The following is a 57,116-nucleotide window of genomic DNA, read 5'->3' on the forward strand; positions in this document are numbered from 1 at the left end:
TTGATCTTCACCACCTGATCCTCGACCACCAACGACCCCGCATCAATCGAGATGATCGACGACGTCTCGGTAGCCGACGCCGAAAAATTGATCACCCCCACATCGGCGGGGGCCGCGCTCACGGTGGCCGTCACGGTCGACAACGCGGCGATCGCCAGGGCGGCGGGCGCGACCGATTTCCTCATCAGCATGCTGCTCAATTCTCATCCAGACCTCGGCCGCGCGGGTGCACGGCCGGGGCACCATGTTAATGAAAATGGTTATCGTTTGCCAGAATGAGGTGTCCGGGTCAGATGACGCCGGGGATCAACGCCTTGCGCTCGGCGGGGTAGTCGGCGAACTTCTCCCGGTACCAGCGGTGCGTCGCGAACGCACGCGGCACCAGGTTGCCCGCCGTGATGAGGAAGATGACCACGCCTGCCAGCGACCAGGTGAGCAGCGCGAAACCGGCCCACGCGATCAGTTCGCCCAGGTAGGCCGGGCTGCTCACGAACCGGAAGCCGCCGCCGAACGGGATGCGGTACTCGGTCGCGCCCGGATCGTCCTTGTCGCGCAGGTTGCGCACGATCGACTCCGAGCTGACCAGCAGCGCGAACCCGGCGAGGTAGATCGCGAGCCCGATCAGGAACCGCGGATCGGTGAGCCACGCGGTGCCGTACTGATTCTTGTAGTCGTGGCTGAAGAACGCGCCGTTGAGGTAGCCGTGCAACGTGGTGACGAACATCCCCGCCGCCAGCACCGACACGTTGAAACTGCCGCGCTTGCCCGGCACCTGCCGGATCGACAGCGGGAAGAACCAGCCCCGGTTGCCGTAGTGCAACAGCCAGATCGCGGCCAGGATGAGCGGCACCGGCTCGAACCGGTCCGGCCCGGTCAGATAGAACAGCGCGAACACCACGGTCGCCGGAATCTCCATCAGCCACCAGCCGAGCTTCGGATTGAGGTTGAAGCCGACCTTGGTGATGGCGAACCGCCCGTACGGGCTCTGCGCAAACATCCCGCCGATCAGCACGAACGCGGCGAAGCCGAAGCCGATCGCGAGCACGGTGTCGTAGGTGGTGTTCCCGGTGTACCAGTCCATCGAGATCCTTTGTCGAACGGGGCTCCGGAAGGCCGACGGCCGATCCCGGACGCCGGAATTAGAACTTGTTCTACCATGGATCGCAGCCGCGCCACCCGACCTCGAAGGAACCCGTCATGCCGTTGAACCCGACCGCCGAGGACCTGATCGCGGCCGTCCAGGCCTCGCCGCGCGCCGTGGCCGCGCACGACAAATCGGCGTGGTTGGCCTTGTTCACCGACGACGCGGCGGTGCACGACCCGGTCGGTTCGCGCGCGCACGTGGGCCGGGAGGCGATCTCCCGTTTCTATGACACGTTCATCGGCCCGAACACCATCGCGTTCGATGTCGAGCGCGACCTCGTGAACGGTCGGACGGTGGTGCGGGACCTGCACATCCGGACGACCATGTCCACGGGCGCGACCGTCACGGTGCCGATGCATCTGCGCTACGACCTGGTGGAGGCGGGCGCGGGGTGGCGCATCACGCGGCTCGCGGCGCACTGGGAACTGCCCACGATGATCGCGCGTCTGCTGCGCACCGGCGGGCGGGGCGTGCTGGCCGGGACCATTCTCGGTCCGCAGTTGGTGCGCAACCTCGGGATCGGCGGCGCGGCCGGCATGATGTCGGCGCTGCGCGGTGTCGGGGGTGCGGGAAAACGGTTGACCCGCAAGCTTTTCGAGGCGGCGGCGGAGACCGATATCGGGCGCGTCCGCGGTCTGCTCGGCGAGCGCATCGTGATCGAGGCGCTCGCGGGGCAGCGGCTCACGGTCGAGGAGTTCACCAATCGCGCGCGAAACATGCGGTGGGACAAGCTGATCGCCGCCGGGCGCACGGTCAGCGCGAGCGTGACGTTCGACGGGGCGGCGGGCGTGGTGTTCGTGGATTTCGCGCCGCGCGGGGTGCGGGTGGAGCGGGTGACGTTGTTCCTCGACGCCTGAAGCCGTCATGAAGGTCCCCGCTGGCGGCTCCGTGCGCAGGGGGGACAGGAAAGTCGCGGCGTATCGATGTTCTCGATGCCCGAAGCCGTCGCGAGTGCGCCGGTCCCGACCTGCGGCGCGTGTGCGGCGGCGGCCGGAAGCTCGCGGCTACCGTTACGAGCCGATCGAAGGGGATGCCTGCACGCCCCACACCGCCCGCGCGCCCGAATCACCCACGCGCACGCAATGCACCGTCGCCGCCGTCGCCACGACCACGGCAAGCACCGCGAGCGCTACCGTCAGCCCCCGGCCGGGTGGGCGGCCGCGCACCTCGCGCACGTGGGCGAACGCCAGCAGCAGCGACACCACCAGCAGCGGCACGACAAAATAGATCATCACCTGTCCCAGCTCCATGTGGGTGTTCAGCGCTTCGGCCGGTTCTGGATAGCGCTGGGCCAGCGCCTCGCCCGCGCGGGTGGTGACCGGGGTCAGCGCCACCGTGACCGCCGCCAGCGCCACCACCAGCCAGACCAGCCGCCTGCGCACGGCGGGGACCACGGCGGACAGGGCCAGCAACAGCGCCGTCAGCGGCACCAGCACCAGCACGCCGTGCACGAGCAGCACGTGCGCGGGCAAACCGTTGATCGTCGACATCGGCGCCTCCTCGGCTGACGGCCTCTGCCGTAGACCACGGTGCGCGCGGGCGGATGGTTCACCGGTGCGGCGGTCAGAAGTTCCGGCGCACACCTTGTCGCGCGCGACTATTAATTCGCCGCCGCCGCGTTGTTACGTTGAGTGCGAGTGCAGGACCGGAGATTCCGGCCGGACGGCGACGCCCCCGAACGGGTCCGCAGGAAGGACCGACACGATATGAGCGTGGACATCGCGGCCGAACCGCTACCGCTGACCGATCCGGATCGCCCGCTGGTTCTCGAAGACGATCCGTTCTATCGCGTGTCCGGCGACCTCGCCCACCACCTGCCCGGCACGGTGCTGCGCACGCGGCGCGTGGAGATCGCGCTGTTCGGCATACTGCCGCAACGGGTTTCGGCCTGGCAACTGCTCTACCGGACCTGCGATCTGCACGGTGTTCCCGAGGCGGCGGTGACCACGGTGCTGCTGCCGTGGGACGCGGATCCCACCGTGGCACGCCCGCTGCTGTCGTTCCAGTGCGCGATCGACGGCGTCTCCTCCCGCTGTTTTCCGTCGTACGCGCTGCGGCGCGGGGCCCGGGCGCTGGGCGCGATCCCGCAGGTCGAGCTGCCGGTGATCGCCAGCGCGCTCACGCGCGGGTGGGCGGTGTCGGTGCCCGACCACGGGGGCATGGCGGGGCAGTTCGGGGTGGCGCGCGAACCCGGCTACCGCGCGCTCGACGGCGTGCGAGCGGCATTGAACTGCACCGCGCTGGGACTGCCGTCCGATACAGCGGTGGGCCTGTGGGGATACTCCGGGGGCGGGCTGGCGACGGCGTGGGCGGCGGAACTGGCGGCCGAGTACGCGCCCGAACTGAACATCGTGGGTGCGGTGGCCGGGTCGCCGGTCGGTGATCCCGGGTCGGCGTTCGTGCGGCTCAACGGGACGCTGCTCGCGGGGTTCGCGACGGTGTGCGTGGCGGCGCTGCGGCGCGCCTACCCCGCGCTGAACCACGTGCTGCGCGAACACGTGCACCCCGAGTTCCTCGATATGCTCGCGGCCACCGAGTCGCTCACCACCTTCGAACTGCTTCCGCGCCTGGCGCGCAAGAACATCGACGATTTCAGCACCACGACGTTCGCCGACCTGCTCGCCCGGCCCGAGATGCGCGACATCCTCGACGACATCCGTCCCGGCGTGCGCGCCCCGGCGATGCCGGTGCTGGTGGTGCAAGGCGTGAACGACGAGTTGATCGCCGTCGCCGACGTGGACGCGCACGTCGATCGCTATCGCCGCGCGGGCGCCCACGTCCGCTATGTCCGCGACCGGCTCAGCCTGCACCTGCCCCTGCTGTTCCTCAGCGCGCCGCTGACCATGAACTGGATGGCCGACCGCTTCGCGCATCGCGACCCCGGACCCGCCGGGACCAGCACGGTGTGGTCCGTCGCCCTCGGTCGTCGCGAAGTCCGCGCTCACCTGGGTTTCGCCCAGCTGCTGGGGCGAATGGTCCTGTCCCGGCCGCTGTTCGGGCCTCGCACACCGGAGGCGACTCGCGTCCGACAGCGCACGGTCGCCTGAGCGTCACCCTCGCGGGCCGCTCCCCGCACTCCCGCCACCACGGTCGGTGACCGGCGAAACCTGTCCCAGCCAATCGAAGCCGAGGCTCGCGGAAGGACCTCGTCCGCGACGCGTCGGGCGCGATCCGCATCTCGGCGGCCGAGGGGACGTGCCGAGACTTCGGGGCAGCCCCGTCACACAGCGCGGGGGATCGTTCCAGCCGGCGAGCGCCTGCGCTCGGAGCGTGCCCACGCCCAGCCGAACGTGGCGAGCAGGGCCATCAGAACCACGGTGTTGGACAACAGTTTCGCGGACCAGTCGCCGGTGCCGACGGGTGGGACGGCGAAGGCGAGCAGAGCGGTGCAGGTCAACGGGGCGAGGGCGACCGCGAGAATCTGGGCCCGGCCCCAGCCGACGAGGCGGGACCAGCGGTACAGCAAGTAGCCCAAGGGAATCAGGACCGCGAGCGAGGCGGCGACCCAGGCCCAGGCGAGCGGGCCGAGGACGGGTTCGGGGCCGCGCAAGATCGTGTGGGCCCCGATCGCCAGCAGGGAGACCAGCGCGACCCACACGGGATGCGGTGCGCGAGCGGAGCTTTCGCCGGCGAAGTGCCATCGGTCCGCGCGGCGGGGCAGCGCGAACGCCGTGACGACGAGTGCCGCGACGACCGCCGATACGCCGATCAGCTCGGCCGGGGAGCCGACCAGTCCCGGCGCGACGGCGAGTTCGTAGCAGAACAACGCGGCGGCGGCCAGGTACAGCAGTCCCATCAGCGCGAGACCCGGCCTGCCGAGCCAGGGTTGCCCGGACAGGCTCGGAAAGAGTCCTTCCACCAACGCGATCGGGGCGGCGAAGGTGACCATCAGGTGTCCGCCGACGAACACGAGAACCTGACTCACATCGATGCCGAGACCCGGCACCTCGGTCGCCAGGCCGGTCCAGTACGGGGAATCGGCGAAATGCGCTTGTTCCAACAGGCTTTGGTCGATCAGCCCCGCCTGCACCAGCCCGAACGCGCCGCACAGCAGCAGAATCGACGCCCAGCCGAGTCCGGCTCGCACCCCCACCTCGCGAATCAGCACCGCGACCGTCCCGTACAGCGGCCCGGCGATCAGCACGCCGGTCAGCACGCCGAGGGGTGTGGCGTGGCCCGAGTAACCGCTGAGCACTTCGGCGGTGAGCGGAGGCAGCGAAAACAGCAGGGCCACCGCGAGATAACGCGCGCTCATCGCACGCCCCGGTAGGTGAGGCGCCGCAGCAGGGTCTCCGCCGGGCCCCGGCGTTCGTAGCGCGCCAGCAGCACCGCGAAACCGACGGTGAGCAGCCAGATCGCGACGCCGACGGCCGCCGCGGCCGCGACGCCCAACCGGCCGAAGAGGTCGCCGAGCAGCGGTTCGGTGAGCACGAACCAGCCCACGGACTGGAGCAGGTAGCACGTCATGGACCGCCGGCCGACGGCGACGAGCGCGTTCGTCACCGGTCCGCGCCGCGCACCCAACCGCACGACCACCAACCCGATCAGCGCCGCGTAGCCGAGCCCGCCCCCGATCCCGGTGAGCGTATGCAGCGCGCCGGAACCCCACTGCGCCCACCCGGAATCGGGCGACCACCACCCCAGGAACCGCGCGACCATGGGCATCGCGCCCGCGACGGCGAGGGGCAACCCGAGCAATGCCACCCGGCGCAACACCCGCACGTGCCGCCACGGTTCGTCGAGTAAACCGTTGCGCGCGGCCCAGATTCCCGCCATCATCGGCGCGATCGCCATGACCGCGCTCATGGGCGCGATCAGCACCACCGACCCGAGCCGCTGGAGCGCACCCACCAGCAGGTCGGCGGGCGGGCGCGGTTCACCGGACTCGCCGAGCAGCACCTGCAAGGCCCCGAACCACATCGCCCCGGCCAGCGCACCGGCGATCCCGACGACCGCCAACCGGCGATCCGCCCACCGCACCGCACCGGCCATCAGCAACGCCAGCAGCCCGTAGGCGGCCAGGATGTCGCCCGCGTACAGCAAGGTGGCGTGCGCGATCCCGAAGACGACGAGCCATCGGCCCCGCCTGCGCAGCAAGCGCCGCGCCTCATCGGGCGACTGTCCGCGCGCCGTGCCGCGCCGGAAGATCTGCACCAGTCCGTACCCGTAGAGCGCCGCGAACATCGGATACGCGCGGCCGTCGACGAGCGTGGTCAGCACCACCTGCACGAGGTCGTCCACCGGCCCGGGGCCGCCGGGCATCTCGAGCGCGGCGCCTCCCGGATGCAGAATCCTGGTGTGCGCCAAGGCAATCAACAAGAGCATCGCACCGCGCGCGAGATCGGGGGCCAGCGATCGTTCGGCGGTGGACATCGGGCCCGGCGCGGCGATGGCGCGGGGGGTCGGAGAGTCCGGCATACCTACCAACATTAACAGAGTAGCCACTCTAGTAATAGAGTTGATCTGTGCCGAGAACCGTCGACCCCGCCCGTCACCGCGCCCGCCGCCTCCAGATCATCGACGCGGGCCTGAGCGTCCTGGCCGAGCACGGCTACGACGGCGCCACCACGGCGATGATCTGCAAGACTGCGGGCATCGGCTCGGGCACCTTCTTCCACTACTTCCCCACCAAGGACTCCCTGGTGGTGGCCGCCGTCGAACTGGGCACCGAGGAGATCGGAGAGTTCTTCGCCCAGCGCGCCGACCGAACCGATCATCGCCAGGTGCTGGCCGAGTACGCCGAGCACGCGGTGGCCGAACTGGCCGATCCCCGCGCCCCGGATTTCATCCGGGTGGTGGGCGGCCTGATGCACCGCCCGGGGATCGCGGCGGCGCTGGCCGCCGACGACGCCGTGGTGCGCACGAACCTGACCGCCCGTGCCCGCGCGGCGGCCGAGGCGGGCCAGATCGGCACGGACCTGGAACCCGAACGCCTGGCCGCCTGGATCATGGTCCTGCTGGAAGGTCTGGCGGGCCGCGTCGCGGCGGACGCCTCGTTCGACGCGGCGCGCGAAATCCCGGTGTTCCACCGCCTGCTCGCCGAACTGCTCGACAACGCGCCCTGACCTGGGGCGCCGCATACCTTTGCACATGACCGGACCGCATCGCTCGAGTACGGCGCGGGCGCGTGGTCGTCGGACGGCTATTGTCGAAGGTGTGACACACGGCAAGGGGGAGCCACAGATCCGGCCGGACCCGAAGCACGAATCTTTTGCCTCGCGATTGCGCAACGCGATATTCGACGCGCATGCCGAAGCAGTGCGCACCGCGGGCGGCGTCCGGGCACAAGACATTCCGCTGAATCGCGACCTGATCGAACTTCTCGCGTTGCAGCGCAACATCATCCGGATCGCGGACCAGCTCGGGAACTCGCAACTCTGCGACGGTCGCTGTGTTCCCCGGGCGGGGCCGGCCGATTCGTCGCCACCGATCCCCCGGCGCGCGCCGATCGGACCTGGGGGCGGCAGGGTCATCGAACAGCCGGACACCCCAGCGGCGGACCCGGGCCCGCGGTTCAGGCGGATGACCGACCGCGGCGTCCTCCCACTATCGTTGGCCAAGTCGATGACCGACCCCGGAACATGGCCGTGATCGGCAGATGAACTTCGATCGGAGGAGACGATCATGGGTGTGACGTTGGCGAAGGGCGGGAATGTCTCGCTGTCCAAGCAGGCGCCGAATCTGACCGCGGTGGCCGTCGGACTGGGATGGGATGTCCGGGCGACGACCGGCGCGGATTTCGACTTGGACGCCAGCGCCCTGGCAACCGGTTCGAACCAGAAGGTGCTCTCCGACCAGCATTTCGTCTTCTACAACAACCTGCGCTCGCCGGAGGGCACCATCGAGCACACCGGCGACAACCTCACCGGTGAGGGCGACGGCGACGACGAGGTGATCAACGTCGACCTCGCCGCCACGCCGCCGACGATCACCAACATCTTCTTCCCGGTCTCCATTCACGACGCCCACAGCCGCCAGCAGTCCTTCGGCCAGGTCCGCAACGCCTACATCCGAGTCGTCGACCGCGCTACCGGCGCCGAACTCGCGCGGTACGACCTCACCGAAGACGCGTCCACCGAAACCGCGATGGTGTTCGGTGAGCTGTACCGCAACGGAGCCGAATGGAAGTTCCGCGCCATCGGCCAGGGCTACGCCTCCGGCCTGGCGGGCATCGCACGCGACTACGGCGTCAACATCTGATCCGTCGAGTTCCCCGACCCGCGCGGCATCGCCCCACCCCCAAGGTGGCCGCCGGGCGATGCCGCGACACGTGATGGACTCCCGCCGCGCGGATCACGCTGGCGGTTCGCCATGTTCAGGTCAGATCCGCGAAGCGCTCCACCTCGTAGGTACGATGATCCACGGGTCGGTGGCGAACCCCATCACACTGTCGGAGTACAGCGCGACCGGCGTTGTTGTACTCCGAGACCGCGTGGAAGACGCCCAGGTAGATGGCCCGGCCGATCGACTGGTCATATCCGAGCCAGAATCGGACGGCGAGTACCGTCGCGACGATCGCCTCGATCAGCAGACTCATCCGGAGGACGCCGACCACCATGCGTTCGCTCTCGCCGAGCTGGAGCGTTCTCGCCTCCGTCTGCGCGATCAACTGCATCCGCAGACCCATACGCCGCGCTACCAGGAGCCCTGGCAACGAGGCGAGGGTGATGGTCCCTAGGCCGCCGATCCGGATGAGCCCCAGAATGACCACCTCACCGAACAAAGACCAATGGCTCGCCGTGTCCACCACGACGAGCCCGGTCACGCACACCGCCGAGACCGCGGTGAACAGCGCGACCACCGGGCCCGTGACTTCGCCGGACTCGGTGGCGAAGGGCATCATCAGCAGGACGGTGCCGACCGCGGTCGCGGCCCCGAATCCGAAACGACCAGCCGCGCGGGACGGCGGGCTTCGGTCACCCACCGGCGCGCCACGGCGAGCGGTCCCGATGGATGCTCAGAACGTAAGCCCACCGCGGCGCCCAGCCGACCGCACGGGTCTGTGAGAAACGCGGAATCGCCCGAGCGGCGGGAGCCCCGGCCCGCGGCCCCGCCATCGCTGTTCGTGAAGCCACGATCGGCGAGCTCGAGCTGCTTTCGCCCGAACACTTGGTCCGTGGACCGTGAGGATTACATCAAGACTGACACAGCGGGCCGCGCCCAGGCCGGACGCCGGTCGACGGTGTGATGACCACACCGGTGCGCCAGAGGCACCGGTGGCGAAGTCGCTTCACGCTTCCAATCGGGCCCGGACCGAGTCCATTCGTTGCTGAAGTTCCGCCTCGTCGATGACACCGCGTGCCACCATCGTGTGTGCCAGGGCGACGAGCTGGCTCTCGGGGTAGGGCAGGCCGGCGTACACCGTCGCCGACAGCGAATCCTCCGCGTCGCGTCGCTCCGCGAAATCGGGAACACCCTGAGCGCAGCGCGCTCTGTCGAGAGCGTCGCACATACCGTCCAAGCTCGTCTTCCAGGGCGGGACCGGGTTGTCGACCCCATACTCGGCCGCCATCCGAGGCCATACCTGATTACGTGCCACAATACTGCGCAGTGACGCGTACGCGGGGGCAGACGAAGAGTCCGGAGTGCTCACGATCAGGTGTTCCTTCCGTCGACCGGGTGCACAGCGGGGCGAGTGTCAGTGATGACGTTGCTCGTGACACCGGGCTTCGGCAGCGCGACGCCGATCAGGCAATCCCGCGTGACGATTGCGGCGAGCTGATCCTCATCCCATCCGTCGGTGCCTTCCGGACGCACCGGCATCACCATGAACCGGTGCTTCTGATTGGAGTCCTGCACCCGGATGGCGATATCGTCGCTCAGGTTCAGCCCGAACTCCGCCAGAACCTGACGCGGCCAGCGCACCAGCCGACGACGATAGTTCGGGGTGCGATACCACTCCGGTGAATTGCCGAGAATCGGGCGCGGGTAGCAGGAACACAGCGCGCACACGATCACATGATGCAGTTCCGGCGTGTCCTCGAGGATCTCGAAGGCGGTGAAATCGCTCGGCGTCCCGAATCCCGTGGGTTCGAGCCAGTCCACCCCGACTTCTTTGCTCGCGGTCATCGGCTCGGCCAGGGCGAGTGCTTTGAAGTCGGGGTCGAGCCAGGCCCGTGCGACCAGGTGCGCCGCGGGTGCCGGACCGATCTGCTCGGCGAACTCGGTGAATCGGCGATGTTCCTCGGCGGTGAAAATGCCCTTCTCGATACACAGTTCACGCAGTGCGATCTCCAGAACTTCGAAATCGGTCACCTCATCGACCATCGGCGCGATCGTCCGCTCATGATCGTGGTCGTGTTCGGTCATGGGATCCCTTTCTGTCGCTGCGCCGATCGGTTCGATGCGCTGACCGCGAGCTTCAGGCGGCAGGCTCGAGCCAGCGTTCGGGGAGTTCGGTCTGCAAAGTGTCCGTGGCAGGCCCTGCGTAGCCGCACCACAGGTCGGAGAGTCTGAATCGCACCACGTAGAACCACTCCGGCTGCGCATCGGGACGGTCCCATGTCTCGTCTTCGGCCGCTGGACTCTCGTAAGCGACCGACGCGATCTCGCCTGTGGCACCACGGACGTACTCCGGTGTGCGCGTATACAGCAGTGCGGGCATGTCACGAACGACAACGGGGTCACCGGTGCGGAATCCGGGCTCTCCCGCCCGGCCCGCGAAGACCTGCGGGTCGCCTTTTCCGACGGCACGGATGTGATGGTCGTTGCGTTCGATCCGTGAGCCGTCACCGTGGAACTTGGGTCGCGCCGCCAAGGTCTTACCGGCGAGGCCGCCCGCATACCGTTGCTGAACCTCCACCATTCTTTCGCTCAGCTCGCCCAGACCGATGTGGTGCTTCTCGACGAGAACTCGGGCGACGGCCAGCAGCCAGCGCCCGTAGTACGGCAGGCCGAGATAGATGGCGCGACCGACATCCACGTTGCCCATGCGGCGCCGCTCCTCCGAGAGCCAGATCCCGCGCCAGGCGAGCACTTCGCAGAGCACATAGGTGTTGTGCTCCCATACCTCGTACTGCTTGTTCTGGTACGTCATGGGCGAGTCCGGCTCACCGCCGACATCGTGAACGGTCTTCAGATAGGCGCGAAACCGCGCGTGATCGATGAGATCTGGGGTCGGCGCATCCGGGAGCTCGGGATACGAGGACTTCAGCCGGGCCACCAGTTCCAGCTGCGCAGCTCGCTCTGCCGCCGTACTCATAGTGACTCCTTCCTGGCGAAGGTCGGGCAGCTATCGGAGATCTATCGAGCGTCAACCCGTCGACGGCCCGGGCGGCATTCGTCGCGGATACCCGGTCGCGCGATCCATAGTGCGATGCGCGTCACACTCTCGAATTTATGCCCGCCACACGGCCCGAGGTGGCATTTCCCGCAAAACCGCGCCACGAGCGGCGGGTATGCCGCAAGTCGCCGGGCTCGGCATCGGCCCGCGCGCCATGCCGCGAGCGGACGCCCGATCAGACCTGTGTGAGACCGACTTCGGTGCGGCCCTGCCGCAGGGTCTCGAAGCCGAACCCCGCTACCGGACCGACGACGCCGGAGGCGGTCGGCGGCGTCGTGGCCAGGCGCCGTGCCGCCCAGGCCATCAGCTCGCCGGTCAAGCTGTAGGCGCTGGGGCCTTCGACGCGGACCTCCGCCGGCGGAGCGGATGCCGGGGACGCGACGGCGACGACGTAGGAGCGGGTGCGGGCGCGTTCGGCGGTGTCGGGGCCACCGGCGGGTCCGATCATCGGAGGGGTCGCGATGTCGACCAGCCCCGCGCCCCAGACGATTCCGGGACGCCACCGACGCGAACGCCGACAGGGCCGAGGTCGGCCGGGCGAGGGGCGGGGCACCATCCGTTGTAGACGGTGACGTTGCCGAGATTCGGGAAGGTCGCGGGCAATGTCGGCACTTCGGTGCCCGAGACCAGAAAAGCGTTGCGACGGGCGCCCAGTACGGAGAAGCCACGCACCTCGGAGGCCGTGCGCTCCTCGACCAGACGGCCGTCGCGCCACCGCGGCGTGGGCAGCGTGAGACCGTCGCGCACGGTGGTGCGGGTGCCCGGACCGAGCCCGCGCCAGAGTGGGCCGGTCACGAAACAGCCGACGTCGATCGACCGGACCCCCGCACCGCCCTGCAATCCGGCAAGAGTCGCAGCGAGAATCCCGTCACGTAGTCGTACCCGAAGGCGGGCAGCATCAGCGATCCGGCGGCGTGGGCCCGCTCGTGTAACTGCCTGCGCAGCGCGAGCACGAAGCCCGCCTCACCCGTGGAATCGATGTAGTGCGCACCGGATTCGGCGGCGGCCCGCGCGACGATGTAGCTGAAACGCTCGAACGGGGCGAGCGCCCGATGCCTCGCGATTGCGCCCCGCCACCACAGGTTTCCCGTCCCGGCGCAGCAAGGCGTCGAGTACCAGCCCTCCCGGGTAGTCGGTGGTGCCCAGTAGAACGATTCGTCCGGTCGTCCGGTCGTTCTCCTTCGGAGGGATGCGCAGGTGCGTCATCGGTTCGGGGCGGGTGCCGCCAGGGCCAGGGCCTCGCGAATAGTGTTGCCGCCGGAATCCGATTCGATCGACGATCGGACGGATGAGGCCGGGGACGCGGGCGGACAGCGCGTCGGCCCTGGGGACGAGGAGGAGGTCGGCGCGCTGTTCGATCCCGAGATGATATCGGCGACGACAGTTTCCAGCGCGACTATCTTCCACAGTCCGCCACTGTCGCCGCCCCACAGGACGTTTCCGGCGGGATCGGCGTGGACGAAGTCCATCATCGGGGTTCGGAAGAACGTCGGGTGCGCACTGCCCACACCGACGCCGAGGTGTCGCAACTCGAGCCGCACCGAGTCGCACAGCGCCCACACCCGGCCTTCCTCGCGGTGTACGCCCCTTGGAAGGCCGAGTGCACGTGGACAATGCGGTCGAGCTGGTTCCCACCCGAGACAGTGGCACCGATCTTCCCAGACCCACACGCCGAAACCAGAACGCTCCGCCGACCGCACACAACGAAAAGGCCCGGAACCTGATGGTTCCGGGCCTTTCCGTCTAGTAGCGGGGACAGGATTTGAACCTGCGACCTCTGGGTTATGAGCCCAGCGAGCTACCGAGCTGCTCCACCCCGCGTCGGGTGAACACCACATTACACACGGGTGCGCGGGGATGGCAAATCGCCTGTCGGGCCGGGCGGTTGGGGCGCCGAGCCCGGCCCGATCGCCCCGAATCGGGTGTTCAAACGTGACCGCCGCCACTATTTCGTGGTGATCTCACACACATAACGGGTTGATAACATGACGACCATAACCACCACTAGAGGCGTTTCCCACCTGCATATACACCGGAATTCGAGTCATGTGTTTCAGACAATTCCGGTAGTTATCAAGATGTGATCTGCGGGGAATTCTTGGCTACCGTTCGGATCGCGGCCCGGATCAACCGTGATGGGCTCGAACTCGAATCGCCGAACACCGCTGTGACCCCTGCCCCGCGGTTCGAGGATCCCCGACCTCCCGGGGGCAGGGACGCGGCGACGACCTCGCCGGCGCGGTGGGCGCGGGGAGGGAAACACCATGTCCGACAACCGGAAGATCAGCAGCACTCGTGCCTTCGGCCTGGCCGCCCTCACCGGCGCGCTGGTGGCCGCTCCGCTCGCCCTGTCCGCCACGGCGTCGGCCGCTCCGGCCTACAACTGGGACGGCGTCGCCCAGTGCGAGAGCGGTGGCAACTGGGGCATCAACACCGGTAACGGCTACTACGGTGGCCTCCAGTTCTCGCACAGCACCTGGACCTCGCACGGTGGCACCGGCTACGCGCACAATGCGAGCAAGGAAGAGCAGATCCGCGTCGCGGAGAACGTGCTGAAGACCCAGGGTGTCGGCGCGTGGCCGACCTGCGGCCGCTACCTGCAGGCCGCCGAGCCGCAGCCCGAGCCGGAGCCGGAGCCCGTGGCTCCCGCGCTGCCCGCCCCTGCCCCGCAGGGCACCCAGGCCCTCATCGACCAGGCCAAGGCCGTCGGGTCGGATCTGGCCAAGCAGTACGGCGTCGAAGGCCAGTACCAGCAGCTGCTGGAGCAGAACGCCGGCCTGCTGGACTCGATCGGCGGCTGATCGCACTCACCGCCGAACGCGAACGGCGCCGTCATCCTGTGATGACGGCGCCGTTCGGCGTTTCCGGCGGATCACCCGGTCAGCGACCGGCCTCCTGGTAGGCGTTGACCGCGGTCTCCAATTCCTCCAGCGCGCGGCCGAAGTCCTCGAAGTTGCCCGAGCGCATGGCGGCGCGCACGGCCTCGATCTTGCGATCCAGTTCCGCGGCCGCTGCCTCCTTGTCCGGGGCGGTCGCGGGCGGCGCCGTCCCGTTCGCGGGCGGTGTCTCGCCGGCGGGAGGCGGGGTGGCGCCCTCTACCGGCGGCGCCGCACCCGGCTTCGGGCGCGTCGCCGGATCACCGCCGAACGGCGTGGCCAGCGCGCCCGCACCCGGTATCACCTGGTTGAGCGCTTCGGCCAGCGTCGAGGCGTAACCGACCTTCACACTGCCCGCCGCGTCGCGGTAGCTCACCAGCACGCGCAGCAACTGCGGGAAGGTGGCCGTGTTCGGACCGGTGTTGCGTTCGTTGTAGAACGGCTCGACGTAGAGGATGCCGCCGTCGGCGATCGGCAGGGTCAGCAGATTGCCGTATCTGATCTTGTTCGAGTTGGACAGCAGGGTCTTCTCCTGCGAGACCCGTGGCGCCGTCGTCATCGTGTTCTGCGTCTGCTGCGGACCCTGGGTCTGGGTGTCGGTCGGCAAGCGCAGGATCGTGAACTTGCCGTAGTCCTCCGGGTCGGAGCGCACCGAGATGTAGGCCGAGAGGAACTGCCTGTTGTAACCCACCATCGCGCTGGTCAGGTTGAAGACCGGCTTGTTGGTCTCCTTGTCGCCCAGCAGCACGTAGTACGGCGGCTGGTTGAAGTTGCCGCCCTCGGTGGTGGGATCGCTCGGCACCGACCAGAACGCGTTATTGGTGAAGAACTCACGCGGATCGTTCACGTGGTACTTCGTCAGCATCTCGCGCTGGACCTTGAACAGATCCTCGGGGTAGCGGAAGTGCTCGCGCAGCTCGGGCGAGATCTCGCTCTCGTCCTTCACCGCTTCGGGGAACACCCCGCGCCATGCCCGCAGCACCGGATCGGAGGAGTCCACCTCGTACAGGGTCACCGTGCCGTCATAGGCGTCGACGGTGGCCTTCACCGAGTTGCGGATGTAACTGACTTCCTTGCGCGGCAGCAACCGGCCCGTGCGTTGATCGATGCTGTCCTCGACGGCGCCGTCCAGAGAGGTCCGCTGCGCGTACGGGTAGCTGTCCAGGGTCGTGTAAGCGTCCACGATCCAGACGATCCGTCCGTCCACCACCGCCGGGTAGGCGTTGCCGTCGGCGGTCAGCCACGGCGCCACCTTCTGCACCCGGTCACGCGGGCTGCGGTGGAAGATGATCTTGGAGTCCTCCCCGATGGCCGAGGAGAACAGGATGTTGCGCTCGGCGTACTTCGACGCGAAAGCCAGCCGGTTGAACCAGTTGCCGATCGACACGCCGCCCTGACCGGTGTAGGTGTACTGCGCGACGTCCGAGTCGTACTCACGGGGCGCCTGGCCCTCGACGCCGCCGACGATCGCGTAGTCCGGATCGGACCGGGCGATCAGCTCGCCGTAGTAGATGCGCGGCTGCTCGACCTTGATCAGCTGCCGTTCCTCCGGGGTGAACAGGTCGCTCACGATGAAGATCGGGTAGCCGCTGTCGCTGGAGTCGCCGGTGGCGTTCGGGTCCTCGGTCTGCGGTTTGTTCACCCGGTTGGCGGGCGCCGCGACGAAGCCGTTGCCGTGCGTGTACACGGTGTGCTTGTTGATCCAGTCGGTCTGGTTGCCGGTCAGCGCCGTCGGATTCAGCTCACGCGCCGCGACGATGTAGTCCTGCACCTCACCGTTCAGCTTGTACCTGTCGATGTCGAGAGCCTCAGGGAACCCGTAGAAGTTCTTCAGCTGGCGCAGCTGGGTGAACGTGGGCGAGAGAATGTTCGGGTCGAGCAGGCGGGCGTTGCCGATGGTGGCCGCGTCGACCGGAACGTCGAGCGGACTCTTCGCGCTCTCACCGCGATAGTCCTGGTACTCGATCTTGTCGTCGGTGATGCCGTACGCCTGCCTGGTCGCGGCGATATTGCGCTGGATGTACTCGCTCTCCTTGGTGGCCGCGTTCGGGCGCACCGAGAACTGCTCCACCACCAGCGGCCACACCGCGCCGACCAGGATCGAGGACAGCACCAGCAGCGCCGCCGCCATGGCGGGCACCCGCAGATCCCGCAGCACGATTCCGGCGAAGAACGCCACCGCGCAGATCACCGCGATGGACAACAGGATCAGCTTGGCGGGCAGCACCGCATTGATATCGGTGAAGGAGCCGCCGGTGAAGGTGGGTTCCTTACGCGAGCTGGACAGCAGCTCGTAGCGGTCGAACCAGTAGGCCACCGCCTTGAGCAAAACGAACAGTCCGGCGATCACGGCCAGCTGGATGCGAGCCGGCCGGGTGAGGGTGCCGTCGCGCCCGCTCAGCCGCAGGCCGCCGAAGACATACTGAGTCACCAGGTTGGCGAAGAACGCGATGACGACGGCGACGAACAGCCAGTTCACCACCATCCGATAGAACGGCAGGTCGAAGGCGTAGAAGCCGACGTCGAGGCCGAACTGCGGGTCGCGCTCGTCGAACGAGCCGCCGTTGAGGAACAGCTGCACGGTGACCCAGTTCGACTGGGCGACCAAGCCGGACAGCACACCGAACAGCACCGGGATTCCGATGCCGAAGAGCTTCAGTTTGCTCATCACGGTGGTGCGGTAGCGCGCGATCGGATCGTTGGGACCGACCACCGGCACGAACACCGGCCGAGTCCGGTAGGCGAGCAGCAGCGCCAGCCATACCACCAAGCCGATGATCACCGCCACCACTACGAACAGTAGGACACGTGTCCACAGCACGGTCAGGTACACATCGCGGAAGCCGACCTCACCGAACCACAGCCAGTTGGTGTAGGTCTCGATCATCCGGGGCCCCAGCAGCAGCAACACCGCCACGATGGTGGCCGCCACCAGCAGCACGCGACTGCGCCGGGACAACGAAGGTAAGCCTGTTGGGGGCCGCATGCCCACGGTGCCACACTCCAGGGTCCGGCGGCGCCCGCACCGATTCCGGCCGGTGCGCCGCATTCGACGTTGCGGTTCGGCCCTTGCGGACCGTCACGCTGCCACTCTACGGAAAACGGACATCCGAGTGTGGCCGGGGCCTCGCAGCGGGCCGGATCGGTGATGCGAGGATGTCCCGGTGACCGCAGATCTGCACGCCGAACTCGTCCTGTCCCGCGCCATCCGCGAGGTCGCGGAGTACGCCCACGCCGAGGGCTGGGGACGGCCGCCGCAGATGTTCGCGCTGGTGCCGACCGCCGACCTGGTCGCCGCCGAGCCGAGCCTGCTCGATCAGCTCGACCAGGGCGACGAGCTCACCCCGATCGCGCAGGAACCGCTGCCCGAGGACATCACCGGCGGCTCGATGGCGCTCGACGAATTCCTCGCGACCACCAGCTGGCCGCCCGCGGTGCGTGGCTGCGTGCTGGTGCAGGAGATCGTGGTGCTGCCGCCCGACGCGGAAAGCACCCTCGACGACGCGCTCGCCCCGCTGCTCGCCGATGCCGACGCGGCCGACGCCGCGGGTCGCGCGGCCGCCGAGGCCCATCCGGAGCGCAGGCAGGCGCGGCTGTTCGCGGCGGTGCTGCGGGAGGGCGCGGGCCTGGCGCTGCTGCAACTGAAGCCCGACCAGGATGCCGACGACTTCGGCGATCTCGACCTGCGCACCTACCCGAACCTGGCGCCCAACGTGCTCGACGCGCTGCGCCACACGCTGGACTGAGACGGGTTCAGCCGCAGCTGGGCGCCTCGGCGCCGGTGTTGATCGCGTTCAGCGCCTGCACCGCGCCGTCCAGATTCTCCACCTTGACCAGGCGCAACCCGTCGGGCGTGCGCTGCCGGGCCTCGTTGCAGTTGGCCGCGGGGACCAGGAACGTCTCCGCGCCCGCCTCGCGCGCGGCGGCCATCTTGTATTGGATGCCGCCGATCGGGCCCACCTTGCCCTCGCCGTCGATGGTGCCGGTGCCCGCCACGAACTTGCCGCCGTCGAGCTCGCCGGGGCTCAGCTTGTCGATCAGGGCGAGACTGAACATCAGGCCCGCCGACGGACCGCCGATATCGGCGAGGTTGAAGGTGACCTCCATCGGCGGGCGCGCGCCCTCGCCGGGCGTGACGCCGAGGTAGCCCTTGGCCGGATCGTCGGGGCGCGCGCCGAGCGTGACGGTCTCGGTGCGCTCCTGGCCCTCGCGGCGCACCACGAGCGTCAGCTGCGTGTCGGGCGCGCGCGTGGACACGGCCTGCACCAGGTCGGCGGGGGTGGCGATCGGCGCGCCGTCGACGCTGATCAGCTCGTCGCCGGGCATCAGGATGTCCTTGGCGGGCGCTTCGTCGCCCACCTCGCGCACCAGCACCACGGTCGGCAGGTCCAGGAACTTCAGCGCCGCGACCTCGGCCTGGCCCTCGGAATCCTTGAACTCCTGCTGATTCGAGCGGTCGATCTCCTCGCGCGGCACCCCGGGCGGGTACACCTCGGCGCGCGGGACCAGGCCGTGCTGACCGCTGAGCCACAGCCCGAACGCCTCGAACAGGTTCAACCCGTCGCGCACGGCCACCGTGGTCATGTTGAGGTTGCCGGTGGTGGGGTCGACCTCGACGCCGACCACCTCGACCACCGCCTTGCCGTCCACCTCACCGAGGGTGTTGAAGGTGGGTCCGGGGCCGAGCGCGACGAACGGCACCTTGACCACGGTGCCGATGACACCCAGCACGAGCACGGGGACGAGCGCGGCCAGGAGAGTGAGGATCCGACGATTCACCCCGCCAACGATAATGATCGTCCCCCGATCCCGGCGCCGCAGGCGGCGAGTTCGGCGCGTGGCGCGCCGTCGCGGTTTCGCTGTGCGCGTAATCCCGGCGTACGCGGCGTGTGCTGGCCCACCGCGGATCGCGCGCGTGTGGTATCCGCGTAACGTTGGAAGCATGACTGACTTCCCGTTCGGATTCTCGAACCGTGATGACGATGACGCGCGCAAGCGCCGTGAGGAACCCATCGGTCCCGGTGCGAACGATCCGTTCGGTTTCGGCGCGGCGGGCGGGTTCGACCCCTCGCAGCTGGGCCAGATGCTGACCTCGCTGGGCCAAATGCTCAGCGGCATGGGCCAATCCGGTTCCGGCCAGTCCGGCCCGGTGAACTACGACGTGGCCAAGCGGCTGGCCCGCCAGCAGCTCGGCGCCGCCATCGCCCCCGTCTCGGCGAGCACCGGCCAGGCCATCGCCGACGCGGCGCACCTGGCCGAACTCTGGCTCGACGGCGCCACCACGCTGCCCGCGGGCGCGACCAAGACCGTCGCCTGGACGCCGAACGACTGGATCGAGGAGACGCTCACCACCTGGAAGCGCCTGTGCGATCCGGTGGCCGAGCAGATCGCGGGCATGTGGACCTCGCAACTGCCCCCGGAGGCACGCGAACTCGCCGGGCCGATGATGGGCATGCTCGGCCAGATGGGCGGCCTGGCGTTCGGTTCGCAGCTGGGCCAGGCCCTCGGCCAGCTCGCCAAGGAGGTGCTGACCTCCACCGATATCGGCCTGCCACTGGGCCCGAGCGGCACCGCCGCGCTGCTGCCCGCCGCGATCTCGGAATTCAGCGCCGGGCTCGAGCAGCCCGAGAGCGAGATCATGGTCTTCCTGGCCGCCCGCGAGGCCGCCCACCAGCGGTTGTTCGGGCATGTGCCGTGGCTGCGCCAGCAGGTGCTCGGCGCCGTCGAGGACTACGCGCGCGGTATCCGGATGGATTTCTCGGCGCTGGAGCAGGCCGCCCAGGGCATCGACCCTATGTCGCTGACCGATCCGTCCAAGCTGGAGGAGATCCTCTCCCAGGGCGCGTTCGAACCGCAGACCACCCCGGAGCAGAAGCAGGCGCTGGAGCGGCTGGAGACCCTGCTGGCTCTGATCGAGGGCTGGGTGCAGGTGGTCGTGGCCGAGGCCGTCGGCGACCGGCTGCCCGGCGCGGGCGCGCTGGCCGAGACGCTGCGCCGCCGCCGCGCCACCGGCGGGCCCGCCGAACAGACCTTCGCCACCCTGGTCGGCCTGGAACTGCGCCCGCGCAAGCTGCGCGAGGCGGCCGACCTGTGGCGCAGGCTCACCACCGACGCGGGCATGGAGGCGCGCGACGGCGTGTGGGCGCACCCGGATCTGCTGCCCGATTCCGAGGATCTCGACTCTCCCGCCGGCTTCATCGACTCGGTGATCGGCGGCGGCACCACGGCGTTCGACGATCCGCTCGCACAGCTGGCCGAGACCGAGGCCCGCGAGCGCGCCGAGAGCGAGAAGGGCGACCGGGACCAGGGCCCCGACCTCGGCAAGGACTCGGACGCGTCCTGATCCACACCCGGTTGTGAACACCGCGAATCCTGGGGATAACAAGGGTTTTCGCGGACGGTAGGGCCGGCGCGGCTCCGCATACTCCTGGCATGACGACAACGCGCACGCAGGGCCCGATGCTGCATCCCCGGGTGACCGTCCTGGTCCGCCCCTCCGGCACCGTCCAGCTCGGCTGGGATCCCGAGCGCGCCGTCGCGCTGGATCCCCCGGATCTGGACACCCAGGCCGTGCTGGGCTTCCTGCGCTTGCTCGACGGCCTGCACACCCGTCCGCAGATCCTGTGGCTGGCCGGTGAGGTGGGCGTCCCCGCCGAACGCGCCGAGACCCTGCTCGACGCGATCGATGCCGCCGGTTTGCTGCTCCACCCGAGGAGCGACGCCGACCGGATCACCACCGTGCGCGTCCACGGGCGCGGGCCGCTCTCGGACGCGATCACCGCCGGTTTGCGCCGCGTCGCCGTGCGCGCCACCCGCACCAACGAGGACACGCCGAGGCTGTCCGCCACCGCGCCGCGCGCCGATCTGGTCGTGCTCACCGACGCCGTGGTGGCCGATCCCCGGTTCGTCGGCGCACTCGTGGTGCACCGCCTACCCCACCTCCAGGTCCGGGTGCGCGACGGGAAGGGCCTCGTCGGGCCGCTGGTGCTGCCCGGCGCCACCAGCTGCCTGCGCTGCCACGATCTCACCCGCGCCGACCTCGATCCGGCCTGGCCGCATCTGGCCGCTCAGCTGCTGGGACGGGTCGGTCACGCCTCCCCCGCAGCGACGGCCGCCACCGCCGCGCTGGCCCTCGGCGAACTCGAGGCGATCGTCGCCTGCTCGGCCGAACGCACCCCCGCGACCCTCGACGCCACCCTGGAATTGGACCTGGATTCGCAGGTGCTCCAGCGCCGCCACTGGGCCCCGCACCCCGACTGCGGGTGTCGCGCACTCGGCGCCGCGGCGGCGATGTGAGAGTGAGAACTCGGATTTGCCATGGCATATCCACCCACTCGTCCGCCATGATGGGGTGGTGTCCGAGATCGTGCGCCGTAGCTCATCCCGCAACGCCAAGTTAGCCAAGATTCCCTTGGGGATCGCCGGACGGGCCGCCGTCGGATTCGGCAAGAAGCTGGCGGGCGGGGACAAGTCCGAGATCAACGCCAAGCTCAACCAGAAGGCCGCCGAACAGCTGTTCACCGTGTTGGGCGAGCTCAAGGGCGGTGCGATGAAGTTCGGGCAGGCCCTGAGCGTGATGGAGGCCGCGGTCCCGGAGGAGTTCGGCGAGCACTATCGCGACGCCCTCACCAAGTTGCAGGCCGCCGCACCCCCGATGCCCGCCGAGACCGTGCACCGCGTGCTGGACCAGCAGCTCGGCACCGGGTGGCGGCAGCGTTTCCGCTCCTTCTCCGACACCCCGTCGGCCTCGGCCAGCATCGGCCAGGTGCACAAGGCGGTGTGGTCGGACGGCCGCGCGGTCGCGGTGAAGGTGCAGTACCCGGGCGCCGACGAGGCGCTGCGCGCCGATCTCAAGACGCTGTCGCGGATGACGGGCCTGATCTCGTCGGTGATCCCGGGCGCCGATGTGAAGCCGATCCTCGCCGAGATCACCGAACGCACCGAAGAAGAATTGGATTACCGCAACGAGGCGGCGAACCAGCGCGCGTTCGCGAAGGCGTTCGACGGCCATCCCGACATCGTGGTGCCCAAGGTGGTGGCCTCGGCGCCGAAGGTGATCGTCACCGAATGGCTGGACGGCACCCCCGTCTCCCAGATCATCAAGGCGGGCCAGGAGGACCCGGAGGGCACGCACGTCCTGCGCAACAAGGTGGGCCTGTTGATGGGCCACTTCCACTTCTCGTCACCCGAGACGGTAGGGCTGCTGCACGCCGACCCGCACCCCGGCAACTTCATGATGCTGCGCGACGGCAAGCTCGCCGTCATCGACTTCGGCGCCTGCGCGCCGCTGCCGAACGGTTTCCCCGAAGTGCTCGGGCGGATGCTGGCGCTGGCGGCGGACGAGGACTACGACGCGCTCACCCGGCTGCTGTACGACCACGGCTGGGTGATCCCCGGCCGCACGGTCACGCACGCCGAAATCGCCGACTATTTGCGGCCTTTCGCCGATCCGATCCGGACCGAGTCGTTCCACTTCACCCGCAGGTGGATGCAGCGGGTCGCGGGCAAGGCCACGGACTTCACTTCCCAGGAGATGAAAACGGCACGGGCGCTGCAACTTCCGGCCGAACACGTGATGATCTTCCGGGTCCTCGGCGGATCGGTGGGCATCCTGGCCCAGCTCGACGCCGAACTCCCCTTCATGCAGCTGGCCGCGACCTGGCTGCCCGGCCTGCGCGACGAACGCTCGGCCAGCTGAATCCCGCTCCCCCGCAACGCAAACGAGCCGCCCACCTGATCTCGAGGTGAGCGGCTCGTCTGCTTTCTCGTTCCTGAGCCCGCGTGCCGTCCGGTGCGGACGGTGGGGCGTCAACGCCCGGAGGGAGGGAAGTGAACGAGCCGGCGCCCATGCACGGCATGAGCGCCGACCCTGACTGAATTCGCGCGCTGTCGCGGGCGGATCCGGCACTCATGCCGGGACCGCGACCTTGCGCGGGCGACCACGCGGACGCTTGCGGGCGATCACGACACCCTGGTCGAAGATCTCACCGCCCCAGACGCCCCACGGCTCGCGCCGGTCCATGGCCGCCGTCAGGCAGCCCTTGCGGATCGGGCAGGACGCGCACAGCGCCTTGGCCTGCTCCAACTGGATCGGGCTCTCCGCGAACCAGAGATCGGGGTCTCCGGCGCGACAGGGCAGGACCGCGGTGACCTCTCGGGTGGCAGCGGTGGCCTCTGGCCAGTTCTCTGCGGGGAACACGTGTTCTCCTTCAGCTCGTATGCAGCGGTTTGTTCGTTTCTCCACGAAACCGGTGGCAATCGGCTGAAGGGCCGCTTAAAAATACTGGCCACGGGTTTCGCTTCGTGCGATCCGTGGCCAGAGGGTGGGGAGAGAGTCCCTACCTAGTTCGACATGGGTGTCGATCTCTGAGCACGGTCGCGGGGTGTGCGGTGCGGAGACGTGCCGCCTGGACCCCGGCGTCTGCCGAAATGGGCAGCAGCGCGGGCTCATAGCCGGCTTCGCGGGCGAAATCGCCTGCGGGCGCACCGAAGACGGGGCGCCAGCCTCCCTTGGGCTCGTCCTGAATCAGTGGGAGCGGCAGATGCGCCGGCGCACTCTGCACCGGCGTACCGAATCCGAAATCTCCGACCGAGGACATACCGATCCCCTGCATAGCGAGGATCCCCCGGGAGGCAGCAGCATTCATCGCAGCGCATTTCACGCCGAGATTCGCGATGTTGTCGTTCACTGTCCGCCTCCCTCCTGTACTCGTAGTGTCGTATCCGAGCGCACCGGAATGCCCTCCCAGTGCGTGATTCCCACCATAGGCAATGTCGGAAGAACCGACAACCTATTTTCTACCTGCGGTTTTGTGATGTGGACCGTACTCGCGACGCCACGATCGCCAGCACGTCGGCGCCGTAGTCCACGATCTTCTTCGCGCCGATCCCGGGGATCGCGGCGAGCGCGGCGTCGTCGGCGGGCAGTTGCTCGGCGATCGCTGTGAGCGTGGTGTCGGTGAACACCACGAACTCGCGGACGCGCAGGGCCTCGGCCTTCTCCGCCCGCCACTCCTTCAGCGCCGCCAGCAGCGCGGCGTCCAGTTCGGCGGGGCAGCGGCGGCAACGGCCGAGCATGGTGGCGTAAGTGCCGATGAGAGGTTTCGCGCAGACCCGGCAGGTCGGGCGCACCCCTTTCGGCTCGGTGCGCCCCGCCGCCGACGCGACCCGCGAGGCCGGGGAATCGTCGGGGACCAGGCCGTTGAGGAAGCGGGAGCGGCGGCGGGTGCGCCTGCCGCCCTCCCCGCGCGCGAGCGCCCACGAGAGGCGCAGGTGCACGCGGGCCCGCGTCACGCCGACGTAGAGCAGCCTGCGCTCCTCCTCGAGTGCGGCGAAATCGGCGACCGATCCGTCGTCGGCGAGCACGTGCGCGATCGGCACGGTGCCGTCGGACAGCCCGACGAGGAACACCGCGTCCCACTCCAGGCCCTTCGCGGCGTGCAGGGAGGCCAGCGTGACGCCCTGCACGGTCGGTGGGTGCCGGGCCTCGGCGCGGGCGGCCAGCTCGCGCAGCAGGCCGGGCAGTTCCAGCTCGGCGTCGTGTTCGACCAGTTCCTCGGTGAGCTGGACCAGCGCGACGAGGGAGGCCCAGCGTTCCCTGGCCTGCGCGCCCGCCGGCTCCTCGGCGGTGAGCCCGGCCGGGGCGAGCGCGGCGCGCACCAGGGTGACCAGGTCGGTTCCGCGGGTGGCGCGTTCGGGCAGGTCGTCGCGCGCCGCCGCCTGCCGCAGCAAGCTGACCGCCTGTTTGACCTCCGCGCGCTGGAAGAACCCCTCGCCGCCGCGCACCTGGTAGGGGATGCCGCGTTCGGTGAGCGCCTGCTCGTAGGCCTCGGACTGGGCGTTGATCCGGTACAGCACCGCGATCTCCGCCGCGGGGGTGCCGGCCTCGATCAGCTTCGTGATGCGGCGGGCGACACCGGCGGCCTCGGCGGGACCGTCGTCGTATTCGGCGAACTCGGGTTCGGGCCCGTCGGGGCGTTGGCCGATCAGTTGCAGGCGGGTGCCTGCGATGCGACCGCGCGCCGCGCCGATCACCCGGTTGGCCAGCGACACCACCTGCGGTGTGGACCGGTAGTCGCGTTCGAGCCGCACCACCGTGGCGTCGGGGAAACGGCGCGAGAAGTCGAGCAGGTAGGCGGGTGTGGCGCCCGTGAACGAGTAGATCGTCTGGTTGGCGTCGCCCACCACGGTGAGGTCGTCGCGCTCGCCCAGCCAGGCGTCGAGCACGCGCTGCTGCAACGGCGTGACGTCCTGGTACTCGTCGACCACGAAACTCCGGTACCTGCCCCGGAATTCGTCGGCGACCGACGGGAAGTCCTCGAGCGCGGCGGCGGTGTGCAGGAGCAGGTCGTCGAAGTCGAGCAGCAGCCCTTCCGGCGTGGTCTTCAGCTTCTCGTAGGCCGCGTAGACCTCGGCGACGCGCTGCGCGTCGTAGGGGGGCTCGCGGTGGTGTCTCGCGGCGGCGGCCGGGTAGTCCTCGGGCGCGACGAGCGAGGATTTGGCCCATTCGATCTCGCTCGACAGGTCGCGCACGCTGTCGGTGGCGGCCGAGAGCCCGGCGGCGTGCGCGACGCGCGCGACCGCCTGGAACTTCGTGTCCAGCAGCCGCCACGGCACCTCGCCGACGACCTGCGGCCAGAAGTACTTCAACTGCCGCAGCGCCGCCGCGTGGAAGGTGCGCGCCTGCACCTGGTTGGCCTCGCCGCCCAGCCCGAGCGCGCGCAACCGGCCCCGCAATTCCCCGGCCGCGCGCGCCGTGAACGTGACCGCCAGCACCTGGTCGGGTTTGACGTGTCCCGCCGACACCAGGTGCGCGATGCGATGGGTGATGGTCCTGGTCTTGCCCGTGCCCGCGCCCGCGAGCACGCACACCGGCCCGCGCGGCGCCTGCACGGCGGCCGCCTGTTCGGGATCGAGGGCATCGAGAGCGAAGGCGGGCACGGCGTCCATCATGGCAGTCCCCGCCGACACGGCCACCCGCCCCGCGCCCGACGAAGACACGCCGAGTGCGACACGCCATAAATCGCCGGGCCGGTGGAACACCGCCGCGCGCGGCCGCGTTGAATCTCCGCGTGACTGAAGTAAGCCCCGCCCTGACGATGTACTCGACCACCTGGTGCGGTTACTGCCGACGGCTGAAGAAGCAGCTGGACGAGGCCGGTATCACCTACGTCGAGGTCGATATCGAGCAGGACCCCGCCTCGGCCGAGTTCGTCGGCAGCGTCAATAACGGCAACCACGTGGTGCCGACGGTGAAGTTCGCCGACGGTTCCACGGCGACCAACCCGTCGCTGGCGGCCGTGCAGCAGGCGCTCGCCAAGATCGCCTGACCGGCCACGGACGCCCGGTCGGCCATCCCCCGACCGGTCAGGCCACGCCCACCCAGGACTCGACGATCGTGCGCGCGATGGAGATCGACCCGGGGAGCAGCAGTCGCGCGTCCGCACGCCGCGCCGACCAGTCGCCCGCCGCCAATGCCTCGCGCACCTCGTCCCTGCCGAACCAGTGCGCTTCGGCGATCTCCCCGTCGGAGAACACCAGCGGCTGCTCCGGGTCGGCGACGGCGGCGAATCCGAGCATGAGCGAGCGCGGGAACGGCCAGGGCTGGCTGCCCAGGTAGTGGATGTCGCGCACGTCGAGACCGACTTCCTCGCGCATCTCCCGCTCCACGCAGCGCTCCAGCGATTCGCCCGCCTCGACGAATCCGGCCAGCAGCGAGAACAGGGTGCTCGGCCAGGCGTGCTGACGCGCGAGCAGCACCCGGTCACCGCCGTCGTGGATGAGGCAGATGACGGCCGGGTCGATGCGCGGGAACTCCTCGTGCCCGGATTCGGTCACCCGCGTCCACCCGGCCTTGCCGGCGGTGGTGCGCGACCCGTCGTAGGCGCTGTAGCGCGATTTGTCGTGCCAGTTCAGCAGCGCGAGCGCGGAGGTGAGCAGTCCGGCGGTGAAATCATCGATCTCCGCGGCGAGTGCGCGCAGGTCGGTCAGCTCCCCGGCCAGAGCGTCGTCGCGCACCGCCCACAGGTGCCGTCCCTCGGCGATGCCGAGGAACACCGCCTCCTGGCTCGGCTCGGCCGACAGGTCGGCGGCCGCCTCCAGCACCAGCACCCCGCCGTCGAATCGGACCTGGCCGCGCCGGTTGACGCGCAACAGTCCCGCGCCCGCCCAGCCCTCCTTCAGCGCGTGCTCGTCGGTGCGGAGTTCGTCGGCGCGGTCGACGGCGGCGCGCGACAGCAGGGGAATGCCGTTCAGCTGAAAAGACACGCTTCGAGACTACTTCCGCGCGGTGCTACTTCGCCGCACGCCGGATGTAGAGCAGTTTGTCGCCCGCCTCGACGGCGTCCACGGCCGGATCGCCCACCCGGATGAGTTCGCCGTCGCGCACCACGCCGAGCACGATGTCCTTGAGATGTCGTGGCGAACCTCCGATCTCGGAGTCCTCGACTTCACGCTCGGCGACCGCGAACCCCTCCTCCGGGGTGAGCAGGTCCTCCATCATCTCCACGACGGTCGGCGTGGTGGTGGCGATGCCGAGCAGGCGCCCCGCGGTCTCCGAGGACACCACCACCGAGTCGGCGCCGGACTGACGCAGCAGGTGCATGTTCTCCGCCTCGCGGATGGCCACCACGATCTTGGCGGTCTTGTTCAGCTCGCGCGCCGTCAGCGTTACCAGGACCGCCGCGTCGTCGCGGTTGGTCGCCACGATCACCGACGACGCGTGCTGCACGCCGGCCAGCCGCAGCACATCGGACTGGGTGGCCGAACCGTGGACCGTCACCAGGCCCGCGTTCGCGGCCCGCTCCAGGGCGACGGTATCGGTGTCGACCACCACGATGTCGCCGGGTTGCACGCTGTCGCCGAGCATGGCGTCGATGGCGGTGCGCCCCTTCGTTCCGTAGCCGACCACAACCGTGTGATTACGCACTTTGCGCCTCCAGCGCTGAATCTTGAACGCCTGCCGGGACCGTTCGGTGAGCACGCTGATGGTGGTACCGACCAGCACGATGAGGAACAGGACGCGCAAAGGGGTGATGATGATGATGTTCGCCAGTCGCGCCCCCGGCGAGGCCGGGATGATGTCGCCGTATCCGGTGGTCGACAGCGACACCGTCGCGTAGTAGAACGCGTCGAGGAACGACAGTTCGGTCCCGGTGTTGTCCCGGTAGCCGTCGCGGCCGATGTAGACCACGGTCGCGGCCAAGAACAGCAGCGCGATCGCGAACAGCACACGCCGCCACAGTGATACCCACGGACTGATCTGCGGCGCGGGGATGCGCAATACACCCACCAGCGCGAAGTCGGGCCCCGACGCCTTGCTCGGCCGCATGACACGATTCCTGATATCACCCAGAAACATCGCGCACACCCGCCCGCCGCGCCGCTGTGGCGGCTATCTCCGGCACTGTCTCTCCCTCCGGCACAATCCGGGAGCCTACCGGGTCGATCGGCCGGTGCCCGGACTCGACGCGAGCGCCCGGCGAATGCCAAGGTAGGTAACCATGGCAGAGATCGAATCCCCCGCCGGCGACAGCCGCACACCCGCCCTCGCACTCGCGGCTCTGCTGTTCGGCGCCGGGATCCTGCACTTCGTGATGCCCAAGCCGTTCGACGCGATCGTGCCGCGTGCGCTGCCCGGCGAACCCCGCGACTACACCTACGCCTCGGGTGTCGCCGAACTCGGTGTCGCCGCCGCGCTGGCCGCCCCGCGGACCCGGTCCCTGGGCGGCAAGCTGGCGGCGCTGCTGTTCGTCGCGGTGTTCCCCGCGAACGTGCAGATGGCGATCGATGTGAGCCGCAGCGAGAAGGCCTCGCCCGCGTTCAAGGTGGGCACGATCCTGCGCCTGCCGTTGCAGATCCCGCTGATCGTCGCCGCGCTGAAGGTCGGCCGGGGCTGAGCGCTCTCGGAGCACGAGGCGGTCGGCCGGCAGCCCGAGTGGCCGCGACGACGCTGTGGCCGGCCGGCATCAGCCCTCGGTGAGGTAGCGGACCGCGATGCCGAGGACCGCGACGTTGTAGAAGAACCCGAGCACCGCGTGGATCACGGCGGCCAGTCGCACGCGGGTGTCGCGGATCGTCACGTCGGAGACGGCGAACGAAGTGCCGATGGTGAACGAGAAGTACACGAAATCGGCGAATCGCGGCGACGGGGTGCCGGGGAAGTCCAGGACGCGCTCGGGCAGCGCGGCGACGTAGGACTCGCGATACCGCTCGGCGTAGGCGAAGTGCAGCAGCGTCCACGCCAGCAGCACCGCGGGCACGGCCGCCACCTGGGTGGGCACCGCGCCCTGCTCCGGGCGCACCGAGATCGCGAGGCCCGCCGTCACGCCGATGACGCTGCACAGCACGGTGAACACCTGGGCGAAGAACCGGGCGGTGGGATCGCGCGCCACTCCGCGCAATTCGCGATCACCCACCGACCACCGGTCGTGATACAGCCAGGCCAGGCGCACACCGAGGTAGACCACGGCCAGCGCGTCCCACAGCAGCAGCGCGCCCACCGAATCGGCGGTGAGCACCACCACCACGCCGACCGCGATCAACGCGAATTCGACCACGAACGAGATTCCGGCCAGTGCGTATCGGATCATCGATGTCTCCTGGTGAAGGGGCGGCGGTGGGCAATATCGTCACAGAGTCGGTGGCGGATCACGTGGTGGGGCGGAGGAGCGGATGAGGTCGGCCAGTTCGTCGGGGCCGGGGAGGGTGCCGGGGGCGATCGTGCGGCCCGAGCGGATGTAATGGAATGCGGCGCCGACCTTTTCGAGCATCTCGCGCTCGGTGCCGCCGTGGCGGGCGACCATGAGGCGGGCCCAGGCCAGGCGGTAGATGGCCAGCTGCATGGCGACCGCGGGTTCGTCGTCGGGGCCGGGTTGCGCGCCGGTCTTCCAGTCCACGACCAGCCAGCCGTCGCCCTCGGCGAAGACCGCGTCCATGCGGCCGCGGATGACGGTGCCCGCGATCGAGGTCTCGAACGGCACCTCCACCTCGAGCGGACTGCGGTGCGCCCAGGGCGAATTCAGGAACGCGTCCTGCATCTTCGTCAGCTCGGCGTCGGCGCCCGCGTCGGCCGTGGCGCCGCCCGCGCCGGGCAGTTCGTCCAAACCCAGCAGGCGGGTGCCCGCGAACCAGCGCTGCACCCACGCGTGGAAGGCGGTGCCGCGCCGGGCCATCGGGTCCGGCGGGAACGGCAGCGGCCGCCGCAGCCGCCGCGCCAGCCGCTCCGGATCGGCCCGCATCTCCACCAGCGCCGTCGCCGGAATCTGGCCAGGCAGTTCCACTTCCCGCTCCGCGGCCCGGCTCGCCTCGAACTCGGCGAGCAACGCGTCCACGTCGGCCTTCCAGCCCTCGGGGTCGTCGGGATCGACGGGCCCCGCCGCGAACGCCCCTTCGTCGGGCGGCGGTTCGAAGTCCTCCGGGAACGGCGCCTCGTCGTCGGCGAACAGGGCGGCGAAGTAGGCGTCGTCGGGTGGGACGGAGGCGAACTCGTGCGTCGGCGAATCAGCACCGTGCGGTGGGTGCGCGAGGGAGACCTCGGACGGCGCGAGGGTCTGCGGACTCGGACTGGCCGGGGACGCTGGGGCGTCTGTTGGGGAGGCGAAACCTTCTGGCGGCGGGGCGAATTCATCCGGCGGCGGCACGAATCCGTCGGGCGGCGGCACAAAATCATCCAGCGGCGGCACCAAGCCTTCGGGCGGCGGGGCGAAGCCGTCGGGTGGAGGCGCGTCCCCGTCTGCGGCGAGATCGGCGAACTCGAACAGCGCGTCCGGCTCGGCGGGCGCACGACTCCCGGACTCGCGCGAACCCGCGTCCGACAGTGCCGAGTCGCGATCGGCCGACGTATGCCGACGCCGCCCCGGTCGCCCGGCGAACGCGCCACCTTCCGGCTGCGACACCACGCCCGACACCGCAGACCGCTCGCCCGCAGCCGGATAACTCTCGGGCGCAACATGGTTCACCTTCCGCGTCCGCGCCGCGGCCTCCTGCGCCCGCAGTTCGGCGAGCGCCGTGCGCACCAGCGCCGCGCCCTCTTCGATCGGGTCGCGGCGGGAGCCGAGGGGGTCGCGGGGCCATTCGGCGGTCGCGGGGTTGTCGGTGAACGGGTTGGCGGTGCCCGCTTCGGGCGGGTCGTCCCAGCGGGCGATCTCGACCGTGCCGTGGGCGGGCGTGCCGGGGGTTTCGGCCGCGGCCTTCAGTTCCAGCAGGAAGTCGGAGGGGCCCTTCGGCTTGTTGCCTGTCTCGGCCCAGTGGTGGGCCGAAACCAGCAGCACCCGTTCGGTTCTGGTGAGCGCGACGTAGAACAGCCGCCGTTCCTCGTCGAGGCGGCGGCGGTCCAGCGCGGCCTTGTGGTCGTTGATCGCGGCTTCCAGCTCGGCGCGGTCGTGCAGATCCGACAGGTCCAGCACCGGCACACCGTCGGCGGCGTCCTCGGTCGCGCGGTCGCCGCGCAACGAGGTGGGCAGCTCGGCCAGCGCCCCCAACCACGTCGCCGAGGCCGCACCCGACGGGAACACCTTCACCGACACGTGTGGCACCGCGACGATCTCCCATTCCAGCCCTTTCGCGGCGTGCACGGTGAGCACCTGCACCCGGTCCTTGGCGACCTCCACTTCCCCCGGCTCGAGCCCGTTCTCCACCGATTCGGCGGCGGCGAGGAAGGCCAGCAACCCGCCCAGCGAGGCACGGGAATCCGCCGCGTACCCGGCCACCACCTCGGCGAAGGCGTCCAGATGCTCGCGACCCGCGCCGGTGCCCGCCATGGCGCGGCGGGCCTGGGTTTCCACGCCGACGCCGATGGTGCGCTCCACGTCGGCCACCAGTTCGGTGAGCGGCTGCCCGCTGCGCTCGCGCAACGCCGCCAGCTCGCGGGCCAGGGCTACGATCCGCGCGTATCCGGCCTCCGAATAGTGTTCCGCCGGACCGGGATCGGCGATCGCGTCGGCGAGTCCCGCCTGTTCGGCGGGTTCCGGCGCCACCTCGCGCAGCGCGTTGTCGAGCGCGGCGCCGTCGGTGATCGCGTCGGAGGCGTCACCGGTCGGCCGCCCGATCGAGAGGTCCCGCGCGCGCCGGGCCAACGCCCGCAGATCCGCGACACCGATCCGCCAGCGCGCCCCGGTGAGCACCCGCACGGCGGCGCTGCCCGCACCGGGCTCGGCGATGAGCCGCAGCGTGGCCACCACATCGGCCACCTCGGGCGTCGCGAGCAACCCACCGAGGCCGACGATCTCCACCGGTAATCCGCGCTCGCGCAACGCTTCCGCGAGCGGCGCGGCATCGGCGTTGCGGCGCACCAGCACCGCCGACGTGGGCGGCGACGCTCCGGCGGCGTGCCGGGCGGCCCATTCGGCGGCGATCCGCTCGGCCGCCCACTCACGTTCCGCCGCAATGTCTTCGATCAACGCCAGCGCGACAGCGCCCGCCTCCGCACCGGGTCTGGCGCGCAGCGCGTCCACGGTGACGCCACCGGATTCCAGCGCGCGCTGCCGTAGCGGGTCCGACACCAGGTTCGCCAGCGCCAGCGCCTCGGGCGGATTGCGCCAGCTGGTGAGCAGCGACAACGTGGGCGCCGGCACACCGGGCGCGAGCGGGAAGTCCGTCGCGAACCGGGGCAGGTTCGCCGCCGACGCACCGCGCCAGCCGTAGATGGACTGCATGGGATCACCGACGGCGGTCACCGCCAGCCGCTGCTCCCCCGGGTCGTCGTGCAGTCCACCGAACAAGGCGGACAACAGGATTCGCTGGGCATGGCCGGTGTCCTGATACTCGTCGAGCAGGACGAGCCGGAACCGCCCCCGCTCCGACGCCGGCACTTCGGGATGTTCGGCGGCCAGCCGCGCGGCCAGCGACATCTGCGCGCCGAAATCCAGTGCGCCCCGCCGCCGCAACGCCGCACCGAGTTGCCGGACCAACGGCAGCAGCGCCACCCGTTCGCGCTGGGCCTTCACATAGCCCTGCAAGTTCTGACTGGGCCCGCCGCGCTGGCGCGGTCCCGGCGGCAGCGAGAACACCAGCTTCTCCAGGTCGGTGTGCGCCTCGGCGAGCTGTTCGGGCTCCACGAGATGTTCGGCCAGCTGCCCCGACAGCGCGAGCACCGCCTCGGTGACCGACACCGGCGTGCGCTCGGTCTCCAGATCGCCGTCCCAGGTGCGCACCACCTGGTGCGCGAGCTGCCACAGCTGGGTCTCGGTGAGCAGCGTCGCCGACGGTTCGACGGGCAGCAGCAAGCCGTGTTCCCCGAGCAGCCGCCCCGCGTAGGAGTGGTAAGTGCTGATCTCGGGTTCCGCGCCCGCGAGCCGGGTGCGCAGTTCCCCCGTCGGGTCCAGTTCGCGCAGCAGCGGCGACCCGGCCAACCGGGCGAGGCGGGTGCGGATACGAGAAGTCAACTGCTGCGCGGCTTTTCGCGTGAAGGTCAGGCCGAGTACCTGTTCGGGCGTGACCAGCCGGTTGGCGACCATCCACACCACGCGCGCGGCCATCGTCTCGGTCTTGCCCGCGCCGGCGCCCGCCACCACCAGCGTGGGCCCCGGCGGGGCGGCGATCACCGCGCTCTGCTCCTCGGTGGGCGGGGGCAGGCCGAGCGCCTCGGCGATCCGCTGCGGCGACACGGCGGCGGTGTTCACTCGTCGGTCACCTGTCTTCCGGTGTCCTGCACCGGGCAGCTGCCCGCGACCGCGCAGTGGCGGCACCCGTCGTTGCGCATGGCCAGGAAGCTGGGGCCCTTGGTGGCGGCGGCGGCCTCGTGGATGGTCTCGCGCCACTCCTCCAGTGAGTCGGGGCCGAGGGGGTCCTGCGTGCGCTCGGTGGCGCCCTCCTTGCTCGGTTTGGCGACGTAGACCAGCCGCGCGCCGCCGGGTTCGGCCACGGCGCCGGATTCGGCGGGCGCACCGTCGTTCTCGGCGTCGAGCGCGCCGTGCGCCGCGGCGACCTGATAGGTGGCGAGCTGGGCGTGGTCGGCGGCGGCCTGTTTGGTGATCGGATTCTTGCCCGTCTTCACATCGACGATGACGTAGCGGCCCTCGGCATCGCGCTCCAGCCGGTCGACGCGGCCCCGGATCCGCACGGGGCGTTCGTCTTCCGCGCGCGCGGGCAGCACGCAGTCGACCGGCACCTCCACGCCGGCCTGGGTGAGTTCGCCCCTGGTGTTGCGCACCCACGCCAGGAACGTCTCGAGCATGGCCTCGGTGCGGCGCAGTTCCTGGCGGGAATGCCAGCCGGTGCCGGGATCGACGGCGCGCCAGGTCTTGTCGAGCGCGGCGCGCACCTGCGACTCGGGAACCTTGCCCGCCAACGCCTGCACGAGGGTGTGCACCAGGTTGCCCTGGACGGCGTGCCGGTTGTCGCCGTCGGTGCCGCCGTGGCGCTCCAGTGCCCAGCGCAGCGGGCAGGTGCGCAGCTGGTCGACGGTGGAGGGCGAGAGCGCGACGGCGCTGTCCTCGTCGTCCCACAGCGTGTCGTGCGAGCTGAGATCCGCTGTGCCGTACCACTCTTCGGGGTGCGTGCCGGGGACGCCCGCGTACGCGAGCCGGGCCAGCTCCCGCGCGGCACGCGACCTGCGCTCCGGATCGGATTCCGGATCGCACACCGCGCCACGGAGTTCGGCCACCAGCGCGTGCATGACGAGCGCGCGTCCCGGATCGGTGACGGGCAGCGCGCCCGGCTCGGTGTCGTCGTCGTGGCCGAGCAGTTCGGAGAGGAAGCGGGAGGGCACGAGATCGCGCTCCCCGGAGACCGATTCGACGGCGGTCACCAGCAGCGAGCGCCGGGCGCGGCTGCACGCCACCAGCAGCAGCCTGCGTTCCTCGGCCAGAATCGGGGCGGTGCGGCTCACCGGCTCCCCCGTGAGCGCGATGCCCGCGGTGAGATCTACGAGGTCCTCGGTGTGCAGCAGGGTGCCGCGCGGGCGCGGGTTGGGCCAGATGCCTTCCTGCACACCGGCGATGGCGACCACGTCCCACTCGCGGCCCGCCGCCGCGTGCGCGCTGAGCAGTTCGACCGCCTCGCCCGGCGCGGTCACCGGCGCGCCGTCCTGCGGAATCTCCTGTCCCAGCAGGTATTCCACGAAACCCTCGAGACCGGCGCGCGGCAACCGGTCGACGTAGGCCGCCGCCGCGTCGAACAGCCCGACGGCGGCGTCGAGGTCGCGATCGGCCTGCATCCCGACCGCGCCTCCGCGCTCGGACTGCGCCACCCACCGCCGCTCCAGCCGGGACGCCCTCCACAGCGCCCACAGCACGTCCTCCAGTCCGGCGCCACGACCGCGCGCCGCGCGCGCCCGCTCCAGCGCCGTGAGCACGCGCCGCAGGGGCGCCGCCTCCACATCGGTCAGCCGCTCCAGCAAGCGACGGTCCCCGCCGCCGACGAGGAGTTCCCGCAGCACCTCGGCGGAGGAGCGGTCGAGAAGCGAAACCTGTTCGGCGGACTCACCATCCGAGCCGTCGGCGGGGGATTCAGGATCGTCCTCCGCCACAGGATGCTCGACCGGTGAGCCGTCGGCGGGAGTTTCCGATTCACCCTCCACCACAGGATGTTTGACCGGCGAATCGTCCGCGACGCGATCGTCCGGCTCCAGCCCCCAGCTCAGATCGTCCTGTCGCCATTCGGTTTCATCGACCACCCACCCCCGCTCGTCGGCGGGATCGGGTGGCGGTACATCGTCCTCCTCGGGCGGCATCTCGAGGGGCGGCGCATCGTCCAGCGGTATCACGCCGCCCTCGGGCGAAGCGTCACCCGCAGAAGGCCTCTCGCCCACGAACGGCGTCCCCTCCGTGGACGACACCCCGTCCACCGCGGGCGCGACCCACCCCGCAGCCCGCTCCGCCTCCAGAATCCCGCGCCGCAATCCCCTCCGCAGGCGCCGCAGCGCGATCTGATCGGCACCCCCGAGCGGCCCGGACAACAGGTCGAGCGCGTCCTCGGCCGTGAACATCTCGGGGTCCGCGCGCTCTCCCGCCAGCAGCGCCCGCAAGGCCAGCAGCATCCACGCGGCACCCCGCCGACGAGCCAGCGGCACATCGGGCGCGGGCTGGTGCACGGGCACCCCGGCCGCGAGCAGCGCGCGGCGCAGCGGCGCGAGCGACAGCGGCACCGAGCGCACGATCACCGCCATGTCCGACCAGGCCACACCGGCCGTCAGGTGGGCCCGCCGCAAATGGTCCGCGATCAGCGCGGCTTCCTTGGCGGGCGTGGCGAGCACCCGCACGCGCACCGCGGTGCCGTCGTCCTCCGGCAGCTGCTCGCGCGCGAGTCGCGCGGGCCGCTGCGGCGCGCTCCCCGGCAACTCGGCAGCGACCCGCGACACCGCCAACCGCACCTGCGCGCCGGAACGGTGATTGCGGCGCAACACGATTCGCCGTTCCTCCGGTCCACCGGGGTCGGCCGCGAACGACGGGTCCGCGCCGCGGAACGCGAACACCGCCTGGTCCGGATCGCCCGCCACCACCGCGGTGTGCGCGGCCGCGCCGATCACCCGCACCAGCAGCGCGGCCTGCGGGTCCAGGTGCTGCGCGTCGTCGACCAGCAGGTACCGGATCCTGGCCCGCTCCTCGGCGAGCAGGTTCGCGTCGATCGCCAGCGCGTCCAGCGCCGCGCCGATCAGCTCGGCGGCATCCAGCGCGGGCGCCGTCGCCTCCGGCGCCTCCACGCCCACCGACCACCGCAGTAGCAGTGTCTGCTCGTAGCGCGCGGCGAACCGCCCCGCCGCCTCCCACTCCGGTTTGCCGTGCTCGCGACCGAGCCGCTCCAGATCCTCCGGCCCGAGCCCCCGCTCGGTGGCACGCAGCATGAGGTCGCGCAACTGGTCGGCGAACCCGGCCAAGCCCAGCGCGGGCTGCAACCGTTCCGGCCACAGCGCGTGCGCGCCGGCGGCGATGTCCTCGAGGTCGCCGCGCAGCAGTTCGCGCAGCACGGCATCCTGTTCGGCACCGGTCAGCAAACGCGGCGGCGGGTTGCCGTGGGCGGCGGCGTGCCTGCGCAGCACCGAGAACGCGTAGGAGTGCAGGGTGCGCACCAGCGGTTCCCGCGTCGCGCCCGGCACCCCGCCGGACTCCGATCCGGGGGCGGTCAATCGCGCGGTGACGGCGTCGCGCACCTCGCGCGCGGCCCGCTTGGAATGGGTCAGGACCAGCACCGATTCCGGATTCTCCCCCGCCGCGACCCGCCCCGCCGCGAGGTCGACCAGCAGCGCGGTCTTGCCGGTGCCCGGCCCGCCGAGCACCTGCCACGGCTGCCAACCGGGCCGCCTCGGACCCGCGCCCGCCGCCGAGTCGAACAGCGCGCGCACGTCGGCACCCCAGATCCGCGCCCGGGGTGTCGTCGCGTTCCGGCGCACAAGTCGCACCGCGCTATCCGATCGCACCACAGCGGCTATTGCAACAGACCGGGCCGACAGGATCGCGGCCCGCCGTGTGCGGGCGTTGTGCACGTCACGGCCACCTCGCCGACACCGCGCGGTCACCGGGATGCCGCGCCCGCCGGGACCCGACACAATGGTGCGGTGCCGTCACTCCACGTCCACCGTTTCGGTCCCGCTTCCGGTCCCGCCGTCCTCGCCCTGCACGGGCTCACCGGACACGGCAGGCGCTGGGAACCACTGGCCACCGAGCATCTGCCCGAGGTCCGGGTGATCGCGCCGGACCTGCGCGGACACGGGCGCTCGACGCCGTTGCCGCCGTGGGATTTCGAGACCGTCGTCGCCGACCTGGCCGTGCTGCTCGCCGACGAGGACGGGCCGGTCCTCGTGGTCGGCCACTCGTTCGGCGGCGCCGTCGGGATCCACTTGGCGGCGACGCACCCCGAGTTCGTGCGCGGCCTGGTGCTGCTGGACCCGGCGATCGCGGTGGACCCGGCGCTGCTGGCCGACATCGCCGAACGCACGCTCGCCGAGCCCGATTTCGCCGACGTCGAACACGCCCGCCGCGACAAACTCGCCAGTTCCTGGCATGAGGTGGAACCCCGGCTCCTCGATATCGAACTCGCCGAGCACCTGGTCCCCACCGAGGGCGGCCGGGTGGGCTGGCGGCTGAGCCTGCCCGCCGTCACGTCCTACTGGGGGCAGCTCGCGCGCCCCTTCATCCTGCCGCCCGCCGGCCTGCCGACGGTGCTCGCGCAGGCCATGAAGGTACAGCCGCCGTTCGTGAGCGCCGAGTTCCGCGCCGCGCTGGCCGAGCGGCTCGGCACCGCGCTCACCGTCCGCGAATTCGACTGCGACCACATGATCGCCCAGGCCAGGCCCGCCGAGACCGCGGCGCTCGTCCGCGCGGCGCTGTAGACCATGGCGACCACCGACGCCGAGATCGAGCTGGTCCGCGCCCTGGTGGCGAGCATCCCGCGCGGGCGGGTGGCGACCTACGGCGATATCGCCGCGGCGGCCGGGCTGTCCACGCCGCGCACGGTCGGGTGGATCATGCGCACCGATTCCGCCGACCTGCCCTGGCACCGGGTGCTGGGCGCGAGCGGGCGTCCGGCCGCGCACCTGCGGGGACGCCAGCTGCGGCTGCTGGCCGAGGAAGGCGTGCCGATCCGCGACGACCGGGTGGACCTGCGGGCCGCGCGGTTCCCGTTTCCCGAACCTCCCGAACGGCCGCCCGCCACGGGTTAACGTGGATGTCATGTCGACTCGGCTGGCCTGTGTCGTGTTCGACGCGCGGCAGCCGCGCGTCGTCGCGGACTTCTGGGCCGAGCTGCTGGGCTGGTCGGTCACGCTGGACCGGCCCGACGAGGTCGACGTCGCCGCGCCCGATCCCGACGGCATGGACATCGCGCTGACGTTCCTGCCCGCCGCGCACCCCAAATCCACGAAGAACCGCCTGCACCTGGACCTGGCCAGCCGGTCGCGGGACCACCAGCGGGTCCAGGTGGACCGCGCGCTGGCGCTGGGCGCCCGCCACCTCGACATCGGCCAGGGCGACGTGCCGTGGGTGGTGCTCGCCGACCCCGAGGGCAACGAGTTCTGCGTGCTGGAGCCGCGCGAGCACTACGTCGACACCGGCCCGGTCGCGGCCATCGTGGTGGACACCCGCGAGCCCGCCCGGCTCGCCGAGTTCTGGTCGGCCGCCTCCGGGTGGCCCGTGGCCCACCTCGGCACCCGGGTGGCGGGGCTGCGCTCGGCGACCGGGCTCGGGTGCTGGCTCGAATTCGTCCGCAACCCGGAGGTGAAGCAAGGCCGCAACCGGCTGCACCTGGACCTCACCTCGTCGGCCGACCGCGGTGCCGAACTCGCGCGCCTGCGCGAGGCGGGTGCGCGGAGCGTGGCGGGCGGTTTCGGCGGCGCCCCCGGCACGGTGCTCGCGGACCCGGAGACGAACGAGTTCTGTCTGCTGGATCCGGCGCCGGACCTGTCGCGGGTGTGAGGCGGGCAGGTGGCGGATCGCCCCGGTCACGCCCTGTGTCGAAGGCCGGCCGGGCGGTCGAACTAGCATTTTCCGCATGAGGTACCTCGCGGCGGAGCGCGACCGATGACGGTCGGGGACGCGATCGTGCTCGCCGGCGGGCGGGCCAGCCGGATGGGCGGCGTCGACAAACCGGCCTTGGTGATCGGCGGCCGGTCGATGCTCGAGGCGGCGCTGAGCGCGGCGGCGGGGTGCGCGCGGATCGTGGTGGTGGGGCCGCACCGGCCCGAGTTGGCGCCGGAGATCGGGCAGGTGCGGGAGACCCCGGCCGGCGCGGGACCGGTGGCCGCGGTCGATGCCGGGTTGCGCGAGCTGGCGGATTCCGACGCACCCCACGTCCTGGTGCTGGCCGCCGACATGCCGTTCCTGTCCCGGGACACCGTGGACGAACTGTTCGGGCACGCCGCAGAATCCGGCGCGGACGCGGTGTTCGCGGCCGACGGGTCCGGCCGCCCGCAGTACCTGATCGGGGTGTGGCGGCGCGACGCGTTGAAATCGGCTCTGGCGGAACTGGACTCGCCGATCAACCAGCCGATGAAGGTCCTGGTCCCGCCGCACACCGCGACGATCACGCTCGCCGACATCGACGACTGCGACACCGAGGACGACGTGCGCGAGGCCCGCGAGCGGATCGCCGACACCGCGCCGCTCGCGCTGTCCGAGGCACGGAAGGCCCTGCGCGAGAAGCTTTCCCCATTGGCACCAGAGCGCAGGCCACTACGCGACGCACGCGGTGCGGCGCTGGCGGCCTCCGTTCTCGCCGAATCCGCCCTCCCCCGATTCGACGTCTCCGCGATGGACGGCTACGCGGTATCCGGCGACGGACCGTGGAAGTTGCGGCGCGACATAGGATTCGCGGGCGGCGAACGCCCGGCCGGATTGCAGCCCGGCGAGGCCGTCCGCATCGCCACCGGAGCTCACGTCCCCGACGGAGCCACCACCGTCCTCCGGGACGAATTCGCCGACGTGCGTACCGATCACACGCTGCACCGCGTCCCCGATACCCCGATCCGCGACGACGTGCGCCGCCGCGGCGAAGACCGTGTCCCCGGCGACGTGGTCGCGCCGGAGGGCACGCCGGTCACGCCCGCGCTGATCTCCGCCGCGGCGAGTGTGGAGGTGACCGAGGGCGAGGTGCGCGGCCCGCTGCGCGCCCGCATCGTCATGACCGGCGACGAGATCCGCGGCGAAGGCCCCCTCCAGACCGGGCAGACCCGCGACTCCATCGGCCCGATCCTGCCCGATCTGCTGACCCGCTGCGGCGTACAGGCCGCCGACCGGGTGCACCTGCGCGACACCGCCCGCGGATTCGACGAGGTCCTGGTCGCCGCCACCGACTGCGACCTGCTCGTCGTCGTCGGCGCCACCGGCGGCGGCGCGGCCGACCAACTGCGCGGCGCCCTCTCCCGGACCGGCGCGCGGGTGGTGGTTCCGCGCCTGCGACTGCGCCCCGGCGGTTCCACCGTCATCGCCGAAACCAGCGGGAGCACAACGGTTCTGGGATTGCCAGGCAATCCCTTCGCGGCCGTCGCCACCCTCCTCGCCCTCACCCCGGCGATCGTCGAGGGCCGCACCCGTGCGCACCCCGGGCGCCCCTTCGTGGGACCGCTGCACAACGCCTCCGACATCTCCGGTCCGGTCGCCCGCGTGGTGCCCGCCCGCATCGCGCCCGCCGGCGGCTGGATCGGCGATCCCGGCGTCCGCACCGCCCACCTGGGCGGGCTGGTCGACCGCGACGGCCTGGTGATCGTCCCGCCCGACGCCGCGGACGGCACGCTGGTCGAGTTCCTGCCGCTACCGCGATAGTCACTGCGCCGGAATACGCCCCCGACGGGCGGATCTTCCGAACGCCCGACGCTCACCGAAAATGACCTGTCGCATTTCCTTCCCCAATTGATGCACGATCGCTATCGTGATCTCGTTAGGCGAACACTCACATACCCGAAAGGACCGAGTGGAAATGGCTGACAAGTCCAAGAAGACGCCTAAGAAAATGCCCAAGCAGATGCCGAGGCAGCAGCAACAGCAGCGCCAGGAGCAGGGCGCCGACCCCCGGGCCGAGCGGAGCACCGACGACCGCCGCCCGCCGGACCGCCGCCACAACTGACCGTCCGACCGCGGCCGCCGGATCCCTCCCGGCGGCCGCGTCGCGTATTCCACGCAGGCTGCGCGCAAACCTGGCCTCGCGCGGCCGAGCCGGGATTTCCCGAATGGATGTCCGTCCCCAGCAACGCGCGCGGTTACGAATCCTTCGGCGGAACCGTCGGCCGCACCACCGCCGAATCGACCCCCGAGTGGACCTATCCACCCACCGCCGCGCCGGATGCGCCGAACATCGTCGTGGTCCTGGTCGACGACATGGGGTACAGCGATATCGGCCCGTTCGGTTCCGAGATCGACACGCCCACGCTGAATCGCTTGGCGGACAACGGCGTACGGCTCACCAACTATCACACCACCCCGCTGTGCTCGCCCTCGCGCGCGTCCCTGCTCACCGGGATCAACGCCCACCGCGCGGGTTTCGGCTTCGTCGCCAACGCCGATCCCGGGTATCCGGGGCTGCGGCTGGAACTGGCCGACGACGTGCTGACGCTCCCGGAGATCCTGCGCGCCAACGGCTACGCCACCTACGCCGTCGGCAAGTGGCACCTGGTGCGCGACGCCACGATGAACCCGGCCGCGCACCGCGATTCCTGGCCCACGCAGCGCGGATTCGACCGCTACTACGGCTCGTTGGAGGGACTGAACTCCTTCTACTATCCGAACCAGCTCGTCTCCGACAGCTCGGTGGTGGACGTCGAGGAGTATCCGCCGGACTACTACCTCACCGACGATCTCACAGACAAGGCCGTCTCCTACATCAAGGATCTGCGCGCGCACGACGCGACCAAACCGTTCTTCCTGTACTTCGCGCACGTCGCCATGCACGGGCCGCTGCAGGCCAAGCCCGTCGACCTCGCGAGGTACCGCGGCCGCTACGCGCAGGGCTGGGACCGGCTGCGGCAGGAGCGGTTCGCGAATCAGCTCGCGCAGGGGCTGTTCCCACCGGGCACCCGGCAGAAGCCGCGCAACACCGAACCGGGATACGAAGCGGCCGAATGGGATTCGCTCACCGCTGACGAGCAGCGGCGCTTCGCCCGGTACATGGAGGTGTACGCGGCGATGGTGGACAGCATCGACCAGAGCGTCGGCCGCATCCTCGGCACCCTCGAACAGCTGGGCGAACTGGACAACACCATCGTGGTGTTCACCTCCGACAACGGCGGCACCGCCGAGGGCGGACCGGAGGGCACCCGCACCTACTTCGCCGAGTTCGCCCGCATCGACGACCCCGACTGGGTCGGCGACGTGCCGCACGACGAGGAACTGATCGGCACCGCCCGCCTCGGCGTGCACTACCCGCGCGGGTGGGGCCAGGCATCCAACACACCGTTCCGCTTCTACAAGGGACAGACTTTCGCGGGCGGGGTGCGCGTGCCGCTGCTCGTATCGTGGCCGAAAGGGTTGCCGCGCACCGACGGTGACAACGGAATCCGGCACGAGTACGCCTACGTCACCGATCTCGCGCCCACGCTGCTCGAGCTGGCCGGACTGACCCGTCCGACGGTGCGCAACGGGTTGCCCGCCAAGGATTTCGACGGCGTCTCCGCCGCCGCACTCCTGCGCGACCCGTCGGCGAAAACCCGTCACACCGAGCAGTATTCGGAGATGGCCGGCCACCGCGGCTTCTACCGCGACGGCTGGAAACTGTTGTCCCTGCACGAACCCGGCCGCGACGTGGACGACCCGCACTGGCAGCTGTTCGACGTCCGCGCCGATCCCACCGAGCTACACGACCTCTCCGCGCGATTCCCGGACAAAGCCGCCGAGCTCGCGGCCGCCTGGGACGAATCCGCCTGGGCCAATGCCGTTTTCCCGCTGCTGACCCGTCAGGACCTGGCGCATCGACGCCCCGAAGAGGCCCGATTCGGCGACCCGCTGCGCCTGCTGCCCGGCACGCCCACCCTCGAGCGCTACCGCTCGCAGCGCCTGATCGCCTACCGCGACTTCGAGATCACCGCGGAGCTGGCGGGATTCGAGCCCGGCGACGAAGGCGTGCTGGTGGCACACGGCGATCCGCTCGGCGGCTACCTCCTCTACGTCGAGAACGACCGAATCGTCTTCGGCATCAACAGCTATGGCGACTACGCCCAGACCTCGGCCTCGCTCGCCCCCGGCACGACGCGGATCACCGTCACCGCCACCGTCCGCCCCCATCTGCGCTGGGACTTCACCCTCGCCCTCGGCGACACCCCGGCCGCCGAACTCCGCGATCGCGTCCAACTCGTCGGCATGTCCCCGTGGACCGGCATCTCCGTCGGCGTCGACGCCCGCGGCCCCGTCTCCTGGGACCTGCGCGAACGCCGCGGCCCCTTCCGCTACACCGGCACCCTCCGCAGCATCACCTACACCCCGGGCCCCCTGCGCGTCCCCCAACGCACGATCGAGGAGGTGGAGCGGGAAGCGGAGTTCGTGGCGGAGTAGCGGGGCGGCGAGCGAGCCGGGTACGGCGGGTTGGGCCCGGTCGGATACCGTTCACCAGGGAGAATGCCGGTCTGTGCGGAGGAATCGATGGAGGACAGTTCCCTGATCTGGGACGACGGCGCGCTGGTCACCCTCGATCAGCGCGGACTGCCGCACGAGGTGCGCGAGCTGCGGCTCGGCACGGTGGACCAGATCATCGACGCGATCCGCACGCTGGCGATCCGCGGCGCCCCCGCCATCGGCATCGCGGGCGCGTTCGGCGTGGTGATCGCCACCCGGGCGCACACCGCGGGCGGCGTGGTGGACGAGGCGGCGGTGCAGGCCGAAGCCGACCGGATCGCGTCCGCGCGACCGACCGCCGTGAACCTGGCCTGGGCGGTGCGGCGGGTGCGCGCGCACGTCGCGCGCGGCGCCGACGCGGTGCTCGCCGAAACCCTCGACATGCTGGCCGAGGACGGGCGCGTCAACCGGGCCGCCGCCACCCACGCCGCCGATCTCGCGCAGCGCCTGTGCGGCGAGCGCCCGCTGCGCGTGCTCACCCACTGCAACACCGGCCGCCTCGCCACCAGCGCGTTCGGCACCGCGATCGGCGCGCTGCGGGTGCTGGCCGACCGCGGCGCGATCGAGAACGTGCTGGTCGACGAGACCCGCCCGCTGCTGCAAGGCGCGCGCCTGACCGCTTGGGAGCTGGCCGAGGCCGGTATCCCGCACCGGCTCACCATCGACTCCGCCGCCGCGTGGGCCATGGCGACCGGACAGGTGGACTGCGTGCTGGTCGGCGCCGACCGGATCACCGCCGACGGCGCCGTCGCCAACAAGATCGGCACCTACGCCCTCGCCCTGGCCGCGCACCGGCACGGCATTCCGTTCCTGGTCGTGGCACCCGAGTCGACCCGCGACCCCGGCACCGCCACCGGCGCGGACATCGTGGTGGAGGAGCGCGCGGCCGCCGAGGTCACCGGGTTCGGCGGTGTCGCCACGGCGCCGGCCGGGACCGAGGCGTTCAATCCGGCGTTCGACGTGACCCCGCCCGATCTCGTGACGGCGGTGATCACCGAGAACGGCGTGGTCTACGAGAACGGCGGCATCCCGGAACGCGCACCGGGCGCGGAAGGCAGTGGCGCGCAAGAGGATGCGTCCGATCTCGCTCGGATGGCCCGCGAGCTGTACGCGCGCGGTTGGATGCCCGGCACCGCGGGAAACATTTCCGTGCGCACGGGCGACGAGGCTCTGATCACCGGCAGCGGACTGTCCAAAGGGCAACTGGCCGTGGCGGATATGGTGCGCGTGCGGATCGCGGACTCCGCGCCGTTGCCCGGCCAACTGCGGAAACCCTCCGCCGAGACCACCATTCACACCGCCGTCTACCGCACCACCGACGCCGACGCCGTCGTGCACGTGCATTCCCCGTTCGCGACCACCCTCGCCACGCTGCACGGTTCCCCCGACGCGCGAACCACCTTGCGGATCACCGATCTCGAACTCATCAAGGGGCTCGGCGGCGCCGATCCCACCGCCGTCGACCTCCCGGTGTTCCCGAATTGGCGTGACGTGCCGCGCATCGGCGCGGATATCGAACGATTCCTGCGTGAAAACCCCGACGCCCCACCGATTCTGTGTATCGCGGGGCACGGGATCACCACGTGGGGTGAGGATCTCTCCCGGGCGCGCGATCGTGCCGAATGCCTGGAGGCCCTGTGCGAACTCGTGTCGCGCACCGGGCGGCGGCACGCCTTCGCCACGCCCACCCCATCGCTAGAGATTGGATCGACATGACTCTGCTGCAGGTGATGGCCGCCGACGACGCGGCCGCGGTGCGGGTGCGCACCTCCGACGACGAGGTGATCGCCGCCGAATTGGCCGGGCACGGCATCACTTTCGACCGCTGGCCGGTGGTCGAGAACGCGTCGGCGGTGCCGTCGGACGAACTGCTCGCCCACTACGCCGAGCGGATCGCCGAACTCAACGCCTCGGGCCGCTATCGGCACATCGACGTGGCGCGCATCCACCCCGACGACACCAACCCGGAGTGGCCGGCGATCGCCGAGGGCGCCCGGCAGAAGTTCCTCAGCGAGCACCGGCATGCCGAGGACGAGGTGCGCTACTTCGCGTCCGGGCGCGGCTGCTTCTACCTGCACCTCGGCGAGGAGGTGCTGGCGGTGGTCTGCGAGGGCGGCGATCTGCTGTCGGTGCCCGCGGGCACACTGCACTGGTTCGATATGGGCACCAGGCCCGATTTCATCGCCCTCCGGTTCTTCGAGGAGGAGGACGGCTGGGTGGGCGACTTCACCGGCGACCCGATCAGCCAGGGCTTCCCCACCCTCGACGAGCTGCTCACCGCCCCGTGACCCGCGCGATCGTCCTCGATATCGAGGGCACCACGAGCCCCACCAGCTCGGTTCGCGAGGATCTCTACGGCTACACCGCGGCCCGGCTGCCGGACTGGCTGGCCGAGCATCGCGACGATGTCGCCGCGCCCGTGCTGGCCGGCACCCGCGAGCTGGCCGCGCGGCCGGACGCCGAGGTGGGCGAGGTCGCCGAGATCCTGCGCGGCTGGCTGGGTTCGGATGTGAAGGCCGAGCCGCTGAAGACCGCGCAGGGGCTGATCTGCGCCGAGGGGTTCCGCAACGGCACGCTGCACGGCGAGTTCTTCGACGACGTGCCGCCCGCACTCGTCGCGTGGCACAAGGCCGGATACGCGCTGTCCGTGTACTCGTCGGGTTCGGTGCGCAATCAACGGGATTGGTTCACCTTCGCGCGCGGCGGCGACCTCTCCGCACTGATCGGCGACCACTTCGACCTGTCCACGGCGGGCCCGAAGCGCGAGCCCGCCTCCTACGAGACGATCGCCCGGTCTCTCGGGCTCCCTCCCGCGGACATCCTGTTCCTCTCGGATCACCCTGACGAACTCGATGCCGCGGTGGCGGCGGGCTGGTCGGCAATCGGCGTTCACCGTGACGGCGAACCGAACGCCCCCCGACCCCCACACCGCTGGATCAGCTCGTTCACCGAAATCGACCTGCCTGGCGTTTAGCCCCGCCCGAACCGCGCGACGAACACGTTCTCCGGGGACGCGCCGAGATCGCAGCACACGCGGACTCACCGCGGAAGTCGGCGGCCGGGCCGGGCGGTCTCGCGCAGTCTCGGCGTGTCGGTGCGCACAGACGAAGAATCGGGTGCGACATTGTGCCGCACCCGATTCGGTTCGGGGATCACCCGTTGGAGACCCGGATCACCGGTGGGCGGCGTGGCCCCGTGCGGGCGGCGGCGGTGGTGAAGATGTGGCGGGCGCGCACGGCGGCCGGGCTGGTGGACCAGGGCGCGAGCGCGGTGGTGAACATCAGCTCGCACCACGACAGCGCGGGCACCTCGCCGGCGGCGAGGGTGGCGATGAGCGACATCTCCACGTCGTGCCCCGACCAGGCGGCCAGCAGCCAGGCGGCGTCGAGGCGGCCGAGGAATTCCTCGGCGTCGTCGGGCGGACCGTGCGGGGTGTCCACGGCGAGGTGCACGGCCGCCGAGATCGCGTGCCGCAGGGTGGCATCGAGACCGGCGGCGTCGCGCAGCAACAGCGATTCCAGCGCCGCGCGCAGGTCGACGGCGGGATCGGCGGCAGGCTCCGTCCGGAGCTCGTTCGCGTTGCGAGTCACGGGCAACCCCTCCTCGGTGTCGGTGTTCACGGGCGGATGGGTGCCGGCCGCCCGCACCGAGCGCAGGTGCCTGCCCGGCCTCGGTTCGGGTGCTTCGGCGTCGACCAGGCTCAGCAGCGCCCCGGGATTCCAGTCCAGGCTGCCGAAGACGTGGCACCAGTCCAGCGCCGGATTGTCCTCGGAGTAGACGAGATCCAGCACGAGCCCGGACATGGACGCGGCACACGCCAGCGTGATCTCGTCCACGTCGGTGTCGGTGACGGTGAGATGCAGGGTGGCTTCGGAGTGCCCCGCGTCGGCACGGGCGCGGCCCGCCAACCACACGGCGCGCGACGCGGCGGCCATGGTGCCGGCCAACCGGTCGCCGCGGGGATGGTCGGCATCGCTGTCGAGGAACGGCCCGTACCACAGCGCCCGCCCCTCGTCGGCGCAGACCGCGAAGGTTCCGTTGCCGCAATCGGCCGCGGCCGCCAGGGAGATATGCGGAGTGGATCCACTGTCCTCGGCCATGTGCACTCGCCTCCCGCAATGTTCGCGCAATTCGGTTGTCCGCCGAATGCCGGGCGCCGCAGCGGCGTTCGCCCGGCATCGGGCCTTGAAAAGATCAAAGACGGTCGCGAGGGTGAATGTCCAGAGTCGGTGTGCATTACCGCGCGCCCCAAGGGGTACCTACACCGAGCAGTGCGCGCCCTACCGGGTATGACTGCCGATCCGGGCACGGCATATCACCGGCAATGCGTTTCCGCACATTACTCCCCCCGGTACCGTCGAGACATGCCCCCTGTTTTCGCGGCGTCCGGCATCGGGTGCGGGACCGAGCACCACCCGGTCCCGTCGCCGACGCGAGCGGGGCGAATCACCGCGCGCCCCATCGGCCTCGAATCGCGGTGTGGGTCAGGACTCCTCGCGCGAGCGGGCCGCGGCGGGTTCGGGGCAGGAGGTGCGAATGCCGAGGAAGAACTGGATGCGCCCCGGGTGGTTGCTGGAATCCACACGGAAGAGTTGCGCGTCGAGACTGAAGCATTCGCCGGTGCGAAGGTCGCGCAGGTGCATATGGGGCCGGTCACGTCCGTAGGTGGTGTGGCCGGCCGACCACATGCGGCGGAACTCGGGATACCGGCCCAGTTCCTCGAGGAGTTCGGTCGACCAGGCGGTGTCGCCGGACTGGCCGATGAGCCCGCGCAGCCAGTCGACGGTGAGCATGGCCTCGCGCTCCCATTCGACCATCACCCGTTGGGACACCTCGTTGCCGAAGAACCAGCGCAGGATGTTCACGTCGTCCACCAGGCCGGGGAAGGCCTCGGCATAGGAATCGTTCCAGCACAACAGGTTCCAGCGGGTGTCCAGGTAGCCGGCCACGTTCGGTTCGTGCAGGGCCAGCCTGCGGCGCATATCCGCCCCGATGCCCGCGCGCAGCTGCGCCACCGTGGGGAAACCGTCCTCGGAGAGCCCGGCCAGATCGAACAGGTGCCTGCGTTCGGCGTCGGAGATCGGGCTGATGCGGTTCAGGTAGCCGACCAGCGCCTCGACCACGGCCTTCGTGGGATGCTCGCGATCCCCACCCTCGAGGTGCGTGACGTAGCTGGAACTGACACCCGCCGCGAACGCCAGCTTCTCGCGGGAGATCCGCCGATCGTCGCGCAATCTGCGCAACACCCCTCCGAAACTCGGTGGCCGCAGCAGACCGTTTGAGCTGACCTCGCTCGACTTGCGTGACACAGCAATCCGCTCCTATGAGAAAAGAACACGTATCAAAACAAGTGGGGCACTTCGCTGTCGACTGCTCGAATCGCGCGGCCCGCGCCGCGCCGACTCCGTTTCCCTTCTCCCGTCTTCACCAGTCCCCGGGCGACGCCCGTCGCGCACGATATTAACTGACTTCTCTCATGTATATTCGCTCCAAACCCGGTGTCGGAGTTAAATTTCAGCTACATTCTTCCTGGTCACCGCGCTTCGCGGGCCGGTCGGCGCGGGGTACGCGGGTGTGCGCGGGTCCCGGGAAAACGCGCGAGATCCGGTCGCGCCGGGGAGTGTCGCGGGGGCCGGGAAAGTGATACTCCGCGTCACTTGAATCAGCCTGCCGGAAGTCGCGACATCCGTCAGGCGACAGCTCGAGAAGTGTGCGCTCCCTCGACATCTCCGTAGCGGACCGGAGGACTGCGGCGACCGAACCGTCGCCCGGGTCGCCGACCATGCCGGGCCCGCGCATCGCGTCACCGCCGACCAATCCCCTAACGGTGCGCGAACTCTCCGCTTCGCGTGCCCGCGAGGAAGGCGTCCCACTCGGCGGGGGCGAGGATCAGTGCGGGGCCGGTCGGGTTCTTCGAATCGCGAACGCCGACGGCGCCGTCCAGATGCGCGACCTCGACACAGTCACCGCCCGTCTTGCTGTAACTGCTCTTGAACCAGTCCGCTGCGGACATGCTGACGTTCATTCCCCGCACTCCTCCGCAATCGCCCGTATCAGCGACCTGGACTCGATATCCCCCAGCGCGACGCGTTCGATCTCGCCGATGGCGGCACGATACTGCTCGATCTCAACACCTTTGTCCAGGTACAGGGCACCAGTGTAGCTCTCGACGTACACCACGGGCGGCTCTGTCAGAGAAGGATTGGCGTGCTCGGGGAACTCGAGTAGGACGAACGAACCGACCTGCAGCCCCAGCCACCCGACGGCGGTCATGGGGATGACTCTGATGGACACGCCAGAGTGGTCGCCGAGAAGGAGTAGATGCCGGGCTTGCTCAGACGTGGTCCGATCGTCCCCCATGCGATGCCGCAACGCCGCCTCGCTCAGGAGTACGTCGAAGCGAAACACATCGCTCGATTCCGCCAGGCGCTCTTGGCGTTTCGCGAGCACCGCCAGATGGCGGTCGACATCGCCATCCGACAACGCCGGACGATAGGCACGCGCCATCGCACGCCGGTAGCCGGCGGTCTGCACGAGCCCCGGCAACATCGTCAGCTGGAACGACACGATGCGGCTCGCATACTGCTCCAGTTCGATGAACAGGTTGTTGTGGTCGAGAATCGCGTTGCCGTACGACTGCCACCAACCCGTCTTGCGCGACTCCTCCGCGAGCCAGAACAGTTCTCGCCGCAGTTCGTCCTCGACCCCGTACACGTCGCACAGTTGACGGAGCACACCTCGCTTGATGACGGCGACCTGAGCTTTCTCCAAGCGCCACAACGTCTGTGAACTCATCTCGCCGAGCTTCGCGGCCTCGTCGCGGGTGAGGCCGGCGGCCTCCCGCAGCAAGAGCAGGCGGCGAGCGAGCAGTCGCCGGGGCGGCGTCGTCGTCTGCGGCGCCACTGTTCATTCCGCCGAATCGTCTGCCATGAAACCCCTTGTTCGACAGGGCCGCCGAACCATTCCAGTTGATTTGGAAGGAATCGTCTTTCCTCTAATTCTGTTGGGAATACTACGCTTTCGGACCCCGCAGTGGTCTACTCACAGAGCCCAATAATTTCTCGCATACGTCCGACGATCGGCGATTCCAACGATCCCCCGGACGAGGTTGGTCCTGTCCGAAATTCCTATGTCGCACCCGATGCGCCGCCGGCGCACCGGGGGGAGGGTTGATACCTTGGACCGCATACCTTTTGGCGCAACCGTGCAGGAACGTTGCTACTTCTATCGTCGGATATGCGACCTTCCAGCTGTGGTCGATCCGCCATTCCTCGGCCGGATCACCATTCCGGCAACACACGTGTGGGCGCTCATCATGCCCGCTGGACTCGGGGAAATCCGTCATGCAAGAGCTCCGCTACCAGAATGAGAACCTCGGCCCGATCCTCCACCACCCCCGCTCGGACCGCTGGTCCTTCCTCGTCCGCCCCGACATCCCCGACGACGTCGGACTATTCGCGGAACTGTTCCGCGCCAACGTCTCGGTCGTCCGAGAGGGGCCGCCCACTGCATGCGAACCGCGACAGCGGTAGAGCTCCCGACTCGAGCGAGACCGGACAAGCACAGGCTGCGTCTGCCGGCCCGCGAATGGCACATGTCACCCGCGCCGGGGGCGATACACGGTAGGTGCTGAAAATCGGGCGGAACCGTGGCGGCACCGGCTGCGTCATATAGTTGCAGCGGGGGAAACTGCCACGTCGACGCCAGGAGAGCCATGCGCATCGCTCACGCCCTACGCACCGCGATCACGGGGGGTGCGGTACTCGTGCTGGCCGCGGGGTGCGGAACGGAGGTCGGTGGGCAGGCCGAGTCCACATCGACCACCACCACGCCCGCCATGGACAACTTGCTCAATCCGTGTACGGACATCCCGGACGAGTGGTTGGTTGAAACGGGCGTCGATCCAGCGAGCGAGCGTGACACGGTGAACCCCTCCGACGCGTCTGCATGGCGAGTATGTGGCTGGAACTCCGTCGAGCTCCCATATCGGGTCGACGTCATGTCCTCCAGCCGCAAACTGGAAGAGATTCGCGCCAACCCAAGTCTCGTCCTGCTCCGCGAGACCACAATCGGAACCCGCCCGGCTCTGGTCACCCGCAACCAGTCCGACACGGATACGGAGAGCTGCTATGTAGCCTTCCCGGCGGATCAAGGCTCGTTCACAATCGCCGTTGGTTGGCGCGCATCTCAGCCGAAGACTCACGATCGATGCGATTTGGCAATCAAGCACGCCACTGATCTGGAGCGCCACCTACCCAATTAGGGCGCCGCCCGCAGCGGCGATGAAGACATATCGCGAGGGGAGCATGACAATGACTGGTGACATGCAAGGCCATCTGAAGACCTGGCAGAACTTCAAAGACCAAGCGATAAACGGCGAGTTCACGATGGACCACGAGATCGGCGCGGCTCTTCGTGATCGCTGCAATACCCTTCTGGTCGCCCTCGATCAAATGAAAATCGACGCCCAGAACCTGCAGTATCTGTCTGGCTATGGCGGCCTGCCCTCGGCCCAGGACTTGCAGAGCAAGTTCCAGAAAAAGGCGACCGGCGGCGCTGACCACGACCCCGATGACAATGCCGTCCACCGCATTCAACAGCACATCGAGGTGGTCAAGACGATGCGCGACGCCTACCTCGCCGCGATCGGTGAACTCCAGAACACCGATCAGAACGCCGGAAACCAGATGGGCACCCAAACCGAGCAGGTGAACTGATGGGATTGAATCCGTTCGAATCCGTGGCCGACGCGCTCAATTCGGTCAATCCGTTCACCGCCCCGGCCGCGATCTTCAACTCCCACGACAAGTCCGACGAGAACCGTGACAGCGATCGGAACCGCGCCACCGAGGGCGAGAACGCGTGGAAGGACGATCGCCAGATCATCCAGAACGAAGGCAATCAGCTCTTCAGCCAGTACAACAACCCCGCGCCCCCGGCCATCAAGACCAAAGAACCGTTCGAAACGTGGTCGCACGAGGAGATATGGAAGGCGCTCAATGGGGACGGTTCCAGCCACAACGGTGTTGACCAGACGCAGATCAACGCGGGTGCCGACGGCTGGCGGAAGCTGACACAACAGGCCCAGAACGCGTTCCAGGTGTTCCGTGACGGTGTCGAGGCGGATATCAAGGACAAGTGGGCAGGCCGGGCTGCGAACGCCGCGATGGAATCCACCCGCGCGTACACCACCGACTCCGAGAAGCTGCATGTCAGCTTTCAGCAGGTTGCCAACGGCATCGATCTGATCCAGGGCTACCTCGACCAGGCGAAGCTCTCCGTCGCACCTCCGATCGAGACCAACGCCATCGACGAGTTCCTCGGTCATATCCCGGGCAACGGCGTGCTCAAGCTCGGGAAGCATCGCGCCAACGAGGCCGAAGCCCGGGCCCAAGAAGTCATGAAGACCTACGCCCTCGGCGCCGACCAGGTCGATCAGCAGACTCCGATCCTGCCCGAGCCGGTCAGCACCGCGAGCCCGGACAAGCCCAACGACCCGGGCAATAACAACCAGAACAACAACAATTCGAACAACAACAACTCCGATAACAACAGCACCAACCCGTCCAACACCCAGACCCCCACCACCGAGGTGCCCGGCACCGAAGACCCGTCCGCCGAGGACCCCGCCGACACCGAGAACCCGGGCACCCCCGAGGACACCACCACCGACCCGTCGAGCACCGACCCAGCCAGCTCCGCCCCGACGACCCCGTCGTCCTACCTGCAGGACCCCGTCGGCAAGCCCAACAGCAACATCCCCAGCACCCCGGGCTCACCGACTACTCCGGGCGGACCAGGCCCGGGTCCCGGCGTGCCCGGCCCCGGCAGTACCCCCAGCCCGGGCAAGAGCGTCCCTGGCGCGGGCACCACGAACACTCCCGGTTCGGGCGGCAACAGGATGGGCGCCGCGGCGGCGGCCGGTCGCGCGGGCATACCCGGCATGGGCGGGATGGGCGCGGGTGCCGGGCGCGGCAAGGGCGAGGACGACGAGGAGCACAAGATCCCCGACTACCTCGTCCAGGACCGCACCACCGAACTCCTCGGCGAACAGCCGCGCGTCCTGCCGCCGGGCGGAGTCATCGGCGGGTGAGGCGCGGGCATGAGTGAATTGCGGTGGCAGCTGGACGGTCTCACGCTCGAGATCCTCCTGGAGAGGCTGGGGCGCGACCGCTTCCCGTACCCGCTGAGCTTCCGGCCCGCGCGCATGGAGCACCGCGACGACTACGAGCGGCTGGTCCGGCGGACCGAGCAGCGGTTGGCGCAGGTGTTCGACAAGCGCCTGTACCGGGCGATGGAGGTGCTGCTGGAGCCGCAGGTGCGCGTCGAGATCCACGGATTCCACGGTCCGCAACAGGATCGCGTGGTGCGCGTGCACGCCGGCTTGGTCGACCAGGTCGCCACCATCGCCGTGCAGCAGCCGGGTCCGACGGTCGAGCACGGCACCGACGTGGTGATCACCATGGGCTACGCGAACATGGCGGTGTCCACGATCGCGTCCCACCTGCCGCGCGTACGCGGTGGGTCGCACCAGCCGTTCGGCGCCCGCCGCTCCGACTTGAATCAGCCGGTGTATTCACAGCATCCGACGCGCCTGTCCCCCACCGAACAACTCGCCAGGTTCATCCGCCGCCCCCGCATCGGCACCGGCGAGATCACCGTCTACCCCGGCGCGGCCTTCGACGCGCGCCCCACCAACGACGGCCACGCCTTCCTCTGGATGGACTACCCCAACGACGGCCGCTACCTCCTGACCAACCACAACGACAACGACTTCACCGTCACCCCCGGCCCCATCGACGAACTGATGCGCCACCTCCAACTACGCATCGACCACGTCCACCGCCTCCGCACCGGAGCCTGGTAGCCCTCCAGAAACCTCGGGCCTCGAATCACCGCACTGAGCACAAGGATCCGCATCACCACGCGCGACTGGGCAGGCGGGACGACATGGCGGCCGGACTTGCCGGTGGTTCCGATGCCGACCAGGCCTCGCCGCGAACTCACACCGGGACCCCGCGAGCATCGCAGCCGAACGATCGTTTGCGATCACCGGTCAGCTCGACCGACTCGGGACCAGCCCTCCCCGGGCGTCCACACCGGGCCTGCGCCGCTACCGACAGCGGTGGCGGCCTGCACGAGCAGGCGCCGCACCACGCCGATCTCGGACTCCGCGCTCGGACGCCTCCGGCGCCAGCCGGTACCGAGGCGGCGGCACCCCTCAGTTCGACGGCGCCGCCACGTCGCCCATGAGATTCTCCCGTCCCCTGGCCTCGAGAGGGAGCAGGGCGGTGTTGAGTCGGTGACGAGCGGAGTGAGGGAGTACTCGACGCGCGGGGGAACTTCATCGTAGACCTCACGGTGGACGATCCCGTCGGCTTCGAGTTCGCGGAGCTGTGTGGTGAGGACTTTCTCGGTGACACCCCGGACTTCGCGGCGAAGTTCGCCGAAGCGGTGCGGGCGCTCGCTGAGGGGCCAGAGGATCAACATTTTCCACTTGCCGTTCAGAACCGAGAGCGTGGCGTCGAGCCCGCACGTATAGGCGCCCGGTCTGCGTGTGATCGGCACGACAACCCCTTTCACCTGCCTGTTCGCTTACCCGGAAGTGCGTACCCACCCTGTTGTGCGTACATGAAAGGTCCCCGGCTGCGGCCGAGGCTAGCTCCCATGTCCGACAATTCGACGAAGTCGCTCACCGTCCTCGGTCTCGGCGATATGGGAACGGCGCCGGCACGGTCGTGGGCCGGCGCCGGGTACGCCGTCACCGTGTGGAACCGCGGTCCCCGAACAGCGCCGGAGGGTAGCGCGCCCACCTCCACCGCCGCCGAAGCCGTCGCCGCCAACTCTCTCGTCGTCGTCTGCTTGCCCGACGACGCGTCCGTGCGCGCGACACTCGACGGCCTCGACCTCACCGGCCGCGACATCGTCAACCTCACCACCGGCACCCCCGGTGAAGCACGGGCGCTCGCGGAGTGGATCGGCGCGCGCGGTGGCCGGTTCCTGAACGGCGGCATCATGGCGGTCCCGTCGATGATCGGGGTCGCGGATTCGGGCGCGTACATCTTCTACAGCGGGTCGGCGCAGGCGCACGCGGCACACGCCGAAGCGCTGGCCGTGCCCGCCGGCGTCGAATACGTCGGCACCGACCCGGGTTTCGCGGCGTTGTATGACATCGCCCTGCTCAGCGCGATGTGGGGCATGTTCGCCTGCGCCGCGCACGCGTTCACGCTGATCGCGAAGGAGGACATCTCGCCGGTCGAGTTCGCGCCGCGCATGGTCGCCTACCAGCGGGCCATGGCGGGATACGCCTTCGGCACGGCGGCGCAGCTGGCGGGCGGCGACTACACCGAGGGCATCGAGTCGACCACCGGCGTGGTGGATCTGCTGCGCCGATAGCGCCCGCGCCGCACGGCCCCGTGCGGAAAGATTCCTCGAGAAAGTTCGGGAGATGTGTCGAAGGGTGACGCCCTGCTCCGACCGATAGGTGACAGGACGTTCTTACAACGAGTGAGGAAATCATCATGGGCGTCACCACTTTCTTCTGGTTCGAGGCGCAGGCGGAGGAGGCCGCGCGACGGTATGTGGAGTTGATTCCGGGGTCGCGGGTGGTGGAGGTGTCGCGGCAGCCGGACGGGTCGGCGTTCGTGGTGGCGATCGAGCTGCAGGGGCAGTCGTTCACGTTCATGAACGGCGGGCCGGGGCATCCGCTGACGGATGCGGCGTCGGTGCAGGTCACCGTGGACACGCAGGAGGAGGTGGACCGGCTGTGGGCGGCGCTCACCGAGGGCGGGCAGCCGGGGCCGTGCGGGTGGCTGGTGGATCGGTACGGGATGCACTGGCAGGTG

52 protein-coding genes, 1 tRNA gene and 1 pseudogene (1 of these 54 running past the window's edge) are annotated in these 57,116 nt (G+C 69.8%); 27 read left to right on the forward strand and 27 right to left on the reverse strand.

Annotated features, from left to right (window positions below; translation table 11 throughout):
* Window positions 1-191, reverse strand: a pseudogene (locus tag DFR74_RS36610) (hypothetical protein); the annotation flags it as partial.
* 98 nt (window positions 192-289) lie between these two features.
* Window positions 290-1,081 carry a phosphatidylethanolamine N-methyltransferase family domain-containing protein gene (locus DFR74_RS10170; RefSeq protein ID WP_067509955.1) on the reverse strand — a complete coding sequence of 264 codons (792 nt, stop codon included), beginning with the start codon at window positions 1,079-1,081 and terminating at the stop codon, window positions 290-292.
* Between the two features lie 116 nt (window positions 1,082-1,197).
* On the opposite strand from DFR74_RS10170, the gene DFR74_RS10175 reads away from it, so the two are divergent.
* A complete protein-coding gene (locus DFR74_RS10175) occupies window positions 1,198-2,001 on the forward strand; it encodes a nuclear transport factor 2 family protein (RefSeq protein ID WP_067509957.1) in 804 nt (267 codons plus the stop codon).
* 153 nt (window positions 2,002-2,154) lie between these two features.
* Here the strand turns inward: DFR74_RS10175 and DFR74_RS10180 are convergent, their stop codons facing one another.
* On the reverse strand, window positions 2,155-2,634 hold the full coding sequence (locus DFR74_RS10180; protein ID WP_067509959.1) for a DUF2231 domain-containing protein: 480 nt from the start codon (window positions 2,632-2,634) through the stop codon (window positions 2,155-2,157).
* Window positions 2,635-2,850: 216 nt separating this feature from the next.
* Here DFR74_RS10180 and DFR74_RS10185 point away from each other — a divergent pair, with 216 nt between their 5' ends.
* Window positions 2,851-4,191 carry a lipase family protein gene (locus DFR74_RS10185; protein WP_067509961.1) on the forward strand — a complete coding sequence of 447 codons (1,341 nt, stop codon included), beginning with the start codon at window positions 2,851-2,853 and terminating at the stop codon, window positions 4,189-4,191.
* Window positions 4,192-4,364: 173 nt separating this feature from the next.
* Here the strand turns inward: DFR74_RS10185 and DFR74_RS10190 are convergent, their stop codons facing one another.
* Both DFR74_RS10190 and DFR74_RS10195 read right to left on the reverse strand, forming a co-directional pair.
* Entirely contained in the window at window positions 4,365-5,399 is a 1,035-nt protein-coding gene (locus DFR74_RS10190; RefSeq protein ID WP_067509963.1) for a hypothetical protein, read from the reverse strand.
* Complete coding sequence (locus DFR74_RS10195; RefSeq protein WP_170160729.1) at window positions 5,396-6,562, reverse strand: DUF418 domain-containing protein; 1,167 nt, start codon at window positions 6,560-6,562, stop codon at window positions 5,396-5,398. Before DFR74_RS10195 ends, DFR74_RS10190 begins: the two co-directional genes overlap by 4 nt.
* A 47-nt stretch (window positions 6,563-6,609) precedes the next feature.
* On the opposite strand from DFR74_RS10195, the gene DFR74_RS10200 reads away from it, so the two are divergent.
* The 3 genes from DFR74_RS10200 (at window position 6,610) to DFR74_RS10210 (ending at window position 8,344) form a co-directional block, all read left to right on the forward strand.
* Window positions 6,610-7,209 carry a TetR/AcrR family transcriptional regulator gene (locus DFR74_RS10200; RefSeq protein WP_067509967.1) on the forward strand — a complete coding sequence of 200 codons (600 nt, stop codon included), beginning with the start codon at window positions 6,610-6,612 and terminating at the stop codon, window positions 7,207-7,209.
* 91 nt (window positions 7,210-7,300) lie between these two features.
* Complete coding sequence (locus DFR74_RS10205) at window positions 7,301-7,735, forward strand: hypothetical protein (protein WP_147265774.1); 435 nt, start codon at window positions 7,301-7,303, stop codon at window positions 7,733-7,735.
* 33 nt (window positions 7,736-7,768) lie between these two features.
* Window positions 7,769-8,344 (forward strand): TerD family protein, encoded by a 576-nt coding sequence (locus DFR74_RS10210; RefSeq protein WP_067509971.1) that lies wholly within the window; start codon window positions 7,769-7,771, stop codon window positions 8,342-8,344.
* A gap of 115 nt (window positions 8,345-8,459) precedes the next feature.
* Here DFR74_RS10210 and DFR74_RS10215 read toward each other — a convergent pair whose 3' ends face one another.
* The 7 genes from DFR74_RS10215 to DFR74_RS10250 form a co-directional block, all read right to left on the reverse strand.
* Window positions 8,460-8,945, reverse strand: a complete 486-nt coding sequence (locus DFR74_RS10215; protein WP_232331771.1) for a potassium transporter TrkG — start codon at window positions 8,943-8,945, stop codon at window positions 8,460-8,462.
* A gap of 429 nt (window positions 8,946-9,374) precedes the next feature.
* Window positions 9,375-9,656 carry an SH3-like domain-containing protein gene (locus DFR74_RS10220; RefSeq protein WP_113975050.1) on the reverse strand — a complete coding sequence of 94 codons (282 nt, stop codon included), beginning with the start codon at window positions 9,654-9,656 and terminating at the stop codon, window positions 9,375-9,377.
* 83 nt (window positions 9,657-9,739) lie between these two features.
* On the reverse strand, window positions 9,740-10,453 hold the full coding sequence (scnC, locus tag DFR74_RS10225; protein ID WP_067509977.1) for a thiocyanate hydrolase subunit gamma: 714 nt from the start codon (window positions 10,451-10,453) through the stop codon (window positions 9,740-9,742).
* Window positions 10,454-10,505: 52 nt separating this feature from the next.
* Entirely contained in the window at window positions 10,506-11,345 is an 840-nt protein-coding gene (locus DFR74_RS10230; protein WP_067509979.1) for an SH3-like domain-containing protein, read from the reverse strand.
* 256 nt (window positions 11,346-11,601) lie between these two features.
* Window positions 11,602-11,874: a hypothetical protein gene (locus tag DFR74_RS36615; RefSeq protein ID WP_198161753.1), complete on the reverse strand. Its 273-nt coding sequence runs from the start codon at window positions 11,872-11,874 to the stop codon at window positions 11,602-11,604.
* Window positions 11,871-12,221: a saccharopine dehydrogenase family protein gene (locus DFR74_RS36620; RefSeq protein WP_198161754.1), complete on the reverse strand. Its 351-nt coding sequence runs from the start codon at window positions 12,219-12,221 to the stop codon at window positions 11,871-11,873. Before DFR74_RS36620 ends, DFR74_RS36615 begins: the two co-directional genes overlap by 4 nt.
* A gap of 952 nt (window positions 12,222-13,173) precedes the next feature.
* Window positions 13,174-13,247 (reverse strand) — tRNA-Met (locus tag DFR74_RS10250).
* 443 nt (window positions 13,248-13,690) lie between these two features.
* Here DFR74_RS10250 and DFR74_RS10255 point away from each other — a divergent pair.
* Window positions 13,691-14,227 (forward strand): transglycosylase family protein, encoded by a 537-nt coding sequence (locus DFR74_RS10255; protein WP_067509982.1) that lies wholly within the window; start codon window positions 13,691-13,693, stop codon window positions 14,225-14,227.
* Between the two features lie 79 nt (window positions 14,228-14,306).
* Here DFR74_RS10255 and DFR74_RS10260 read toward each other — a convergent pair whose 3' ends face one another.
* A complete protein-coding gene (locus DFR74_RS10260) occupies window positions 14,307-17,294 on the reverse strand; it encodes a UPF0182 family protein (RefSeq protein WP_067509984.1) in 2,988 nt (995 codons plus the stop codon).
* A gap of 172 nt (window positions 17,295-17,466) precedes the next feature.
* Here DFR74_RS10260 and DFR74_RS10265 point away from each other — a divergent pair, with 172 nt between their 5' ends.
* Window positions 17,467-18,048, forward strand: a complete 582-nt coding sequence (locus tag DFR74_RS10265) for a PPA1309 family protein (protein ID WP_067509986.1) — start codon at window positions 17,467-17,469, stop codon at window positions 18,046-18,048.
* A gap of 7 nt (window positions 18,049-18,055) precedes the next feature.
* Here the strand turns inward: DFR74_RS10265 and DFR74_RS10270 are convergent, their stop codons facing one another.
* Window positions 18,056-19,081 carry a YlbL family protein gene (locus tag DFR74_RS10270; RefSeq protein WP_195126212.1) on the reverse strand — a complete coding sequence of 342 codons (1,026 nt, stop codon included), beginning with the start codon at window positions 19,079-19,081 and terminating at the stop codon, window positions 18,056-18,058.
* A 163-nt stretch (window positions 19,082-19,244) separates the two neighbouring features.
* On the opposite strand from DFR74_RS10270, the gene DFR74_RS10275 reads away from it, so the two are divergent.
* From DFR74_RS10275 to DFR74_RS10285, 3 genes are all read left to right on the forward strand, one after another.
* A complete protein-coding gene (locus DFR74_RS10275) occupies window positions 19,245-20,645 on the forward strand; it encodes a zinc-dependent metalloprotease (protein ID WP_067509988.1) in 1,401 nt (466 codons plus the stop codon).
* Between the two features lie 89 nt (window positions 20,646-20,734).
* The gene (locus DFR74_RS10280; RefSeq protein WP_067509990.1) at window positions 20,735-21,598 is read left to right on the forward strand and encodes a hypothetical protein; all 864 of its coding nucleotides are present in this window, start codon (window positions 20,735-20,737) and stop codon (window positions 21,596-21,598) included.
* A 55-nt stretch (window positions 21,599-21,653) separates the two neighbouring features.
* Window positions 21,654-23,000 carry an ABC1 kinase family protein gene (locus DFR74_RS10285; protein ID WP_084537751.1) on the forward strand — a complete coding sequence of 449 codons (1,347 nt, stop codon included), beginning with the start codon at window positions 21,654-21,656 and terminating at the stop codon, window positions 22,998-23,000.
* Between the two features lie 210 nt (window positions 23,001-23,210).
* Here the strand turns inward: DFR74_RS10285 and DFR74_RS10290 are convergent, their stop codons facing one another.
* From DFR74_RS10290 to DFR74_RS10295, 3 genes are all read right to left on the reverse strand, one after another.
* Entirely contained in the window at window positions 23,211-23,501 is a 291-nt protein-coding gene (locus DFR74_RS10290) for a WhiB family transcriptional regulator (RefSeq protein WP_067509991.1), read from the reverse strand.
* Window positions 23,502-23,640: 139 nt separating this feature from the next.
* Window positions 23,641-23,991, reverse strand: coding sequence for a hypothetical protein (locus tag DFR74_RS35310; protein WP_147265775.1), 351 nt, complete (start codon window positions 23,989-23,991; stop codon window positions 23,641-23,643).
* Between the two features lie 109 nt (window positions 23,992-24,100).
* Window positions 24,101-26,254, reverse strand: coding sequence for a UvrD-helicase domain-containing protein (locus DFR74_RS10295; protein WP_084537752.1), 2,154 nt, complete (start codon window positions 26,252-26,254; stop codon window positions 24,101-24,103).
* 146 nt (window positions 26,255-26,400) lie between these two features.
* On the opposite strand from DFR74_RS10295, the gene DFR74_RS10300 reads away from it, so the two are divergent.
* Window positions 26,401-26,631, forward strand: coding sequence for a mycoredoxin (locus DFR74_RS10300; protein WP_084537753.1), 231 nt, complete (start codon window positions 26,401-26,403; stop codon window positions 26,629-26,631).
* Window positions 26,632-26,668: 37 nt separating this feature from the next.
* Here the strand turns inward: DFR74_RS10300 and nudC are convergent, their stop codons facing one another.
* A complete protein-coding gene (gene nudC / locus DFR74_RS10305; RefSeq protein WP_067509996.1) occupies window positions 26,669-27,568 on the reverse strand; it encodes an NAD(+) diphosphatase in 900 nt (299 codons plus the stop codon).
* Between the two features lie 25 nt (window positions 27,569-27,593).
* Window positions 27,594-28,631 (reverse strand): potassium channel family protein, encoded by a 1,038-nt coding sequence (locus DFR74_RS10310; RefSeq protein ID WP_067509997.1) that lies wholly within the window; start codon window positions 28,629-28,631, stop codon window positions 27,594-27,596.
* A 172-nt stretch (window positions 28,632-28,803) separates the two neighbouring features.
* Here DFR74_RS10310 and DFR74_RS10315 point away from each other — a divergent pair, with 172 nt between their 5' ends.
* Entirely contained in the window at window positions 28,804-29,199 is a 396-nt protein-coding gene (locus DFR74_RS10315) for a DoxX family protein (RefSeq protein WP_067509998.1), read from the forward strand.
* 69 nt (window positions 29,200-29,268) lie between these two features.
* On the opposite strand, the gene DFR74_RS10320 is transcribed toward DFR74_RS10315, so the two are convergent.
* The 3 genes from DFR74_RS10320 to DFR74_RS10335 are packed head-to-tail and all read right to left on the reverse strand — an operon-like array spanning window position 29,269 to window position 37,655.
* The gene (locus tag DFR74_RS10320; protein WP_067510000.1) at window positions 29,269-29,892 is read right to left on the reverse strand and encodes a DUF1345 domain-containing protein; all 624 of its coding nucleotides are present in this window, start codon (window positions 29,890-29,892) and stop codon (window positions 29,269-29,271) included.
* A gap of 39 nt (window positions 29,893-29,931) precedes the next feature.
* Complete coding sequence (locus DFR74_RS10330) at window positions 29,932-33,921, reverse strand: ATP-dependent DNA helicase (protein WP_084537754.1); 3,990 nt, start codon at window positions 33,919-33,921, stop codon at window positions 29,932-29,934.
* A complete protein-coding gene (locus DFR74_RS10335; RefSeq protein WP_067510168.1) occupies window positions 33,918-37,655 on the reverse strand; it encodes an ATP-dependent helicase in 3,738 nt (1,245 codons plus the stop codon). Before DFR74_RS10335 ends, DFR74_RS10330 begins: the two co-directional genes overlap by 4 nt.
* 138 nt (window positions 37,656-37,793) lie before the next feature.
* On the opposite strand from DFR74_RS10335, the gene DFR74_RS10340 reads away from it, so the two are divergent.
* From DFR74_RS10340 to mtnC, 9 genes are all read left to right on the forward strand, one after another.
* A complete protein-coding gene (locus tag DFR74_RS10340; protein WP_067510002.1) occupies window positions 37,794-38,567 on the forward strand; it encodes an alpha/beta hydrolase in 774 nt (257 codons plus the stop codon).
* A gap of 3 nt (window positions 38,568-38,570) precedes the next feature.
* Window positions 38,571-38,897, forward strand: coding sequence for an MGMT family protein (locus DFR74_RS10345; RefSeq protein WP_067510004.1), 327 nt, complete (start codon window positions 38,571-38,573; stop codon window positions 38,895-38,897).
* A 10-nt stretch (window positions 38,898-38,907) separates the two neighbouring features.
* Window positions 38,908-39,648: a VOC family protein gene (locus tag DFR74_RS10350; RefSeq protein ID WP_067510170.1), complete on the forward strand. Its 741-nt coding sequence runs from the start codon at window positions 38,908-38,910 to the stop codon at window positions 39,646-39,648.
* A gap of 105 nt (window positions 39,649-39,753) precedes the next feature.
* Complete coding sequence (locus DFR74_RS10355; RefSeq protein ID WP_067510006.1) at window positions 39,754-41,493, forward strand: NTP transferase domain-containing protein; 1,740 nt, start codon at window positions 39,754-39,756, stop codon at window positions 41,491-41,493.
* 154 nt (window positions 41,494-41,647) lie between these two features.
* A complete protein-coding gene (locus DFR74_RS35875) occupies window positions 41,648-41,794 on the forward strand; it encodes a hypothetical protein (protein WP_157115840.1) in 147 nt (48 codons plus the stop codon).
* Between the two features lie 107 nt (window positions 41,795-41,901).
* The gene (locus DFR74_RS10360) at window positions 41,902-44,211 is read left to right on the forward strand and encodes an arylsulfatase (RefSeq protein WP_067510008.1); all 2,310 of its coding nucleotides are present in this window, start codon (window positions 41,902-41,904) and stop codon (window positions 44,209-44,211) included.
* Window positions 44,212-44,298: 87 nt separating this feature from the next.
* Window positions 44,299-45,987 carry a bifunctional S-methyl-5-thioribose-1-phosphate isomerase/methylthioribulose 1-phosphate dehydratase gene (locus tag DFR74_RS10365; RefSeq protein WP_067510171.1) on the forward strand — a complete coding sequence of 563 codons (1,689 nt, stop codon included), beginning with the start codon at window positions 44,299-44,301 and terminating at the stop codon, window positions 45,985-45,987.
* The gene (locus DFR74_RS10370) at window positions 45,984-46,559 is read left to right on the forward strand and encodes a 1,2-dihydroxy-3-keto-5-methylthiopentene dioxygenase (protein ID WP_067510010.1); all 576 of its coding nucleotides are present in this window, start codon (window positions 45,984-45,986) and stop codon (window positions 46,557-46,559) included. The genes DFR74_RS10365 and DFR74_RS10370 overlap by 4 nt, the downstream gene beginning before the upstream one ends.
* A complete protein-coding gene (mtnC, locus tag DFR74_RS10375; RefSeq protein WP_067510012.1) occupies window positions 46,556-47,245 on the forward strand; it encodes an acireductone synthase in 690 nt (229 codons plus the stop codon). The genes DFR74_RS10370 and mtnC overlap by 4 nt, the downstream gene beginning before the upstream one ends.
* A gap of 178 nt (window positions 47,246-47,423) precedes the next feature.
* Here the strand turns inward: mtnC and DFR74_RS10380 are convergent, their stop codons facing one another.
* From DFR74_RS10380 to DFR74_RS10395, 4 genes are all read right to left on the reverse strand, one after another.
* Complete coding sequence (locus tag DFR74_RS10380) at window positions 47,424-48,371, reverse strand: hypothetical protein (protein ID WP_084537757.1); 948 nt, start codon at window positions 48,369-48,371, stop codon at window positions 47,424-47,426.
* Between the two features lie 384 nt (window positions 48,372-48,755).
* Complete coding sequence (locus DFR74_RS10385) at window positions 48,756-49,580, reverse strand: helix-turn-helix transcriptional regulator (RefSeq protein ID WP_084537758.1); 825 nt, start codon at window positions 49,578-49,580, stop codon at window positions 48,756-48,758.
* Between the two features lie 512 nt (window positions 49,581-50,092).
* Window positions 50,093-50,296, reverse strand: a complete 204-nt coding sequence (locus tag DFR74_RS10390; protein ID WP_067510016.1) for a DUF397 domain-containing protein — start codon at window positions 50,294-50,296, stop codon at window positions 50,093-50,095.
* Complete coding sequence (locus DFR74_RS10395; RefSeq protein WP_067510018.1) at window positions 50,293-51,174, reverse strand: helix-turn-helix domain-containing protein; 882 nt, start codon at window positions 51,172-51,174, stop codon at window positions 50,293-50,295. Before DFR74_RS10395 ends, DFR74_RS10390 begins: the two co-directional genes overlap by 4 nt.
* 811 nt (window positions 51,175-51,985) lie before the next feature.
* On the opposite strand from DFR74_RS10395, the gene DFR74_RS10405 reads away from it, so the two are divergent.
* The 4 genes from DFR74_RS10405 to DFR74_RS10420 are packed head-to-tail and all read left to right on the forward strand — an operon-like array spanning window position 51,986 to window position 55,138.
* Window positions 51,986-52,534: a DUF3558 domain-containing protein gene (locus DFR74_RS10405; protein ID WP_084537759.1), complete on the forward strand. Its 549-nt coding sequence runs from the start codon at window positions 51,986-51,988 to the stop codon at window positions 52,532-52,534.
* Between the two features lie 49 nt (window positions 52,535-52,583).
* Entirely contained in the window at window positions 52,584-52,988 is a 405-nt protein-coding gene (locus DFR74_RS10410; protein ID WP_067510021.1) for a hypothetical protein, read from the forward strand.
* Window positions 52,988-54,364, forward strand: a complete 1,377-nt coding sequence (locus tag DFR74_RS10415; protein WP_084537761.1) for a hypothetical protein — start codon at window positions 52,988-52,990, stop codon at window positions 54,362-54,364. The genes DFR74_RS10410 and DFR74_RS10415 overlap by 1 nt, the downstream gene beginning before the upstream one ends.
* Window positions 54,365-54,373: 9 nt before the next feature.
* Window positions 54,374-55,138 (forward strand): ESX secretion-associated protein EspG, encoded by a 765-nt coding sequence (locus tag DFR74_RS10420; RefSeq protein ID WP_067510025.1) that lies wholly within the window; start codon window positions 54,374-54,376, stop codon window positions 55,136-55,138.
* A 182-nt stretch (window positions 55,139-55,320) separates the two neighbouring features.
* Here DFR74_RS10420 and DFR74_RS37805 read toward each other — a convergent pair whose 3' ends face one another.
* Window positions 55,321-55,839 carry a winged helix-turn-helix transcriptional regulator gene (locus tag DFR74_RS37805; RefSeq protein WP_113975052.1) on the reverse strand — a complete coding sequence of 173 codons (519 nt, stop codon included), beginning with the start codon at window positions 55,837-55,839 and terminating at the stop codon, window positions 55,321-55,323.
* Window positions 55,840-55,938: 99 nt separating this feature from the next.
* Between DFR74_RS37805 and DFR74_RS10430 the strand changes: the two genes are divergently transcribed.
* Both DFR74_RS10430 and DFR74_RS10435 read left to right on the forward strand, forming a co-directional pair.
* Window positions 55,939-56,667, forward strand: a complete 729-nt coding sequence (locus DFR74_RS10430) for an imine reductase family protein (RefSeq protein WP_067510027.1) — start codon at window positions 55,939-55,941, stop codon at window positions 56,665-56,667.
* Between the two features lie 125 nt (window positions 56,668-56,792).
* A protein-coding gene (locus DFR74_RS10435; protein WP_067510029.1) for a VOC family protein crosses the window boundary here: on the forward strand, window positions 56,793-57,116 show its 5' portion. It continues 126 nt past the right edge of the window; only the first 324 of its 450 coding nucleotides appear in the window; the start codon lies at window positions 56,793-56,795; its stop codon lies off the right edge, out of view.

The sequence above is a fragment of the Nocardia puris genome (assembly GCF_003315035.1).
In the GTDB taxonomy this organism is placed as follows: Bacteria; Actinomycetota; Actinomycetes; order Mycobacteriales; family Mycobacteriaceae; genus Nocardia; species Nocardia puris.

Excerpts from the sequence above, each read along its gene's own strand:
- DFR74_RS10365 (WP_067510171.1), top strand. The coding sequence starts at position 44,299 with ATGGAGGACAGTTCCCTGATCTGGGACGACGGCGCGCTGGTCACCCTC.
- DFR74_RS10170 (WP_067509955.1), bottom strand. The coding sequence starts at position 1,081 with ATGGACTGGTACACCGGGAACACCACCTACGACACCGTGCTCGCGATC.
- DFR74_RS10175 (WP_067509957.1), top strand. The coding sequence starts at position 1,198 with ATGCCGTTGAACCCGACCGCCGAGGACCTGATCGCGGCCGTCCAGGCC.
- DFR74_RS10275 (WP_067509988.1), top strand. The coding sequence starts at position 19,245 with ATGACTGACTTCCCGTTCGGATTCTCGAACCGTGATGACGATGACGCG.
- DFR74_RS10405 (WP_084537759.1), top strand. The coding sequence starts at position 51,986 with ATGCGCATCGCTCACGCCCTACGCACCGCGATCACGGGGGGTGCGGTA.
- DFR74_RS10185 (WP_067509961.1), top strand. The coding sequence starts at position 2,851 with ATGAGCGTGGACATCGCGGCCGAACCGCTACCGCTGACCGATCCGGAT.
- DFR74_RS10420 (WP_067510025.1), top strand. The coding sequence starts at position 54,374 with ATGAGTGAATTGCGGTGGCAGCTGGACGGTCTCACGCTCGAGATCCTC.
- DFR74_RS10360 (WP_067510008.1), top strand. The coding sequence starts at position 41,902 with ATGTCCGTCCCCAGCAACGCGCGCGGTTACGAATCCTTCGGCGGAACC.
- DFR74_RS10390 (WP_067510016.1), bottom strand. The coding sequence starts at position 50,296 with ATGAACGTCAGCATGTCCGCAGCGGACTGGTTCAAGAGCAGTTACAGC.
- DFR74_RS36615 (WP_198161753.1), bottom strand. The coding sequence starts at position 11,874 with ATGATCGGACCCGCCGGTGGCCCCGACACCGCCGAACGCGCCCGCACC.
- DFR74_RS10190 (WP_067509963.1), bottom strand. The coding sequence starts at position 5,399 with ATGAGCGCGCGTTATCTCGCGGTGGCCCTGCTGTTTTCGCTGCCTCCG.
- DFR74_RS10295 (WP_084537752.1), bottom strand. The coding sequence starts at position 26,254 with ATGATGGACGCCGTGCCCGCCTTCGCTCTCGATGCCCTCGATCCCGAA.
- DFR74_RS10195 (WP_170160729.1), bottom strand. The coding sequence starts at position 6,562 with ATGCCGGACTCTCCGACCCCCCGCGCCATCGCCGCGCCGGGCCCGATG.
- DFR74_RS10350 (WP_067510170.1), top strand. The coding sequence starts at position 38,908 with ATGTCGACTCGGCTGGCCTGTGTCGTGTTCGACGCGCGGCAGCCGCGC.
- DFR74_RS10370 (WP_067510010.1), top strand. The coding sequence starts at position 45,984 with ATGACTCTGCTGCAGGTGATGGCCGCCGACGACGCGGCCGCGGTGCGG.
- scnC (WP_067509977.1), bottom strand. The coding sequence starts at position 10,453 with ATGACCGAACACGACCACGATCATGAGCGGACGATCGCGCCGATGGTC.
- DFR74_RS10410 (WP_067510021.1), top strand. The coding sequence starts at position 52,584 with ATGACTGGTGACATGCAAGGCCATCTGAAGACCTGGCAGAACTTCAAA.
- DFR74_RS10345 (WP_067510004.1), top strand. The coding sequence starts at position 38,571 with ATGGCGACCACCGACGCCGAGATCGAGCTGGTCCGCGCCCTGGTGGCG.
- DFR74_RS10210 (WP_067509971.1), top strand. The coding sequence starts at position 7,769 with ATGGGTGTGACGTTGGCGAAGGGCGGGAATGTCTCGCTGTCCAAGCAG.
- DFR74_RS10415 (WP_084537761.1), top strand. The coding sequence starts at position 52,988 with ATGGGATTGAATCCGTTCGAATCCGTGGCCGACGCGCTCAATTCGGTC.
- DFR74_RS10180 (WP_067509959.1), bottom strand. The coding sequence starts at position 2,634 with ATGTCGACGATCAACGGTTTGCCCGCGCACGTGCTGCTCGTGCACGGC.
- DFR74_RS10280 (WP_067509990.1), top strand. The coding sequence starts at position 20,735 with ATGACGACAACGCGCACGCAGGGCCCGATGCTGCATCCCCGGGTGACC.
- DFR74_RS10220 (WP_113975050.1), bottom strand. The coding sequence starts at position 9,656 with ATGGCGGCCGAGTATGGGGTCGACAACCCGGTCCCGCCCTGGAAGACG.
- DFR74_RS10430 (WP_067510027.1), top strand. The coding sequence starts at position 55,939 with ATGTCCGACAATTCGACGAAGTCGCTCACCGTCCTCGGTCTCGGCGAT.
- DFR74_RS10355 (WP_067510006.1), top strand. The coding sequence starts at position 39,754 with ATGACGGTCGGGGACGCGATCGTGCTCGCCGGCGGGCGGGCCAGCCGG.
- DFR74_RS10380 (WP_084537757.1), bottom strand. The coding sequence starts at position 48,371 with ATGGCCGAGGACAGTGGATCCACTCCGCATATCTCCCTGGCGGCCGCG.
- DFR74_RS10315 (WP_067509998.1), top strand. The coding sequence starts at position 28,804 with ATGGCAGAGATCGAATCCCCCGCCGGCGACAGCCGCACACCCGCCCTC.
- DFR74_RS10310 (WP_067509997.1), bottom strand. The coding sequence starts at position 28,631 with ATGCGGCCGAGCAAGGCGTCGGGGCCCGACTTCGCGCTGGTGGGTGTA.
- DFR74_RS10230 (WP_067509979.1), bottom strand. The coding sequence starts at position 11,345 with ATGAGTACGGCGGCAGAGCGAGCTGCGCAGCTGGAACTGGTGGCCCGG.
- DFR74_RS10255 (WP_067509982.1), top strand. The coding sequence starts at position 13,691 with ATGTCCGACAACCGGAAGATCAGCAGCACTCGTGCCTTCGGCCTGGCC.
- DFR74_RS35875 (WP_157115840.1), top strand. The coding sequence starts at position 41,648 with ATGGCTGACAAGTCCAAGAAGACGCCTAAGAAAATGCCCAAGCAGATG.
- DFR74_RS10300 (WP_084537753.1), top strand. The coding sequence starts at position 26,401 with ATGTACTCGACCACCTGGTGCGGTTACTGCCGACGGCTGAAGAAGCAG.
- DFR74_RS10320 (WP_067510000.1), bottom strand. The coding sequence starts at position 29,892 with ATGATCCGATACGCACTGGCCGGAATCTCGTTCGTGGTCGAATTCGCG.